The organism is Streptomyces sp. NPDC048639 (assembly GCF_043199075.1).
Taxonomy (GTDB): domain Bacteria; phylum Actinomycetota; class Actinomycetes; order Streptomycetales; family Streptomycetaceae; genus Streptomyces.
In genome coordinates this window covers 225,809-281,380 of the sequence record NZ_JBICVP010000009.1, presented here as the reverse complement: position 1 = coordinate 281,380, position 55,572 = coordinate 225,809, and the positions used below count along the sequence as shown (strand labels likewise).

The following is a 55,572-nucleotide window of genomic DNA, read 5'->3' as shown; positions in this document are numbered from 1 at the left end:
GCGTCGAGCGCAACCCGTGGGAAGGGCTGCGGGACGCCTTCGACGCGGCGGGCTGGGTCGGGCTCAGCAACACCCGGGGCCGGCTCAAGCTGGGCGACGGCACCGAGATCGCCCTTACGGGACTGGACGACCCGCACATCAAGCGCGACCGGTACGCGCGGGTGGCGGGCGGCCCGGAGTCGGGCGCGGACCTGTCCCTGGCGGTCGTCCACGCCCCGTACCTGCGGGTCCTGGACGCGTTCACCGCCGACGACTACCCCCTGATCCTGGCGGGCCACACTCACGGCGGCCAGCTGTGCATCCCCTTCTATGGGGCTCTGGTCACGAACTGCGACCTGGACACGGCGCGTGTGAAGGGCCTGTCGACGCACGAGGCGGAGGGCCGTACGTCGTACCTCCACGTCTCGGCGGGCTGCGGCGCGAACCGCTACACACCGGTCCGCTTCGCCTGCCCCCCGGAGGCGACGCTGATGACCCTGGTCCCGCGGGACTGACCCGGCCGGTGCGGGAGGTTCGGGCAACGGCCGGCACCGATCGGAGAGCCTGCGGAGCCGGCCGCGCTGGAGCCGGGTCGGGCCCGCTCGGGGCAGGACCGGGGCCGGTGGCGCGGGCCTGTGCGGGCCCCCTAACCGATTTCGCCTGGCGCGGAGGGTCGGCTACAGTAGTCCTCGTTGCTTCGGGGTGTGGCGCAGCTTGGCAGCGCGCTTCGTTCGGGACGAAGAGGTCGTGGGTTCAAATCCCGCCACCCCGACTGAAGAAACGCAGATCAGGGCCACTTCACCATTCATGAAGTGGCCCTGATTCGTTGTGCGTGACTAACTGCGTGACTACCGCTTCGGCTTGGCCTCGAAGATGCCGTCCATCGCGACCGCTCCAGTCTGGATCACGGGCCGGATCTGCTTCCGGTAGACCTCCTCAGTGACGGCGGTGCCGGAGTGCCCGACCAGCCGAGAGATCTCCTCCAGCGGAACCCCGCTGTCTGACAGCAGCGAGACGAAGCTGTGGCGTAGCTCACGCGGGGTCCAGTCCTCCGCCTTGACTCCCTCCGCCTCGCTGATGGCTTGCCGAAAGGCTCTCCGGACGTTCGTCGAGTCGAGTTCCTTCCCAACCGCGGAAGCAAAGACCAGACCGTTCTCCACCCAGTCGTCGCCCGCTGCCAAGCGCTCCCACCCCTGCTCCTCCCAGTGCTGCCAGAGGACGTCCAAGCACCGTTTCGGCAGAGCGAGCGTGCGCCGGGACTTCCGCGTCTTGGTATCCCCACCGGACCGGACCGACCTCCAGACTGCGATGTACGGCGGGACAGGCGGACTCGCTTCCGGCTTCCCCTTGAGGAAGACGTGGTCCCACGTGAGCGCCCGCAACTCCTCCGTGCGAGCCCCTGTGAGCAGAGCCAACACGATGTACGCGCGCATCGACGTCTCCTCAGCAGCCTTGAGGACCGCTTCCGCCTGAGCGAGTGTCAGCGCCTTGGACGGCCTCCCAAGCTGACCCTTGGGGACTGAACACAGCTCCACCACGTTGCGCTTGACCTTGTCCCGCGCCATTGCTCGCTTGACCGCGCGGTTCAGGCACGAGTGGATGCTTTGCAAGGTGCGGGTGCTCAGCGTCTTGGCCTTGGTCGCGAGCCACTTATCCACGTCCTCCGCGCTAAGGTCACGGAGCTTTCGGGCACCGAGCGATGGGATCACGTGGTTCGTGCTGAGGATCGTGCACGTACCCACGGTGGCCTTGTCGCGCCCGGCTAAGCCGTAAGTCAGCCAGTCGTCCACCGCGTTCTCCACCGTGTACCCGGTGGGGGCGATGGCGAGACCGTCCTCGTGATCCCTAAGGACTTCCTTCAGCTTGTTCTTCGCCTCGGTCTTGGTCTTGCCGCTACCGCGCTTCACGATGCGCTTCCCGCTCGGGTCATAACCCAGGCTGGCGGTCGCAATCCAGCGCTGCCGCTTCTCGTCCCAGTGGAGACCTCCGTCTCCCCTGCTGCGACGCTTCGTCAATGCTGTCCCCCCGCCTCGCGCTCCAGCAGCGCGACGTACTCCGCGATCGCGGACGCTGGGATGAGCCGCGTCCGGCCCTCCTTGACCGCGCGCAGCCTCCCGGTGCGGATCAGGTCGTAGACGACGGTCCGGCTCATCCGCAGGACGCGCATGGCGTCCCGCACTCGGTAGAGGAGCGGCTCCGCCAGCGGATCCCATTCGGGTACGGGCAAGGTCACGGTGTCCCCCTCATGTTGAGTGACGGGCTATCGGAGCCGGACAGCCCGGACAGTTCAAGTTCCGACTGTCCGGACCGTTCGCGCTGGTCAGAAGGGGTAACCGGACAGCCGGACAGCTCGGACACCTTTGACACGGGCTGCGTCCGGGTTTCGGTGTCGGGGTAGTACCGGCCGCTGCCGTCCTTGGCGAGCTGGCCATCAGCGGCCATACGGGAGCAGGTACGGCGAATAGTGTCGATGTCGACCTGCGGCAGGTCGACGGCCATGTCCTTGGGGCGAGCGCCCGGGTTGGCCCTGACGTGGCGCAGGATTGCAGCGCGCGTGTCGCCCACGGTGTGGTCCGAGACCGGGCCGTCCAACAAGTGCCAGGCTCCGGAGGCCTCCTGGAACTGGAGGGCGTATTCGGCTTCGTTCACGTCACGTCCGGTGACGTGGAGGATGCCATCTGCCTGTCCTCGGGCCCGCTTCAGGACGAGTGTGGCGTCGGCGGCGCCAGCGATGCCGTTGGTCCCGGAGACCTCGGTGAGGAAGTCCTCGGACGCCATCTTGCGAACGTGGTGAACCAGGACGACAGCGATGCCGTAGTGGTCCGCGAGCCGCTTCGCGTAACCGACGGCAACGTAGTCCGCGTCGTACGCGGAGACTCCTTGCGGGGCCTGGCCACGCATCTTGGCGAACACGTCGATGACGACCATGCGGGCATCGGGGTTTCGGTCCAACCACCCGGCGATGGCCTCCACCCCACCCTGGGGAAAGGGCGGGCACTCAGTCACGAGGGTCAGTCCGGCCGGCGCCTTCTGCCCGCCCAAGAGCTTGCCCATGCGGGTCTGGAGACGGCGGGGGGTGTCCTCCAGCGCGAGGTAGAGAACCGGGCCGCCCTTGACGGGCACGGAGTCGAACGCCTGGCTCCCAGCGGCCACCGAAAGCCCGAGCCCCAGAGAGAGCCAAGACTTTCCGACCTTGGGCGGCCCAGCGAGCAGGCTGACGCCTTCCGCGAGGATGCCGGGCACCGCCCACTTCGGCTCAGGGAATTGGGCGGCCATCAGCTGATCCGCCGTCCACGCGGTCCGTGGACGTTCCCGAACCGGCGGTGCTTCGGGAGATTGCTGGGGATCGCGCGGTACGGAGTACAGGTGCAGAGGGGGAATCGGGTTCGCGCTCATACGGCGACCTTCCGGGCGCGCTTGGCTCCGGCGCGCAGGCCGGAAGCGATCGTGCGGGGGATCTCGCGCGGTTTCTGTCCGACTTGGGCGGCGGCCTCGGTGAGCCAGGCGGTCACCTCGGCTTCGCTCAGCTCTCCGCCTGCTACGAGCTGTCCGAGCGCCACGGAGGCGAGGTAAAGGGCGTTGTTGTGCTCGTCAGGAGCCGAGCGCTTCACGCGCGTGACTTCGGCCTTCACCGCCGTGCGCAGGTAGGCCGTTCGCCGGTCATGGGCCGTGAGCGGGATGGTGACGGGCATCTGCGGCGGTAACGGTGCCGGGCGAAGCAGGGTGCACAGCCAGTCCGGCAGCGGCGCCACAGGCGCGTCGTACAGGGCTGTGTAGGGGCGCCCGGCCACGGTGCTACCTGCAGCGACGACGTAGCCTCCGTGTGCGCGGGTGTCGACCTTCCAGCCCAGCTTGGCAGCGGTGTTGCGCAGTTTCTCGCCTTCGGGAGCGGTGAAGTACAGGTGTGCGCCGCCGCGGCCGGTGCGCACGGTGTTGGTGTCATGCGGGTAGGGCTGGCTGTGTCGCTCGCACAGCACGGCGAGCACGTCCTCACCGCTGGTGACTCCGTCGGCGGCCCAATTGGCCGGCGGGGTGTCGTTGGTGTCCTTGGGGGTGTCCAGGTCCACTACCACCAGACCGGATGGGCCGGTCGCGACGCCGATGTTGTACGGGGCGTGGGTCCAGCACCGGGTAATGCGGTCCGGGTCAGTGGTGGCCCGCGTCTGCCAGTCGCGGACTGCGGGGCGCTTGTCGCCGGGGATCAGCGGGAAGACATGCCAGCCATGGGCGGCAGCATCGAGCGCTGCCTTGAGCTGCCCGCTCGTGTCCGTTTGGGGCATTCTGGAGTTCTCCTGTTCTGTCTTCGACGGTCAGGGAGAACCGCGGCGGCGGACGACCTTGGTGGGGAGTTCCGCCGCCGCGGCGTAGTTAGCTGTGGAAGTGGTTGCGCTTGATGACGGCCTTGCGGATGTTCACGACCGTGCCGCCGCCCGATGCGCCGAGCACCTGTAGGGCGATGAAGCCGCCGAAGAAGACCGCGGCGAGGATGATGAGTTGCTGGATCAGGGCGGCTAGTGCGGCGATGAACGTGGTGAGCAGGAGCAGGCCGCCGCAGACGGCGGCGAAGCCGATACCCCCGAGCGCGATGTTCACCGCAGTCCGCGAGACGAGCGGCTTGGCGGCGACGGGTTCGGGCCTGGCCGGTTCGATGGTGTAGCCGGTGACCACGCGCCCGTCAGGCAGCACCATCGTCTGCACGGCCGGTATGTGGCCCGACTGGACCGGTGCGAGCGGCGCCGCCTGAGCAAGTGGCATGGGCTGGTGGAGGATGTTCGTCGTCTTGGTCGGGCGGTAGGTGGTGGGTTCATTCACGGCCTCTCTCCTCAACTTCCGATGTTCGGGATGGCGTTGGTGACGGCGTTCACCAGGCCGTTGACGGTGTCGCTGGCGTCGGTGGAGGCGAGGTAGAAGCCGAAGAGCACGGCGACGACCGCGGCGCCGCCACCAAGGGCTTTGAAGCGCAGGAGCAGCAACAGACCGGCGGCGAGCAGCAGCACGAGCGGGATGGTGATGACCATGGGTCCTCCCGGGGGTGGTTAGCGGGTGCAGTCCGGGTAGCGGGCGCCTCGGACGCATTGGCGCGCGGTCTTCTTCGTGACGCGGAAGCGCTCTTCGGTGTCGGAGTCGGTGCGGACAGTCAAGAACCGCTTTTCGCGGTCGATGACGACGCCGGGCGTTCCCTGCTCCGGCGTGCAACCTGTCAGGGCCAATGCGGCAACTGCTGCGAGTGAGGTTGCAAGGGCGTTGATGCGGCGGGTCATCTCGGGCTCCTTGGTGGGGCTGCGTTCAGCGGGTGCCAGCGCGGTAGGTGCGGCGGCTGGCGTTGTAGAGGTGGCGACCGACGCGTATTCGCTTGCCGGTGGCCCGGCAGCGGCGGCAGTCCTTGCCGCGCTTGGCCTTGCCCTTGCGGTCGGCGGTGAGGGCGTGGCCCATGCCCCGGCACTTGCGGCAGTCGCCGAAGGGGCTCAGCCAGCACTTGACGACGTAACCGAGAGTGACGAGCAAGAGGCATGCGCTAGCGAGCGCGATGAGGGTCATGACAGGGCCTCTCAGGCGGGTTTGAGGAGTTTCCGCAGGTAGGCCGCTAGGTGCTAGCGGCCTGATCAGGGGCGGTGTTGGCCGCTAGCGAGGTCGCTAGGTCTAGCGAGAGGGCTTGCTAGACCTAGCGACCTACGGGGGGTCAGGAATCGGCCCGCGTCTTGTTACGTCGCGTGACGGCGTCGATGATGTGCTGACGCTCGATACCGCGCCGGTTGGCGCCCTTGCCGGACTCGGTCTTGCCCCACACCTGGTCCGTCTTGATGCCGTACGGCTTCAGCGCGGCGGCGAGCTGATCGGCCTTGGCGCGGCCCTCCAACGCAGCCCACTCGCCATAGGCGTCGGGGCTGTACTCTGCGAGCCGGTTCACGACCGTCTCCGACCACACCCTGTCCTCGCTGCGACCCAGGACCGCGGCGACGTCGTCCAGGATCGCGTCCGCGCTACGGCTCGCGCTCGCCTCGCCCGCGGCGTCGCCGGACAGGGTGCCCTCGTCCTCGCGCAGGGCGCGGGCACGGTCCAGGACCGTCTCTGCGTCGCGACCGTTGGCGAGGTAGGTGCGCACGATCCCGGAGTCGTCCGACATGCCCTTGAGCAGGCCAACTCCCTTGTGGGACTTCAGGAGCTTGGAGGCGTCCAAGCCCTCGGAGTACGACCCGGCACCGAGCACCACATCGGAAACCTGCCACGAGCCCACCCGCAGCGAGAAGCGGGCTTGGTGCTGGTCACGCAGCACACTGGGGCAGGCGGTGTCATCGGGCTTCTGGGTGGAGTTCATGACCGAGACACCAACCGCCGGCGCGACCCGGGCGAGGTAGACCAGCAGGTCAAGGATGGTCTTGCCATGGGTGGGATGCTGCAAGTACTCCTGCACCTCGTCCACGACGACCAGCGTGAGGGGCATGTTCAGCTTCGGGTCCCGGCTGATCTCAGGGGTGAGCTTGCCCTCCGGGCAGATGTGCAGGGGCAGTTCGGAGAGTCGGTGGTAGCGGTCCTCCACATCCGCCTTCAGCTCCATCAACGCGTTGACCAGGTGCTCGACCGGGTCGAAGCCGTCCCGGGGGACGATGCCGAAGCCGATGCGATGCGCGACCTTGGTGAAACTGCGCCAGTCCGGCGACGCCTTCCCGTCGAACACGATCAGCCGCACATGCGGGTCCAGCGCGGCCGCGAGGGCGATGGTGCGGGCGGAGAACGTCTTGCCCTGCCGCGGGACCGCGCCGACCAGCAAGGAGAGCCACAGCATGCTGGCCATGACGGGGTTGCCGCGCTCGTCCACGCCCCACGGGAACGGCTTCCAAAAGTCCACCCGCGTCGCCCCGAGCAGCGGCGACTTGCCCGACGGGACGGCGAGCGGGTCACGGTCGGCGATCCAGTAGGACACCCTGCGTCCGCTCGTCTCGTCCTTGTCGAGGAAGAGCTGAGTCGGGGCGATGTCCATGCCGGACGCCAGTCGGGCGTGGGCCTTGACCGCGTCCTCGAAAGTCTTGCCGTAGGGCAAGTCGACCACGACGCGCCAGCCGTCGCCGTCCCGGCCGATGGGCCGCGGGAAGGCGATGTTCTGGTCCTTGCCGGTCAGCTTCGCGGCCTCGTGGGCGCGGATGACGATGTCCGAGGACAGGCGCCGCTTGCGGAAGGTCACCCTCGCCCGGTCGATGAGCGGCCGGTCCGCCGGCGCCCCGACCGCGCCAAGTGTTGTGGTCAGCGCGGCCATCGCCATCAGGAGCAGCCAGGACGGCGCCATCACATACAGCGTCAGCGCGGCGGCCAGGCCGACGAACCCGGCGATGGCAGCGATGACGCCCCGCAGGCGCACGCGGTCGTTGCGCTGCCTAGAGAGCTTCAGATACTCGCCGGCGTCCTCGTTCGCGACGGCCGCAAGCCGCAGCGGCTTGCCCTCGACGTCGAACACCCACCGCCCGACCGTGGCCGACCAGCGCCAGGCGCCACGCGGCGAGTACCACAGGACCTTCGGAGTGTAGATGGTCGGCAGGCGCACCACGTGATAGCCGACCATCGTCGAGTAGTGCCGCACCGCCCACTTGCGGACGGCCTTGCGCTGGTCGGGCAGCTTTACCCAGTCCGGCAGGACCGGCAGACGGGCCTTGTCTTTGGCTTCCATCCACTCCGCCACCGACGGCGGATACACCGCCGTGGGCGGGTCAACCTCGGCTCCCTCGGCCAGGCCCTCGGCCTCCGGGTCGTCAGCGTCGGGGAGTTGGGCCTCCCACTCCCCCGGCTTCACCTCCCCCGCGTCCGGCACCGTGGCCGTCGCGGCGGGGGTGGTCTCTTTGCGCAGGAACGGCAGAACCCGCGCGGTCTCCTCTTCCGGCGCCTCAGCAGGCGGACCGGACACATTCATCTCGGTCATGCTGTACGTGCTCCTTCACGGGAGTTGGAGGGGTTCGGCCGACGCTGTAGGAGGTGAGCGGCCGAACCCCGAAAAGGCTGGTCAGACGTCGTGCGGCTAGAGGTCGAACAAGGCATCTACGGCCTGCTCGGGAACGCTGCGGGCGGCCTTGCGCTGGGCGCCCGCGTGGCACTCCGGGCACCAGGCCCGCAGCGCCGCGGCGGGCAACTGCGCGGCGGCGACGGCCGACACCGACTGGTCAGCAGGGGCAGCCGCCAAGTGGATGCGCCCGCCCTTGCCGTACTGGTCCTGCTCACGCGGGCAACGGCCCGCGGTCTTGCTGTGCCGAGTGCCGCACTGCCCGGTGCACTGGCAGCGGAAGCCCGCTGCCTCCACCACCGGCCGCCACACGTCGGCAAACACGAGCGGCTCACTCATGACGCCGCCCCCAGACCGCGCTCTGCCCGCAGCGACTCGCGCAGTACGCGGGCGTTCGCGGGCGAGGTGCGCAACGCCCGTCGGATGCCCTCCGCGGTCAGCTTGACGTCCGGCCAATCGGCCGTCGCCGAACGTGCCTCGGCAAGCAGCTGCTCGGGAGTGCGCTTGGGACGCGTCGACTTCGCGGCATCCGGCACCCGGCCTGTGGCCCGACGCGGGCGGGTCGATTCCGCAGCGACCGCACTGCGCTCGATCGAGACGGCCGACGCCTGCTCGACCGCCTTCACGGGCTTGGTCGGCAGGGTCGACTTCAGGAAGCCGACGGCCACCGGTTGGGGCAGCGCCTTGGCATTGGACGTGATCGGCGCCGGGGCCGATACCGGCAGGTCAGCCGTAGACCGAATCCTTATGGTCTCGGTAGATTCCTCCGTATTTACTTCCGCGGCCGGTGGGGCGTTATGGGTGACGTGGAACATCGCCGAGAGTGCTGCGTCCGCCCCGACTGTGACTCGCTGACGCTGCACATCGAGCAACGCCGATCCGAGTGCCGCATCGCCCGATCCGACCTTGCGAGCCAGTCGCCACGACGCCCGATCGGAGCGCTTACGGATCGTCTTGTCGGGGTGGTTGGCTGCGCGGGCCCGGTGATAGGCGAGCCGCTGCACCACCTCGGCCGCGCGACGCTCGCCCTCGGCGTCGCGGCCCTCGGTGTGGACCGCGATGCGGCGGGCGAGGAACGCCATGCCCTCAGCCGAGACGCACATGCCCATCGGGGTGATGGCGTAGATGACAGTCGTGCCGGGATCGTCGGCCGCCATCGCGGCCATCGCCGACGCAGCCGCCGGCAGCGCCCACAGACCGATGCGCACGACGCGCGGGGACGCCTGCCCCAGCATGGTCAGACCGAGCAGCACGAGCGCGAGGACAGCGGTGGCGCCCTCGCCCGCGGCCACCGCACCCAGAGCAGTGCCCTTGCCGTAGGCACCGCTGATGTTGCTGTAGGTGCCAATCCCACCGAACACCCCGGTGGCGAGCATCGGCACGAACGCTGCGCTCAGCACGATGTTCTGAGACCTGGTCAGCGGCTTGCGAACCTGTGTGGTCACACCGCACCCCCCAGCGCGATCAGGGCGGCGAGGACAAGCAGAGCGCCGCCGAAGCGGGTCAGGTCGACCGCGCGGCGCAGGCCGGTGAACTTGGACACCGCGATCCGCGCCAGTCCTGCCACGTCGGCAGCCATATCGGTCGCTACGGCGGTGCGGATCTGCTCGGGGGTGAGGGTGGCCCACAGCGGGAAGCCGTGGCGGCCCGACAGGTTGGGACGCACCGAGGCCAGCAGCAGGCCCGCGGCGGCAACGAGCAGCGCCATCCCGGCAAAGCCCGGCACGAGCGCGTACGCGGTGAGCGGCAGATCCTTGCCCGCGCTCCATGTACCGGCCATGACGGCACCGATGAACGCCAGCAGCAGGCCGGTCTTCGTGTCGGTCCGGGCAATCTCCGCCTTCACCTCGGCATGCGCAGCGTGTACCTGTACGTCTGCGGTACTCATGCCGCCACCGCCTTACGGGTGCGACGGCGGGCCGTCGGCCGCGTCAGCGGGATGGTGTTTAGCAGTTCCGGCGCGTACTCCTCGATCGCTTCCGCAGCGATCTGGATCGCGTCATCGGGGAAGCCGGGGTTGTCGGCGAGGATGTCGCGGGCCGCGTCCAGACGGGCTGCGCGCTCCATCTCGCTCTCTCCCTCGACCCCGAGCCAGAGTTCGACCGGGGTGCCCAGGGCCAGTTCGATGAAATCGGTATCGCTGACGACCTGGTGGCCGCCGACATACGTACGCATGGTGCTCTCCTGGAATTGAAGGAACAGGGAGAACCCGGCGGCGGGCGACCTTGGTGGGGAGTCCCGCCGCACAGGCATGTGCGTGCCGAGCAAGCCGCGTGCCCTGAGATCGAGCCGCGGTGGCTGTTCTTCGGTGACGACCAGCCATGGCCTCCGGCGCCCATACGAAGCGGCACCGGAGTCCAAAACCACTGGTCATTGCGTTGCGCGGTCTTGCATCCGCGCGGCCGTCATTGCGGGGAGACGGCTCAGAAGCCCACGTATTGGCGGATCTCAAGTAGCGCCCGCTCCCAGCCCGTCGGCGCGCGACCGAAGTCGCCTTCCCAGGTCTTCCGACTGGCGCGGCATTGCCACTCCACGCAGTGCGTGGCATGTATTACCTACCACTCACGCTGACAGATGGATTCCGTGTCGTCAAGCGCTCCGGCTTTTTGATCTGGAACCCGCCTGCCTTGCGGCGGTGACTCAAATATCGCCAAGGGGAAGGGGATTCGGGAGCGTGCACTTGGGGGTGCACTCGTGCACCCCCAAGTCCGAACCGCCCGCACTCGTCCCCTGACCTGCGTAGAGTGACGGTGAGTCAAGCTGATAGTTCGGCCGCTCCTGGGGGACTCGTGGCAGACCGGAACGCCAGACTGGCCGCGCTCATGGATGAGGGCGGCTTCTCGCACAAGTCGCTGGCACGCGCGGTGATCCTCGCGGCGCAGCGCTCCGGCGCGGACATCACCTGTGACCACACCTACGTGAGTCGATGGCTCAAGGGATCTATCCCGCGGGGAGAGATGCCTCGCCACATCGCTGATGCCGTCGGACGCAAGCTCGGACGCCAACTCGCCATCGACGACATCGGTATGGGCGATGCGGCGGTGAACGCCGTACAGCCTGACCTGGGGCTGGATTTCGCGGACCGCACGGAGGCCACCACAGCTACCGTGGCCGACCTTTGGCGCGCCGATCTCGCCGACGCTGAACCCCTGGTTCGGGCCTTACCGGACTCCGCCGCTTGGAACGAAGCTTCCGTTCGGTGGCTGGTCGCGCCGCCTGACGGCGAACTGGCGCGGGTGGGCAATTGGTCCATCGGCGCTGTCGACGTCGACATGGTGCGCTCGACCACGGACGCGTTCGACATGCTCGACGGCAAGTTCGGTGGCGGCCACGCACGGCGCGCCCTGATCCAGTACCTCCACACGGACGTGCGCCCCATGCTCGACGGCACGTACTCGGCCGACGTGGGCAAGCTGCTCTATGCGGCCGTGGCCGAAGCGCTCCGGCTCGCTGCGTGGATGTCGTACGACAGCGGCCTGCACGGCGTCGCACAGCGGTACTTCATCCAGGCACTCCGCATGGCTCAAGCGGCCGGTGACCGGCTGCTCGGCGGAAGCGTGCTCTCTGCAATGAGCCATCAAGCCACCTTCGTAGGCCGATACCGCGAGGCTGCGACGCTGGCGCGCGCGGCGTTCACAGGGCCAGCCGGAAGCCTCACCCCCACAACAACCGCGCAGTACCGCGCGATGGAGGCTCGCGCCCTTGCCCGGCTCGGCGATGCGCGAGGGTGTGACCTCGCTCTGGCCGAAGCCGAGAGGCAGCTCAGTAAGCGTACCGAGGGCAGCGATCCCGCATACATCTCCTACTTCGACGAAGTGGAGTTGGCGGCAGAGTTCGGGCATTCTTTCCGCGATCTCGGCCGTTCCGCGCAGGCCACGGAACGCGGCGCGAGCGGGATTTTCGGGGACGGGCTGAACAATCGCAGCGACTTCTTCGTGACCATGGTGCAGGCACAGGCTTACATCAACCAGGGCGAAGCGGGCCGGGGATTCGAGATCGCGCTGAGCGGCCTACGTCTCGGCGAAGGTCTGAAGTCTGCGCGCTGCGTTCAGTACGTACGCGAGTTCCAGGGCTGCATAACGAGCCCCATGCAGCGGGCCGCGGAGTTCCGCGACTTCACAGAACAGGCCCGCGGATTCCGCCTCTGGCAACAGGCCGGGGGCGAGACCTAGAACGGAGCCCAGTCCCGGCGCGAACTGCCGGAGCGCAGGCTTTCTACCCGCTTCGCGACTTCCTCGGCAGCCCGCGCATTTGTGCCGGCGTTCTGCGAAAGCCACGTGACCATGAGCAGTTCCCGGACGCTGCGAAGCACGGTGTACCCCGACCACTCCCGCACGTCGAAGCCGTAGCCCGTCACGAAGTCGGCATACTCGGCTTCGCTGTGCCAGCCGAAGCTGTCGTAGTACATCGCGGTCTGCATCAGGTCCCATTCGCGCGGGCCGGTGACGAAGCCGTCCAGGTCGATGACCTTCGGGCGGCCGTCCGCGTCACGCAGAACGTTGCCGACGTTGAAGTCTCCGTGCAGGTGCCCCTTCGGCAGCGCGAACGACAGCCGGCCGTACGCGGCTTCCAGCTTCTCGGCGAGCGTGCTCAGGTATGCACGCGTGGCATCCGGGATCACGGCCTGCCTCAGGCGCTGCGCGACCTTGTCAAACGGGCTCAGCGACGGCAGCGAAATGGGCGGCGCCACCAACTCGTGGAGCTGTCGCAGCAGTTCGCCCATTTCGCGCGTACTCGCGTACGTGTCTCCGTCGGCCAGCCCCTCCCAGAAGGTCACGGGGTGGCCGTCGACGACTACGGGTTGCTCGGCCTCCGTGACGAGCCGAGCAGCCGGGTACTCCTCCGTCGCAAGCCATGCCGCCACAGCGACTTCCTGCCGGACGGACGGAAGTCGGTCGGGGCTCCGGCCAACACGGGACACGATCCGACCGCCGTCGATGCGAAAGACGGCGTGGTCACCGAACCTCAGCATCTCTACGCCGTCCGGGGCCACGTCGGCCGCGGCACAAGCACGCTTCAGGATCTCCTCAGCCGCTTCCGCATCGAACTCGGTGCGCCCGCTCGTGGTCATTCCGTCGGGCCCCCCTGGTCCACGGGCAGAGCGCGGATCTCCCGCCCACGCTTCACCTTGGCGATCAGTCCTTGCCCCTCCATCTGCGCGATGGCAGATCGCACCGCAGTCCGCGAAGCCTTGAACATCTCGCACAGGGCTTGCTCTGTCGGGAAGGGGTCACCGACCTTGACTCCGTCGGCTCGGAGTAGATCGGTCATCTTCTCGACCACCGGGCGGCGGTCGCCTGTTCCTGCCACGTACCAGCCGGCACCTTGGACAGACTCGACCAGGCCTTCAGCCTTGAGCACCTTCAGGGCCCGCTCGATCGTGCTTCGACTCGCACCGTGGGCGCTGATCAACTGCGTTTGCGACGGCAGATCATCCTTGATCTCACCCGCCTTGATCTTCTGGCGGAGCGACCCGGCAACCTGCAAGTACGTGTCCCGCGGATTGTCCTGCGGCACCTAGCTCCCCTTCGACGGATTCACGTGGCGTCGATCTACTGTCCTGCATCCCCAGCGTCCCACGACAGGCTCCGTAGACGTACGGGGCCCATGGACTGTCCCAGCTGTCCGACTGTCCGGCTAGCGCGCTGACCTGCAAAGACGCCCCGGACAGTCGGAAACAGCGCTGTCCGGGGTGTCCGGTTACAAGGAACTCGCGGACGACGTCTGCCCATGGCTACGGCAAGCGACAGGCAGGACACAAGCGGCTGCAACACCCGGGGTGTTGCAGCCCGTCGGCGAAGCCGACTCTGAGTGGTCGTGGCGCCGTAGGCGCCTCCGATATGCCTTCCCCCATGAGTGACACAGCTCCACCACGGGAAGCACCTACGCCAAGGCTCTGGGAGGGAACTGAATGAGAAGCGACCCCGACGTCATCAAGGATGAGGACGGCATCGTCTGGACGGAGGACATCACGCCCTTCGACTACGTACGCGAAACGCTGGTGGAATCCGCCGGAACCCGTCGGCGTCCCGTGCCGTGGGACGGCCCCGGCCGACGTGTTGGCTATTCGGTCCTCAAGGCCGACGCGTCCAGCGGTGCCACCCCCGGCATGTTCAAGCGCAGGGTGTTCTGGGTTAAGGACTACGACCGCTCGGAACAGCCGGACGGAACCTACAAGACCGGGGCTCCGAGCGAAGGAGTGGACCCGACAACCGTCGCGCCGGGAGTCTGGGGCGAGTTGACAGACCGGGCCTGGGGCAAGCCCCTCGCGGGGCACGAGACGACTGCCCACCCTTGATGCCCCGTGCACAGCTGAGTGTCTAACTGCGCTACAGCGACGGCGTACTGACGCGAACAACCACGGACGTTCAGGGACCGTCGGGTCAGGTCAACGCGGTACCGGCACAAGGCCAGGCCAGTGATCGAATTGCTTCGGGACGAAGAGGTCGTGGGTTCAAATCCCGCCACCCCGACTGAAGAAACACCAAGTCAGGGGCCTGATCCGCAGAGCGGATTGGGCCCCTGAGTGGTTCCCGCACCCCGCTGGGAGAATTCTGGGAGAAGATCTTGGAGTCCCCTTCCCAGAGGGCCCCTCTCGAGACATCACCGTCCTCTCGTTGAGCACCGCGCACCGCGACCATCGCGACCAAGCACGCTCCTCTGTCACACCCCACCACTAGCGTCAAGGACGATCATCGGGCGAACGTCGCCAAGGGGAGGGCTGGCTGTGGGTGGGAAGCTCCATGTTGGACAGGTGTATCGCTACGCGAGCGGCAAGGATCCGAAGCCCCCGTCGCTGGACGGCTTCCCCAACTTTCACCACGTGACCCACTCACCAGGACATAAGAGGGCCCTGCTGGAAGCCGGCATCAACGGCATGGCCAAGGTGACTACCACCGACGGGGCAAGGCGTCCCGCGATCCTCATCCGCTCGAGTCCCTGGAAAGCTGGCACCGAACAGACGCCCTGGCACGACGTCTTCGACATGGACAACGGCCACGTCCGCTACTTCGGTGATCACAAAGCCAGCCTCAGTGCTGCCCCCGGTACCACCACTGGCAACGCAGCACTCCTCGATGCCTTCACTGGCCATCAAGGACATACTCCCGAGAAACGGGCCGCCGCCACCCCGCTGCTGCTGTTTCGCGCCGTCCCTCAAAACGGCAAGCCCAAGGGGTACGTGGAGTTCTGCGGCCTCGGCATCATCGAGCGAACCGAACGACTGGTGCAGTGGGGAGGACGCGACCACACAACATTCGTGAATTACGTCTACGACATCGCACTCATCGACCTGACTTCAGAGGATGACGCGGTTTCGTGGGACTGGATCCAAACTCGCAGAGACAAGGGCGCCCTCCACGCCGAAGCCCTCGAACTGGCACCACGGGCATGGCGTCAGTGGGTCAAGCACGGTACTTCAGCTCTCCCGAGACTCCGCCGGCGCGTTGCCCGAGCCCAAGTCACCAAAGTGCGTGATCAGCGCCCGGCATCCAACAGCGGCGATGCCACGGACCTGGAACTGATCTACAAGTACTTCGACGGACGCAAGCATGACTTCGAGGCGTTGGCTGCTGCCGTGGCAGCTCGCGTCCTGCGTGGCGCCGGGCACAGTTACGTCGACGGCTGGCTGACGCGCCGGTCCGGTGATGGCGGCGCCGACTTCGTCGGGCGGCTCGATCTTGGCAGCGGTTTGGCGGGCACAAGTCTTGTGGTGCTCGGGCAAGCCAAGTGCGTCAAGCCCGACACCCTGATCACAGCAGAACAGATCGCCCGGGTCGTCGCTCGACTACGACGCGGGTGGATAGGCGTCCACGTAGCTACGGGTGCCTACTCGGAGCCCGCGCAAACAGAGATGGTCGAGGACCAATACCCGATCATCCTCATCAACGGCATGAGCCTCGTCAAAGAACTACGCAGTATGGCCCGTGATGATCACGGAGGAGACCTCACGGCCTGCATCTCGCACGTCCTCAGCAGTCGTGAGAGCTCTGTCACGAACCGACGTCCGGAAGAGGTCCTGCTCCAGTAGCAGGCACCGGCCGTCCACTGACCTTGCCTCTCAGTCCCGGTCGAGGCACGGCTGTCACTGGCTGGAGCTACGCTGCGGCTCACCCATGATCTTCTCCTAGGCCGGGGCTCGAGAGGCCCGCGGGCGTCTGGCCGCTGCCTCACAGACCGGGAAGAAGCGAGCGGAAGGTGCACCAATGACCCAGGATTCCTTACTGTTTGACTTGGGCTCAGCGCCGCACAATGCTGGCGTTCCTCCGCAAGGGGACGCGGAGTTGGAAGCTATCCACTCGTGGTTTCTTTCCCAGAGGAACTACAACTCACGTTTCGCCCAAGTGTTCAGGAAGTCCATTGACGAGGTCTTGGACGGGCAGCGCACAGGCCGATTCGACCTTTACATAACAACAGGCGTTGGGCGAGTCGAGAAGACAGAGAAGACATACCTCGGCACGAAGGTCGAAATTGTTGCGCGAGCCGAATTCGAACTCGGATACGGCGATCCGATGGACTACAGCATCGACGGCTCTAACGTGGACGCCAAGTTCACAATGGGAACCAACTGGGCCATTCCGCAAGAAGCGTTGGGCCACATCTGCCTGCTACTGCAGGCGAACGACCGGAAAGGATTCTTCCGGGTAGGGCTTCTTCGAATCACCACAGACGTTCTCAATCCCGGCTCTAACAAAGATGGAAAGAAGGGAATTTCCTCCGCAGGCCGGAAACAGATTCGCTGGATCATTCAGGAGGGAAAACTTCCACCGAACTTCCTTCTGGCCCTCAAGGAGGAGTCACCCGAGAAGCTGGATGCCATCTGGCGCGCCTCCGACGGCTACAGAGGATCTGGAAATGGGGGCCAGCTGCGGACAAATGAGCTGTTTCGTCTACTACCAGGTCGACTCATCGATCGAACCACAGTAGTGACGGTGGCGACACAGCAGGACGGCCTAAAGCGCGCTCGCGACGCCAGAGGCCACTTGCGGCCTGAAGGGTTCATAATCCTCGGCCACCTCAAGCCGACCCCACAGATCGCCAATGACCTGGGGTTGCCCATACCTCGCAAGGGATCGTTTGTGTCTGCCAAACTCACTCTCCTCCAAGAGGGAGACGACCGCAGGTCGACAGTCATCGAGGGGCTCAGGTACGGCCTTTGGACGGAAGGTGACTTGTGCGTTGAGGCACCTTTGATCGACACCTAGTCGAAAGCCGCTGAAGCAGCGGCCCTGACAGCGGCGCACGCTACCCTGTGGGCGCTGTTGAGCAGCCGTCGAGCCAGGCCCTCGACAGCCCCCGTGACAACACCTCCTGGAGAGCACGTGCACCCCGTCCAGATCGTTGACCTGTTCGCCGGCCCCGGCGGACTTGACGTAGCTGCCGAGAAACTCGGTGTCGCGACGGTTGGCGTGGAGTGGGACCCGGCAGCCTGTGCGACGCGCCGCGCTGCCCGCCTCGCCACCCAGGAAGGCGACGTACGGCGCTACGGACCATCCGTCTTCCCTGACGCCGACGTGCTCGCTGGTGGCCCCCCCTGTCAAACGTTCACAGTTGCCGGCACCGGGGCTGGGCGGAGGGCACTGGATGACGTTCTGACCTTTGTCGACCGCATGGTGGCCCGGGAGAGCCGCGAGGAAATCGAGAAGGATCTTTCGAAGATGGAGGACGAGCGGACAGGGCTCGTCCTGGAGCCTCTGCGCTGGGCGCTGCAAGCGATTGACGAACATGACAAGCCGTATCGCGCGATCGTCCTCGAACAGGTACCAGCGGTGCTGCCGGTGTGGGAGGCCTATGCCAAGGCTTTGCAGGGGGAAGGATATTCGGTCGACTGCGGCCTCCTGCGCACAGAAGCGTACGGGGTGCCGCAGACACGCAAGCGCGCGGTGCTCATCGCTCGAATGGGGCCTGGAGCAGTGGAACTTCCAGCCCCTACACATCGTCCCTATCGCAAAGGGGTTCCTCGCGACTCAGGGGACAGCCGTTTGCAGCCATGGCGAACAATGAATGACGCAGTGCAGCGGAAGTCTCACTTCCTAGTGATCTCCAACTATGGAACTGGCGGAGACCCCAAGGCTCGGGGCCGGCGCGGTTCGTGGGAACCATCAGCCACCGTCACGGGGAAGATCTCACGAAACCGTGTGGTCTCGCTGGATAACACCGAGTTGGATCGGTTCTCTCCCTCTGAGGCCGGTCGCCTGCAAACCTTTCCTGGGGACTACCCCTGGTCGGGTCGTGATGTTGGTCAGCAGATCGGCAATGCGGTGCCCCCTCGGCTCGCAATGCACGTGCTCTGCGCTGCATTTGGTTGGAAGCCTCCTTCTGACGCCCAACTGCGCCGGCTCGAGATGTGGAAGACGGATGAGTCGCGAGAAGCGACGACAGCAAACGCGGCGCCTTCAGTCATAATTGGTTGAGACTGACGCCGAGAGTCGAGGGGCGCACCAGAGCATCAGGTCTCGGAGTACATTCGGTCATGGGCGTGAGTGGGAATCCACCCACGCCCGTGCCGATGCGAAAATCCCTACAGTGCATGCACACTTGGACCGCGGCTACCGATGGACCGCTAGGCGATCCTGCAAGAGCTCGTTGAGCACGACGACCGAGGACGTGGGAAACATCGTCCGTCGAGCATCCAGCGCGGCCTCCCACGGCGCTCAGCGGTGAGGTTCGCCATCAGTTCCTCACGCATCTCTCGCGTGATGTGTGTGTAGCGCGCCTGAACCGAGCCGTGATGTGACCCATGCGCTCGTCCATGAGCTTCGGCGGGGTGCGGAAGCCCTCCATGCGTGTCTTGTGTGTGTGGCGCAGCCCATGAGGTGTGAGCCCCTTCGCGATCGGCACCCAGCAAGCGTCCGCCCGTGCTGCGGCGCCTCTCCCCCGGGCGGGCAGACCGGGCCAAGGAGCAGCTAGTACAGGCACCGGTCGCGGCTCCCACTGCAGGGGCTCTCACCCACATACGCTCGTTGTCCTGGTCTTTGTCCAGTGCACTGACGGACGCGCGATTCAACCCGGTACACGCCCCCTGTCTGAGCGGCTGCGCGAACGTCCACGGACGCGCAGGAACGGCCATACGGACAGTTGGAAAGCGGCATTGGCTTGCGGGATCGCGTTGCGGCCCTTGTAGGTTCAGCGTCAAGCCTCGGCGGACGGCCCTCGCCACGGCCTGGGGAGTGAACGGGGAGTGGATCATGAAAATCATGGCGCGCGCCACCTACGCTAACCAACGCGCACCAAGGGGCTGACCTGCACAGTTACCAACGGACCCTGGTCAGCGATCTTTCCGCACATTATTCGGGACGAAGAGGTCGTGGGTTCAAATCCCGCCACCCCGACACTGGTTAGAGGCCCATTCGCATGATCGCGAATGGGCCTCTAACGCTTTTGAGGGCCAAACAGGGGGCCAAAGGATTCTGGTCAAGCCTCGCGAGCGGTCACCTGGCGTTGCTGGGCAAAGATCTCGTCCATGGCTTCCGCGCCCTCCGTGATGACCGGGCGGAGCTGCTTGCGGTAGACCGCCTCTGTGGTCACCTGACTGGTGTGCCCGACAAGCTGAGCGATGCGCTCCAACGGGATGCCGTGGTCGGAGAGCAGCGAGACGAAGCTGTGCCGCAGCTCCCTCGGAGTCCACTCCAGCGCAAGTCCTGCCTTCTTCACGATGGCTTTGAAGTCGCGCCGGACGTTCGCCGCGTCAAGCGGCTCGCCGCTCCGGGTCGTGAAGACGCGGCCGGTGGGGCTCCACTCCATCCCCTTCGACGCTCGCTCCAGTCTCTGCCACCGCCTGTGCTCCTCAAGCACGTCGACCACCTGTTGCGGCAGTGCGATTGCCCGGCGGCTCTTCCTGGTCTTGGTCTCGCCGTGCTTGCGCACCGAGCGCCACACGGCGATGTGGGGCCGCACGCCGTCCTCTGTCTCCAGGAACACGTGATCCCAAGTGAGGGGCCGCGCCTGTTCCGTACGCACACCGCTGAGGAGTGAGAGCACTAGGTAGGCGTACAGCCGTGACGGGCGAGCGGCAAAGCGAGCACAGCTTCCGCCTGCTCCAAGTTCAGTGCCTTGCTCGGACGTCCGGGCCGTCCCTCCGGCGCGGTAACGAGTAGTGCGAGTTCCGCGCGGCTGCCGGTCGATCAGCGGGGCAGGATGCGCGTTACTGCCTCGCGTTCGCCGCTGAGCCGCAGGCCTTGCTGTACTGCGGCGCTCAGATCGAGGTCGCCGAGCAGAGTCGCAGCCAGCAGGTGCGGCGGTCCGGTCAGTGACGCGGTGGGGTGGTCGACCCGGCCGGCGTGTGTGTGCACCGAGCCGTCCTTGACTTCGATGACCAGGTCCTCGCTGCCGTCGGCGTGCAGTTGCAGGGCGATTGCCGGCTGGTCAGGGCGGTGGTCGGTCAGTGCCCGGGCGGGCATGTCCAGCCAGTGGGTGCGGAAGGTGTCGTTGCCGCCCGGCTCACGCAACAGCGGCACGCCCCACCGGCTCAGCTCCTGCAGCACCGGCTCCAGCGCGCGGCCACGCTCGGTGAGGGAGAACAGGGTGGTGGCCACCGGCGGCGGGGCGGCCTCGCGGTGGATCAGGCCGGCTTCCTCGAGTTCGCGGAGCCGGTCGACCAGCAGGTTGCTGGCGATCCCGGGCAGCCCGTTGCGCAGGTCGGTGTGCCGGCAAGGACCCAGGGCGAGCAGTTCGCGGACGATCAGCAGGGTCCATCGGTCGCCGATGGTGTCCAGTGCTTTTGCGATGCCGCAGTACTGCCCGTAGGTGCGCATGCCACCATCCTACATCGTGGTGTTGAGATTCAAAACTCTCTTGTTGACTTTCTCAACAACGTCGGTCTAGCGTCGCTGCCCATGACCCCCACCCTTTCCGTGCGTCGGCTGGCCTGGGCCGGCGTCGAGATCCGTCTCGGCGACACCCGCCTGCTGATCGATCCGCTCGAGAACGTCGCTCCGCTGGCGCCGGTGATGGGGCCGCCGCACCGGCCGGTCGACCCGGTCGATACACCGCCCGGCACCCACGCCCTCATCACCCACCTGCACCCCGACCACTACGACCACGACCTGATCGCCCGGATCGCGGCCACCGGCACGATCGGCTGCCACACCCCCAGCGCGGCCGGGCTGCGCGAGGCGGGCATCACCCCCGTTGCCCAGGACCTGGGTCGGTCACGGCGCATCGGAGAGCTGTCCGTCACCCCGGTGACCTCGCTGGACTGGCGCGGCAACGACTGTGACCAGGTCGCCTGGGTCGTCGAAGGCGCCGGCCGGCGGGTCATCCACTGCGGCGACACCCAGTGGCACGGCAGCTGGTGGCAGATCGCCCGCGACCACGGCCCGTTCGACGTCGCGTTCGTCCCGGTCAACGGTGTCATCGCCCACTTCGAGGGCTACGCGGCCAACGTCCCGGCGACCATGACCCCTGAGCAGGGCGTCGAGGCCGCCGTCGCACTCGGCGCCGGCACCGTCTGCGCCATGCACTACGGCCTGTTCCACAACCCGCCGTTCTACACCGAACAACCCGACATCGAGCAGCGCTTCCAGCACGCCGCCGACGAGCGCGGCATCACCGCGGCCATCATCGCCGACGGCCAGCCCGTCCTCTGACCGTCAGAAACAAGGAGCAACACATGAAGATCGTCCTGTTCGGTGCCAGCGGCAACATCGGCCGGCCCACCACCGAGGAACTACTGCGTCGCGGCCACACCGTCACCGCGGTCACCCGAGCCGGCCACATCGACGGACTCAAGCACAAGGCCCTGACCGTGACCACCGGTGACGTCACCGACCCCGCGGCGGTCGCCGGCCTCGCCGCCTCCCACGACGCCGTACTGTCGGCCGTCGGCCCCCGGATCGGCCAGGAAAGCGACCGCGCCACGATCGTCGGTGCCGCCCGTGCGCTGATCGACGGACTCCGCCGAGCCGGCGTCACCCGCCTGGTCACCATCGGCGGTGCCGGTAGCCTACGCACGCCGACCGGCGCCCGGGTCATGGACGACCCGGACTTCCCCGCGCTGTGGAAGGCCAACGCCGAGGCCCAGTCCGAAGCGCTCGACCTCTACCGCGGCGTGCACGACCTCGACTGGACGTACGTGTCGCCCGCCGCAGTCATCGGAGCGGGCGAGCGGACCGGGGCCTACCGCAGCGCCGGGGACACCCTGCTCACCGACGACGACGGCAACAGCCGCATCTCGTACGCCGACTACGCGATCGCCTTGGCCGACACGATCGAGAGCGGCACCGCGATCCGCCGCCGCATCACCGTGGCGTACTGAGCCATGAGCAACGACGCCGCCGGCCGGCAAACCCGATTCATCGTCCTGCTCGCAGCGCTCGTGGCCCTGGGACCACTGTCCATCGACGGCTACCTGCCCGGACTGCCGGACCTCGCCGGCGACCTGCGCGCCAGCGCCGCGGCCACCCAGCTCACCATCACCGCCTGCCTGGCCGGGCTGGCCATCGGGCAGCTGATCGCCGGGCCGCTGAGCGACACCTACGGCCGGCGGCGTCCGTTGCTGGCGGGCCTCGCCCTCTACACGATCGCCAGCGCGCTCTGCGCGGTGGCGCCCGACGTCCGGACCTTCGTCGGCCTACGCCTGGTCCAGGGCATCGGCGGGGCGTTCGGCATCGTCATCGCCAACGCCATGGTCCGCGACCGCACCTCCGGAACCCGCACCGCACGTCTCTTCTCCGCACTGACCTTGATCACCGGCCTGGCGCCGGTGTTCGCGCCGGTCCTCGGCGGCCAGCTACTGCGCGTCACGGCCTGGCCGGGGATCTTCGTGGGCCTGGCCGTACTCGGCGCCATGATGCTGGCGGCCTCCGCCGCAGGACTGCCGGAGACCCGGTCCTCCGCGTCACGCCAGCCGCTGCTGGCTGTCGTCGGGCAGCTGCTCAGCGACCGGGTCTTCACCGGGTACGTCCTGGCCAACGGCCTGGTCTTCGCGGCGATGTTCGCCTACATCTCCGGCTCGCCGTTCGTCCTGCAGGAAATCCACGGCCTGTCACCGCAGCAGTACAGCGCCGTGTTCGCCGTCAACGCCGCCGGACTCATTGCGGCCGCCCAGATCAGCGGCCGGCTGGTGGCCCGGGCCGGCGCCCGCGTGCTGCTGCTCGCCGGTCTGCTGGGCGCGACAGCCGGTGGCACCACGGTCCTGGGCGCGGTGCTGACACGGGCACCCCTGCCCACGCTCCTGATCGGCCTGTTCGTCCTGGTCTCCAGCGTGGGCCTCGTCATGCCGAACGCCGCGGCCCAGGCCCTGGCCGACCACGGCGGACACGCCGGGTCGGCCGCCGCGCTGCTCGGCTTCAGCCAGTTCATGATCGGCGGGGCACTTGCTCCGCTGGCCGGCGCGGGTGGCGCCACCGACGCCTTGCCGATGGGAATCATCGTCGCCGTGCTGCCGGCGCTCGCTCTGCTCACACTCGGCGTCCTCACCCGGTCGATGCCCGGTGAGCGCACTCGCAGGCCGGCTCGCCAAGGACCTGCGGGGCACCGGCGACCGCGCCGGCACATCGATCGCAGACGAGCCGGCATCCAGTGAGCCTGACCGCGCAGGGCCGACGACACTGGACCGGCAACCGCCCGGTTCCCTACGCGGATCAACCAGGGACGGACCGTGGCGCCTCCCGAAGGGGTGACCGTGCGCTGTCCGGTGTTGCGATCCAAGCCACGACGTAGGCGCCCGCATCGCTCCCCGGACGCTCGCACGGGGGCCAAACAGGGGGACAAACGCAACAGTCCGCGCCGAACCATCGTGGACAACCATGGACTGGACACAGGCCGTTGAGGCAGGGCAGTCGCTTGTGCCACAAGGTCAGCTATCCCCGAAATCGCGTTCGGGACGAAGAGGTCGTGGGTTCAAATCCCGCCACCCCGACTGTGAAGTAACAGGTCAGGCCCGGTCCTTTGAACAAGAGGACCGGGCCTGAGTTGTTCTCCCGTTCTGCTGGGAGAGGGTCTGGGAGAAGATCTTGAAACTTCGTCTCCCAGGCGGCGTCCACCGAGGCCCTGTTCGGCTCCCGCAAGAGAGCGGTGAGGACGTCCCCGGGTGACGTGGAGCACATGGCCCCGGTCTGCTGTCGCGCCCCTCCCCCCTCCTCCGTCAGGGCAGGGCATCGGCTCCTCACGCATCGACCGGGTGAGATGGGCGTACCGAGCCTGAACAGCGGTCCGTTCAGCCGGCGTGGGGGTTGATGGTGCGAGGGATGCCGCCTTCGGGAAGACAACGCTCGTGCAGGCCCGAGTGCGCGTTGATACGCGTGCCCTTCAGGCGGAAGGGTGCCGGTCCGCAGCAACTCGGCCTTCGGTCCGACGACTTCGCCCCATCGCATGCCCGTCCGTCCCGATGAGCAAGATTCCGCGCGCGAACGTGGCCGCCCTTTTGGAGCGCGGTCTCGCCCCTCGACGAACCACCCACGGCCCGGTGGAGTTCTCCGAGCGGAGTCGACGCGCGTACGCATCGGGCGTATCGGCCTCGAAGCGTCGGTCACGTCCCGGGAGAGTGCCCGGCCACCGGCGGTGGCCCCGTCGGGGGGTGTTCCGTGTCGGTTCCGGTCTCGATGAGGATCTGCTCGGCCTGGGAGACGTTGCTGGCCCGTACGGCTCTGGCCATGGCGGCGCGTGCCGCGTCGGGCTCCGTGTCCGGGGGGACCACCAGCAGGGAGAAGTAGTCGCCGTCGCCCCGGGTGATGAGGACCGTGTCGTCGCCGATCGGGAAGGAGTCGATGTGCACGACCCTGTTGTCGACCATCAGCCGTGTGGGCAGTTCCTCCCAGGCGGCGGCGTCCAGTCCGACGCGGGTGACAGGTCCGAGATGTTCGGTCAACGCGCTGATCAGCGAGGGAAGCTCGGCGCCGATGTCCCGCGAACGGGGCCACCATGCGCCGTCGAGGATTCCCTCCCGGACATGAGTGGTCTCCAGCCTCAGAAGAGCCGTTCCGGGCCTCACGGACCGGTGGATCTCGTCGGGCAGAAGCCTGGGGGTTGCGGGGGTGTCGGAGTCGTCCATGGTGTCCGCCCGTCTGCGGGGACAGTGCGTCCGCCATGCTCAAGCCTACTCTGCGGAAGGCACCGCGGAGGGGCTCGAGCGTGCCGCGCCGGCAGCTCTTGACCCGAAAATGCCTGGTCACGCATACGTCCCCGCGCACCTGGGGCGGAGTACGCTGAAGGCACCGGGAGTACTTCGCGCACCGGCTCCCATGCCGGTGTCGTTCTCGGCGAGCGCCGACACCGGGACGTCGATAGAGAAGCCCCGAGACAGGTTCGCGTCATGACCGCGACCATCGACCGAACGATCATCAATGAGCGTGGGCCCTTGCCACCGACTCGTCTGTCCCTGGCCCCGGAGGGGACGGCCCCGGGTCTGCTGGACGGAGCCTGGTGGCCTCGCTCACGCGACCTCTTCCGTGAACTTCCGGCTCTGCTGGACGTGTTGGACTCGCGCTGGGGCCGGATCACACGTGTCACGGTGAACCCGGCCCACTGGCCCGTGATCCCGCGCAAGGTGCCCGTGGCGGGCCATACAATGCACGTGGGTTGGTTCATCGAAGAGCAGGACCCGCACCAGCTGCTTCTGCTCTCCTGGACCGGAGGCCGTTGGGACCTGCTGATCATCCCGCCGGAGACCGGTGCGGCTGCCGCCGCCCGGCTGATGTCGGCCGCAGCCGTCCCGGGCGCCCTCACCGCGAGCGCTCTGATGGCGAGCGAGGACACCACCCGTGACGCGAGCGAGACCGTGAGCCGGGAAGAGCAGTGGGAGGCCGAGGGCGGGGCCGCCTTCGTGGGAGCAGGCAACCCGGATCCGACCGGACCCTCCGGCTCCGCCCCGAGGATGTGAGGACGTGGACAACGTCATCATCGTGTGCGCGACCATCGCCATGATCATCGTCGGTGTGCTGCTGATCCGTCGGCTCAACGGCCTGCACGACGAACGGATCGCAGCGTTCCACTACAGCAGCGCCCTGCCGGGGATCGGCCGGAAGGGCCGCAAGGGCCGCAAGGGCCGGAAGGGTCGACGGCCGGCACGGCCCGCCGTATCAGCCGACGTCAACGCGCACCGCGAGCGCCCGACGAGCGACGCGACGAGGGCCGCCGACGACACAGACCCTCTGGCAGCCGGGGGCGGTGGGTAAGGTGCGACGGCGCCCGCCCACCGGCAGGTCGTCCCGATGAACGAGGTGACCATGAACGAACCGGAACCAGTCTCGGACGGGCGGGCCGAGGTGCGTATCGTCGCCGCGTCCCCGGACGCCGCCCGTCAGGTCGCGGAGATTCTCCGGCACTGTTTCGCCGCCACCGAACAGCGCAGCTACCCGGCGGGCAGCGACGGCGGAACCCGGCTCCACCTCACCGTGGACACCACGCACGTGGCAGAGCCGGCGCGAGCCTGGCTGGACACCAGCCAGGCCTCCGGGCAGGACCGCACACAGACGGACGAGGTCTGAACGAGGCCCCGGGGGCGGGTGCTGTACGGACCCCCCGCCCCGGCCCCATGACGCCTCGGCGGACCGGGCAGAAACCGTCGAGGCGTCACGGGGGCCGCGAGTTCGGCACGGCGCCAAGGGTGCGGGTGCCGTGCCTTGATCAGCCCACGTAGCACGAGCGGATGCTCTTGGACGTGTCGACCGCCTCGCACCGGCCCTGCGTACGGGAGCCGGTGGCTGTCAGCGACATGTTGTCGGCGTTCGCCGCAGCGTTGTTCTGCCGCCCTCCGGGGCGACGTTCTGCCGGACCGCGACCGTCATGGCGGAAGGGCGTGGGGCTCGGCGGCGCCGATGGACTCCGCGGTGCCCAGGTCGGCGGAGCGGTCCAGGGTCAGAAACGGCCTGGGGGACCGTGAAGTCCGGGCCCGACTGCCGTACGCGGCGGGCGTCTTGGCGCGTGGAGAGGTGTGGAGGGGGGAAGCCCTGCCCGGCTGGTGTACGGCCCATGTATGGCCCTTGTATGGCCCGGGCCCGTGCACCCGGCGGCGCGACACCGGACACGGTTCTCCGCGATTGTCAGTGGCGGGTGACACAGTCGTCCTGCGTGCCGCGGAACCGTCCGAACCGGGTCATCACAGGAGAAGAGGCCACCATGGACTACACGATCGAGGTCCTGTCCGTCCCCGTCACGGACGTCGACCGGGCCAAGGAGTTCTACGCGGACAAGTGCGGCTTCCGCGTCGACCTCGACACCGAGGTGGCGCCGGGCATCCGCATCGTGCAGATCACCCCGCCGGGATCGCGGTGCTCGATCGCGCTGGAGCAGGGCATGCCGCCCTCCCCGACCCAGAGGGCCATGGAGCCGGGGACACTGCACGGCGTGCAGGTCTGTGTGACCGACATCGACGCCGCGTATGCCGAACTGTCCGGGCGGGGCGTCGACATCACTCCGGTGCAGCACGTGGGGCAATCGGGCTGGGAGGAGGGCAAGGGCGAGACCTGGAACTCGTTCGCCTTCTTCACGGACCCGGACGGCAACGGCTGGGTGCTTCAGCAGGCTCCGTCCCCGCTGTCCGAGCGGTAGGGGGCCGGGGAAGCACCCCGACCACGGCGGCATCGAGCCGACCGGCGGCCGGGGCGGGACCGCGTGCGCGACCCTGGACCGTTCCGCCGGCATCCGCACGGCGGACATCGGGGGCTGCGCCGAGGCTGCGGGCGGCACCGGCGCAGCCGAACTGTTCCAGCAGAACATCGCGCAGGAGGAGCGGCGGAACGACAACTGCGGCGGCCCCAGCAACCTCGTACTGGCGCTCTCCGTGACCCGGAGCACCACCCAGCTACGCCGTGGACTCCTCGCGCACCATCGGATCGGTCAACCGGTAGCCCACAGGCGGCGACCGGTCGCCCTCCTCACAGCCGGCCCCCGGGGCCAGGGTCATACCTGGGCCGCCGGGGGCCGGTTCGTGCACGGGACCGTACGTCCGCGAAGCCCGCTACGCCCAGCAGCCGTTCACCGTCGCCGCCAGTCCGTCCATCGCGTCCTTGATGGCGGTCGGGTCGGCCTTGGAGTCGTTCTCGATGAACGAGAAGACCCTCCACCGGCCGTCCTCGCCCTGTGTGAGGCCGCTGAGTGCGATGCTGCCCGTCAGCGTGCCCGTCTTGGCGCTGACCTTGCCGACGGCGCACTTGGAGTCGGCGTCGTCGAAGCGGCCCAGGTCGGTGCCGAGGGTGCTGCCCGCCTCTCCGGCGACCGGCAGGCCGTCGCGCACGGCGCCGAGCGTGCGCGCGTTGCCGGGGTCGGTCGTGAGGTCGAGGATGCGGGCGAGCGTGACCGCCGGGATGCGGTCGGCCCGGGAGAGGCCGCTGCCGTCGTACTGCTCATAGCCGTCGAGCGGCACGCCGTAGCGCTCGCTCAGGACGTCGCGTACGGCCTCGGTGCCGCCTTCGAAGGTGGCCGGGCGGCCCGTGGCGAGGGCGGTCATGCGGAACAGCGTCTCGGCGATGTTGCTGTCGCTCTTCTTCAGCATCCGGTGGACGGTGTCGGCCAGCGTGGGCGACTGGTGCTGCGCCACCGGGACGTCCGAGGCGGAGCTCTTGCCGTGTGCGACCTTGCCGTCCACCGTGACGCCCTGGTCCTTGAGTTGGGCGGCGAAGACCTGCCCGGCGTCGACGGAGGTGTCCATGACGGCGTGGCCGTCGACGACGAGGGACCGGACGGGGGCGACGTCCCCCGGGAAGTAGTCCTTGCTCCAGCCCTTGGCCAGGGTGGGCTCGGGGAAGAGGCTGTCGTCGACCCGGACCTTCACGCTGTCCACGCCGGCGTACTTCAGCCCCGCGGCGGCGGTCCTGGCCAGCTCGGTCACGTCGGCGCCGGTCAGCAGCCGGTCCCCGCCGCCCACGAGGGTGAGGGTCCCGTCGCCGTAGACGACCTTGGTGGTGAACCGGTGGTCGGGGCCCAGGACGCCCAGCGCCGCTGTGGCGGTGGCCAGTTTGGCGTTGGACGCGGGCATCAGCGCCGTCGACTCGTTGTGCCCCCACAGGGCCTTGTCGGACTCGGCGTCCATGACGAATCCGGTCAGATTCGTGCCCAGGCGCGGGTCGTTGATGCGGGACGCGAGGTTCTCGGCGATCTTCCCGTCAGGGGTACCGCTGTCCGTACCGGAAGGATCGGGTGCCGTGGCGACCGTGCCCTTGTCGGCTGCGACGGCGGACCCCGCCGCCCCGGCGCAGACGGCTCCGGCGACCGGAACGGTCACGGCGAGGGCGAGCGTACGGCGGGCCGCCGAACTCAGGCGTCCGGCCTCGGACTTGTCCTTGCGATGGCGCGGCGCGCGGCGGGCGGCCGACGGCGGCGCGGGGCTGGGCGATACGTGATCCATGCGCGGGTGTGCTCCACGAAGTGAGGGGTGTGGCGAACGGGGCTGCGGCCGCACAGGGTGTCGGCCACGACGGCACTACGCGCGAAGGCCCCGACCGGTTCACCGTCGGAAGCGCGCGGGGATCAGCCTGCCGTCTCCCAGTGCCGGGGAAACCCTCGAACTTCCCAGGGAGCGGCGCCGACTCGACCGGCTCACCGCCTCAACTCCGCCGCACTGACCCGGGCTTGCGGGAGCCGTCCTGTCCCGGGGGGCGGGCTCAGAAGGTCTCCCCCGTGCCGTCGCCGCTCTCCCCGTACCACGCGCCCGGGCCGACCATGGCGGTCTCCCCGCTGTCGGGGAGCGGCTGTTCGCACCAGATGGTCTTGCCGCCCTGGCTCGGGCGGGTGCCCCAGCGGTGGGTGAGCTGGGCGACGAGGAGCAGCCCTCGTCCGCCCTCGTCCAGCACGGGGGCCCGCCGCAGATGCGGGGCGGTGCTGCTGCCGTCGGAGACCTCGCAGATCAGGCTGGACTCCTTGATCAGACGGAGCTGGATGGGCGGGGACCCGTAGCGCAGGGCGTTGGTGACCAGTTCGCTGACCACCAGCTCCGTCACGAAGCTCTCCTCCTCCAGCCCCCACAGCGCCAGCCGGTCGAGTGCCCAGGTACGCGTATCGGCGAGGGCCGCCGGATCCATCGGCAGGTCCCTGACGGCGACCCGGTCCGCGTGCAGGGCATGGGTGCGGGCCACCAGCAGGGCTGCGTCGTCGGTGGCCCGGTCGGGGATCATCGCCTCGACCACGGTGTTGCACATGGCGTCGAGCGAGCCGGCGGGTTTGGTGAGCACGGTCCGCAGGTGGTCCAGCCCTTCGTCGAGGTCGCCACCGCGCGAGCCGAGCAGGCCGTCGGTGTAGAGCGCGAGCACGCTGTCCTCCGGGAGTTCGATCTCACGGGATTCGAAGGGCAGCCCGCCCAGTCCCAGTGGCGGTCCTGGAGTGACGGGGACGAACTCGACCTGGCCGTCCGGGGTGAGGACGGCGGGCGGCGGATGCCCGGCGCACGCGAACGAGCACTTCCGGGTGACGGGGTCGTAGATCGCGTACAGGCATGTCGCCCAGTGGCCGGAGATCTGCGCGTCGACCGATTCGGTGCCGGTCTCCGCGTCCTCTCCTGCCCCGAGGTGGGTGACCAGGTCGTCCAGGTGCGTGAGCAACTCGTCGGGCGGCAGGTCCACGTCGGCGAGGGTGCGTACGGCCGTGCGCAGCCGCCCCATGGTGGCGGAGGCGTGGAGCCCGTGTCCGGCCACGTCGCCGACGGTCAGGGCCACGCGGGCACCGGAGAGCGGGATGACGTCGAACCAGTCGCCGCCGACGCCGAATTGGGAGTCGGCGGGCAGATAGCGGAAGGCGATGTCCAGCGCGGGCTGCCGGGGGAGTTCCTGCGGGAGCAGGCTGCGTTGGAGCGCGAGGGCGGTGGTGTGTTCGCGGGTGTAGCGGCGGGCGTTGTCCACGCAGATGCCGGCGCGCCGGACCAGTTCCTCGGCGAGGACGACGTCGTCCTCGTTGAACGGCTCCCTGCTGCCCGAGCGGATGAACATCGTCACCCCCAGGGTGACGCCGCGCGCGCGGATGGGGGCCAGCATGAACGAGTGGAAGCCGTACCGGACGGCCCCCTCGGCACGCGGCCGGTCGTCCTCGAACCACTGCAGGACGCTGGGGTCCGTCACCCGCAGCACGACCGGACGCCGCGCGGTCAGGGCGCGGACGGGGGGCGCGCGGTACGGGTAGACGTCGACGTCACCGATGTCGACCACCGACTCCGGGGCGCCCTCGTTGACGGAGCGGTGGGCCATGCGGCGCAGTTCGGCGGCGCCGGTGGCCGGCCCGGGTTCGTCGCCGTGGAGGAGGGGTTCGAGGAGGTCGACGCTGGCGAAGTCGGCGACGCCGGGGACGGCGATGTCGGCGAGTTCCTGTGCCGTCCGGGCCACGTCGAGGGTGCTGCCGATGCGGAGGCTGGCCTCGTTCAGCACGGCGAGCCGTTCCCGGGCCAGATGCTGCGCGGTGACATCACCGACCGTGGCGCAGACGCCGAGAATGCGGCCCTCCGCGTCACGGAGCGCCGACGCATCTGCGGAGAAGACGTGGTCGCGGTCCGGGTCGGCGGCGGTGCGTCCGCGGATCCGGAAGCCGACGACCGCCTCGCCGGAGCCCATCACCTCGCGCATGCGGTTCTCCCATGCCTCGGTGTCCGGGCCGGAGAGGACGTCGTCCACGCGGCGCCCCATGCGTTCCTGCTGGGTCACGCCCATCACACGGCCCATCGCCTCGTTCTGGCGTACGCAGCGCAGCTCCGTGTCGTAGACGGTCAGGGCGACCGGTGAGTCGGTGAACAGCCAGTCCAGCAAGGCGTGTTCGTCCACCGGGGTGCCTCCTCCGGGGTCGCTAAGCATGAGGATCTGCTCGGTGGCCCCGCCGTTGCGCGCGAAGTCGTGTACGCGCACCGGGAGTTGGAGGCGGCGGCCGTCCTCGTGCCGTGCGGTGAGCTCACCGCGCCATCCGTCGCGGAGTGCGGAGAACGCGGGGGAGGCGCCGGATGCGAGGAGGTCGGACAGGGGCCTGCCCATGACCGCGTCGGGGGCGTAGCCGAGGAGACGGCGGGCGCCGGGGCTCCAGCCCGTCACGACCCCGCGGCGGTCGACCATGATCGCGGCGTGATACGGGTTGGGGTGGCTGGGGAGCCGGTCGCGCGGTGTGGCATCGTCGGCGTCCATTGCTGCCAGCCTCACTCGGCGGAATCGCCTGGAATTCTCCGCTCGGTCTCTGATCGTCGGGTGATCCTCGCATCTGGATGATTCCCGTTCCGGACTGATACAAATCCGCCCATATCGCCCCGGGCTTTGTGGGGGCACGCGACGCCCGGCCACCGGGCACTCTCACGGCGACACCAGCGCCGTCACCGCGCCGTACTCGGTGAGCAGCAGGGCGATGTCGTCGGCGCGGTACGAGGAGCGCCGGGCGCCGGTGAGCAGCCGGTCGGCCAGCTCGTCGAGCGAATCCGCGCGGGCATGGGCCAGGGAGGCCCGGAGCCGGTCCACGCCCAGATCGATGTCCGCGCCGCGCTCCTCGACGAGACCATCGGTATAGAGCGCGAGGACCGAGCCGGGCGGAAGGCTGATCAGGGTCTCCGGATAGCCGCTCGCCCGGTCGACGCCGAGGAGCGGGCCGACCTCCAGGTCCAGGACTTCGGCAGTGCCGTCGGGACGGCGGAGCAGCGGTGGCGGATGGCCCGCGCGGACCGCGTACGCGCGATGCCTGCCGGGTTCGAGGCGGATGTAGCAGCAACTGGCGAGGAGGCCCGGGTCGAGGTCGATGAGGGTCCGGTTGGCACCGGCCACCACATCGCCCGGCGTGTGACCGACCGCCGTGAACGCCCGTACGGCGCTGCGGAGCTGGGCCATGGTGGCCGCGGCGCTCACACTGTGCCCCTCGACGTCCCCGACGACCAGGGACACACCGTCGTCGGCGGGGATCACGTCGTACCAGTCACCGCCGATCTCCATACCGCTCGTGCCGGGCAGGTAGCGGGCGGTGCTGCTGAGGCCGGGCAGCACGGGCAGGCTGTGCGGCAGCAGCGCCTGCTGCAGGCCGCGGGCGAGGGCGAACTCCGCGTCGTAGAGCCGTGCGCGCTCCAGCGCCTGGGCGATCAGACCGGCGAGCGCGGTGAGCACGCTCCGGTCGGTCGTCCCGAACCGGTGGGACTCGTCGAAGCCGAGCACGCACGTCCCGACGGGCCGGCTGGAGGCGATGAGCGGCAGATACGCCCAGGAGCCCGCCTCACCGGCGGGGACGCCCGGATAGATCTGCGCGAGGTCCTGCTCCGACTCGATGAAGAGCGGGACCCCGGAGGTCAGGGCCTCGGTCCCGGGCAGGTGCGCCTGGAGGCGCTCGCCCTCCAGCCATTCGAGGAAACCCTTGTGGCGGCCCGTCCTGAAGAGCAGATGCATCTTGCCCTCCCGGACCACGAAGACAGCCAGCTCCTGGCCGCCGAAGGCCGGGAGGAGCTGCTCGGCGACGGCCGTGCAGACCTCGCGCACGGTGACCGCCTCGGTGAGCGCGCTGCCGAGCTGCAGCACGTGGTACATGACGCCCAGCCGCGCCGGTGCGGTGACGGCGGGCGCGGTCGCCGCCGCCGCCGTCTCCGCCGACGCGGCCGGTGCCGTCGCAGCAGCCGGAAGACGTCCTACGGGGACGGCGCGGCCCGTCACCCCGTTCGCGTCGGGGTGGAGGGAGAACGCGATCCACTGGTCGGGCGGACGGCGGGCCAGAAAGGAGGCCGGCTGCTGCGAGACCATCGCCGAACGGTGGCGGAACTCGAAGGCCGGATCGGACAGCCACGGCAGGACGTCCCAGAGACTCTGGCCGAGCAGGTCCTCGACCCCGATGCCGAGCAGATTGACCAGGCTGGGATTGGCGTAGGTGACCCGGCCGTCCGGAGTGAGCGAGAAGAGCCCGTCCCGCAGCCGCTCCACCGCCGCGACGGCAGCGGTCCCCACACGCGCGTCCACGACCGCCCCGACGACATGGACGCGCCCGTGCCCGTCGGGCGGACCGGACGTACGCCCCCACAGCTCGATGACCCGGTACGTCCCGCCACCCGGCCCGCCGCCCCCGCTGTCCCGGACGCGCAGGCGCTGTGCGACGACCCGCCCCTCGGACGCCGCCTTCCGCCCCGCAGAGCGGAAGGCGGCGAGGTCACCGGGGTGGAGGCAGGCGATGAGGGTGTCGATCCGTCCGTCGAAGGCGCCGGGGTCGAGGCCGAAGATCGAGCACAGCTCGTCGTCGGCGGCCAGGGTGCCCTCGGCGAGATCCCAGTCGAAGATGCCGACCCGCACGGCGGGCGCCGACAGCGCGGGCGCCTCGACGGGAGTCGTCGTCGCGTCGCACTCGAGGAGATCGCCGGTGCGGTCGCGCAGTTCGGCGAGGGAGGCCCCGAGCCGGGCGGCGATGGTGCGCACCTGGCGGCGCCGGGCCTTGGAGAGCCCCGGGCTGCCGTTGGGAGCCGACCACACGACAGCCATCGCGCCGAACGTCTCCTTGTCCGTGCCCACGGGCACCGAGCAGGAGCCGAACGCGTACGGCAGGGCCACCGCGAGCTGGGGATAGCGGCGCATCGTCTCATCGCCGTCGGACAGGTGGATCGTGCGCCCGGAGCTGTAGGCCGCGGCGACCGGGATGGGGCTGCCGACCGCGATGAGGCGCCAACCGCCGAGGTGGGACGGGGGCATCCCGCAGGTGGCGGCCAGCACGATCGAGCGGCGGTCCCGCGAGCGCAGGAAGATGCTGCCGGAGTACGCTCCGGACGCTTCGACGGCCCTCACTACGGCCGCGGTCAGCAGGTCCTCGCGCTCCCCGGCCCCGCTGACGATCGCCCCGCTCATACACCCAGTGTGCGCGGCCCGGCGCGACCGGCCCAAGAGCGGCCCAAGAGCGGCCGCCGGGCGCCGCGGCACGTGGGGCTAAGCCCTCACGGGAAGGACTCCCGGAGCGCGAAAGGACGACCGCCCGGCGCAGGGCCGGCGTACGGGCATCGCGCGCGTGGCGGCATCGCGCGCGTGGGAGCCTGCGCGCGTGGGAGCCTGCGTGCGTAGGGCTTCGCGCGCGTAAGGCCGGGCACACTGCGCGGGCAGGCGCCGAGAAGGGAGCCACGATGGGAACGGCCCCGGCCGGTGAGCCGGACATCGCGCTCTGGCGCGTACGGGGCGAGCCACTGGTGCCCGGATCCGGCAGCGGACCGCTGCGCGGCGTCCGCCTGGCGGTCAAGGACCTGTACGCCGTGGCGGGACACCGGACCGGCGCCGGCAACCCGGCCCGGCTGGCCGAGGCGGTCCCGCAGACCGAGCACGCCTGGGCCGTACGAGCCCTGCTGGACGCGGGCGCCGACATCACCGGCATCGCGCAGACCGACGAGTTCGCCTACAGCCTCAACGGCACCAACGCGCACTACGGCACTCCGCCCAACCCCGCCGCCCCGGGCCGGATCCCCGGCGGCTCCTCCAGCGGCCCCGCGAGCGCCGTCGCACTCGGACAGGCGGACGCCGGTCTGGGCAGCGACACGGCGGGCTCCATCCGCGTACCCGCCTCGTACTGCGGGCTCCACGGCATGCGGCCGACACACGGCGCCGTCCCGGTCACCGGCATGCTGCCACTGGCCCCGGACTTCGACACGGTCGCCTGGCTGGCGCGGGACGCCGCGCTGCTCGGCCTGCTGGGCGATGTGCTGCTGCCGCCGGCCCCGGACCATCCGCCGCTGCGCGTGGCGCGCGTGGTGACGGATCTGCTGGACCTGGCCGGCGGGGCGGTGCGGGCGGCGTTCCGCCCGGCGGCCTCGGCGCTGGCCGGCCGGACGGGACTACGGACCGAGGAGAGCCCCGCCCTGCCCGGGGACCACACGGAGTGGGCGGTGGCATTCACCACGGTTCAGCTCGCGCAGGCCTGGGAGTCCGACGGCGCATGGGTCAGCGCCCATCCCGGCGCCCTCGGCCCCGGCGTGACCACGCGCTTCGCGCGCGCTGCGGCGGTGACGGCGGAGGAACGGGCCGCGGCCCGAACGGTGCTGGACGGCGCCGCGCGCACGCTGCGGGACGCCGTACCACCGGACACCGTGCTGCTGATGCCCGCAACGAGCGACCCGGCCCCGCCGGCCGGCGCCGACAGCGAGGAGAGGACCGCCACCCGGCAGGCGACCGTACGGCTCACCTGCCTGGCCTCCCTCGCCGGACTGCCGTGCGTCACCCTGCCCCTGATGAGGGTGGGCGGGCTGCCGGTGGGGCTGTGCGCGATCGGCGCGCCCGGCAGCGACCGTGCCCTGCTGCGGCTCGCACTCTCCGCGGCATGAGGGCGGCAAAGCTCCGGGTGCACGGTACGTCGGTCGCGATGGCGGCGTACGGCGTAGCGCGCCGGAGCTCGTGGCGTACAGCTCCGGCCGTTTCGTAGCGCCGGGCTCGGTGCGTCAGCCGCGGCGGTGACGCCGGATGGCGCGGGTGACGACGGGCGGCAGGAGGTCCGCCGCCACACGACGGGCGGTGGAACGGCGGGCCAGAGGCCGGGCCGAGGCGGTGGAGGCCCCGGCCGTCGTGTCGCGCGCCGCGTCACCGGCGAACCGGGATGCGGGGGCGGCCGGAGGCTTGGGACGGCCCGAGAACCGTACGACCCGCCGACCGGCGATCTCCTGGATGCTGATGTTCATGTCGCCGCGGCCACGCGCCTCGGCGAGCAGATCGTCCTGGACCGGCTCGGGATCGTCCCAAGTGGCGTACAGCTTCTGGGTGCTGAGGCAGATGGGCCGCAGACCGCGGCTGAAGACGGCCTCCCAGGTCGCGGCGGCAACGCCAGGGGTGTGCTCCGAGCGGAAGTCGTCCATGACGACGAGGCCGCCGGGAAGCAGCGACTGCTGCGCGGTCCCTATGTCGCCGACCACATGCTCGTACAGGTGCGAGGCGTCGATGTGCACGAACCGGCAGCTGTCCGGGGCGATGCGGTCACCCAGCACGGAAGTGGTGGCCTGGACGATCTCGGGCAGCTCCTCGTGGAAGGCGAGGTAGTTCTGCTCGAAGGCCACACGGGTGAGGGAGGCGTAGGACTTGCGGGCTTCGGCCGCGTTGGACTCGTCCGGCGCGGGCGCGTCGAAGAGATCGCAGACCGTGAAGCGCTCACCGTCACCCTGGAAGGTGCCGGTGAAGATGGCGCTCTTGCCCAGGTACACGCCCATCTCCAGAAGATCGCCCCGCTCACCGCGGCGCTGCTGGCGGGAGAGGAGCGAGGCGAAGAGCACCTGGTCGAGGCTGGGGAACCACCCCTCGACGTCGTTGAAGTGGCGTGGGCGCTGCTGCTCTGCGCTGGGAAGGGTTGCCGTCATGATGCTGTCCTCGGTGGCGGGGCGGGCGTCGGACGGAGCGGCCACAGTAGGGGGCCGAAAGCGTCGCCCGGCCGTACCGGGGGTGTCGTTCGTGTGCCGCTTTCCCGCACGCAGGGTGTCCGCGATCAGAGGCCTGCCGGTCACCGGCCCCGACGATCACCGACCGGGGGGGACCGCGGGTGCCCGCCCCTCGGGCGCTCGCTCCTCAGGCGCTCACCTCTCGGGCGCTCACCTCTCGGGCGCTCACCTCTCGGGCGCTCACTCTTCGGGCAGGCTCTCCCACGCCTCGCCTTCGCCGAACAGCTCGTAGCCCTTGTCGGCGGCGATCTCCGCCGCGTGGGCCCGGCTGCGGACGTGCACCTCGTGCCTACGGCTCCTCACCGTGGGCTCCGGACCCTCCGCCTTCTCCGCCGCCACGATCTTGTACGTCTCGTAGACGACCTGGCGGGGCTCCTTCTTGCTCCAGACCACATGCATGCTGGTTCCCATCGGGATGATCACTCCCAACCGGACGAGTCCCCTGACATCAGGTTCTCATCTGGTGGGGTGATCGGCGCGGGCGAGGGCGCGAGTAGTCGCCCGCGCACGATCCGTGACCAGGGGCGGGCGTGCCCGGGCGCGGCCGGGGCGGCAGGCCGGGAAGGCTGGGACGCCCTCGAGCGGAAGGGCCCGCGCGCTGTCAGGGGGAAGGGCCCGGGCGCTGTCAGGGACGGGTCGCGAGCACGCTGTACATGAGGGGAATCCCGGGGCGGTCCTGCGGGAGGCGGAAAAGACCGTCGTCGCCGCGCCGCAGGGACGGAAACGCCTGGACGACCACCGTCACGTCGTGCTCGTGCAGGAACTCGATCCGCAGCCCGGCGTCCGCCAGCGCGGAGACGACCTCGCCCACCGGGTGCTGCCATCCGCTGCCGCCGTGGTGCGCACTCAGGGCGTCGAGGTCGGCGTACGGGTCCGGCGGCTCGTCGGCCCACGGGTCGCTGCGAGTGGAGTCGTGGACCAAGCGGGCGCCGTACTCGTCGTCGGGCCCGGCCGCGAGGGGGTGGAGCTCGGCGAGATAGAGGAAGCCGCCCGGGGCGACGAGGGAGGCGGCGATCTCGGCCCAGCGCGGGATGTCGGGCAGCCGGCCCAGAGCGCCCGGGCCGCTGTAGACGATGTCGTAGGAGGTGTCGGGGACGGCCTCGGCCGCGTCGTAGACGTCGGCGGCGACGAAGGCGGCGCGGTCGGCGGTGAACGCGGCGTCGGCGGCCAGGTCGCGGGCGGCGTCGACAGCCGGTTCTGAGAAGTCGAGACCCACGACGGGGCTCGCGCCGCGCCGGGCCCAGGAGAGGGTGTCCAGACCGGTGTGGCACTGGAGGTGGAGGAGGGACTTGCCGCTGACGTCCCCCACCTCGGCGGTCTCGAAGTCGCGGATCGTGTCCCGGCCCCGCAGGAAGCCGTCGAAGCGGAAGCCGTCGAGGTCGTCGAGGTCGACGTCGCGGGCGTGAGCGCGGGTGCCGAGGGCGTGGGCATCGTCCGCGACGTGTATCGAGTCCGATTCGTCCCCCATGACACGGCCGGCGCGGAGCCGGTTGCCGGGAGAGTCCGGGCCGTCGGATTTGTGCATGGGATCGGAGGTTATCCACAGGCTGAGGACATCGCCACCGTCTTGTCCGCGGGTCTGCGCAGAATGGGGTCATGACTGATGAGAGCACCGGGCCCGCGAGGTCCACGGGATCCTCGGGATCCTCGGGATCCATGCCGGACTGGGAGAAGCGCTTCAGGGCACCGCGGGTAGGCCTGCCGGACTGGGCGGAGGACGCGCCCGACCGGTCGCTGTTCGTATCGAACGCCACGGGGACGTACGAGCTGTACACCTGGGACCGCGCGACCGGCGAGCAGCGGCAGGCCACCGACCGCCCGAACGGCACGACGGACGGCACCCTTTCGCCCGACGGCGCCTGGCTGTGGTGGTTCAGCGACACCGACGGCGACGAGTTCGGTGTGTGGATGCGGCAGCCCTTCGGGGGCGGTGAGGACGAGCCCGCGACACCGGGGCTCGAGCCCTCCTATCCGGCAGGCCTGGCGCTCGGCCGGGACGGCACGGTGGTCGTCGGCCGGTCGACGGACGAGGACGGATCGACGATCCATGTCCTGCGAGCCGAGGGCCACGGCGAAACGGCAGAGCGGACACAGCCGGTGGAACCGGCCGAGCCCGTGGGGGCCATGGAGCCCATGAAGCCCGTGGAGATCTACCGGCACCGCGAGTCGGCGGGCGTCGGCGATCTGTCCCACGACTCCACGCTGATCGCGATCGAGCACACCGAGCACGGCGACGCGATGCACTCGGCGCTGCGCGTGGTCCGCCTCGACGGCTCGGTCCTGGCCGAGCTGGACGACACCCGGGGCGGGACCAGAGAACTGGGCCTGGCCTGCCTCGGTTTCCCACCCGTCGACGGAGACTCCCGCATGCTCGTGGGACACCAGCGCGGCGGGCGCTGGGAGCCGATGATCTGGGACCCGGCGACGGGTGGGGAGACCGCCCTGGCCATCGACCTGCCGGGCGACATCGGCGCGGAGTGGTATCCGGACGGGTCGGCGCTGCTCATCGAGCACAGCCACCAGGCGCGCAGCGAGCTGTTCCGCTACGACCTCGCCACCTCCGCGCTGATACGGCTGGAAACCCCGCCGGGCACGGTGTCGGAAGCAACGGCGCGTCCCGACGGGTCGGTGGAGTACCTCTGGTCCTCGGCCGAGCGGCCCCCTGGCGTCCGGTCGACGACGGGGCGGGCGGTCCTCGACCCGCCCGGGATGAAGGCCCCGGGGTCCGTGCCGGTCACGGACGCGTGGGTGGACGGCCCGGGCGGCACGGTGCACGCGCTGGTCCAGAAGCCGGAGGGTGAGGGCCCCTTCCCCACGGTCTTCGACATCCACGGCGGACCCACCTGGCACGACAGCGACGCCTTCGCTGCCGGACCCGCGGCCTGGGTCGACCACGGCTTCGCCGTCGTACGGGTCAACTACCGCGGCTCGACCGGCTACGGGCGGGAGTGGACGGACGCGCTCAAGCACCGCGTCGGGCTCATCGAGCTCGAGGACATCGACGCGGTGCGGGTGTGGGCCGTGGAGTCCGGCCTCGCGGACCCGAGCCGGCTGGTGCTCGCGGGCGGTTCGTGGGGCGGCTATCTGACGCTGCTCGGACTCGGCACGCAGCCGGACGTGTGGGCGGTGGGCCTGGCCGCCGTACCGGTTGCCGACTACGTCACCGCGTACCACGACGAGATGGAGGCGCTGAAGGCGATGGACCGTACCCTGCTGGGCGGCACACTGGAGGAGGTGCCGGAGCGGTTCACGGCGTCGTCGCCGCTGACGTATGTCGACCAGGTCCGGGCACCGGTGTACATCTCGGCGGGCATGAACGACCCGCGCTGCCCGATCCGCCAGGTCGAGAACTACGTGCGCCGACTGGAGGAGCGGGACGCACCGCACGAGGTGTACCGGTACGACGCGGGGCACGGCTCGCTCGTCGTGGAGGAGCGCATCAAGCAGCTCCGCATGGAGATCGACTTCGCGGAGCGGCATCTGCCGGCGGCGAACTGAGGCAGCAGCCACGCCCTTCCCGGCCGGCCCGAGGGACCGGCCGGGGAGGGCCGGCCAGGGCTGCGCCGGAGCGCGAGCTTTGCGGTGGAAGGGCTCTGTGGGGACGGGGGGTGGGGGGGTGGGGCCCCAGGTTGCGGCGAACGCGGTGCGGCAGGACCCCACCCCCGACCCTCAGGGCTGGGCGGCCGTGGACTCGGCCTGCTCCTGCGGGGGTTCAGGCCGCGCCCGCAGGGGTTCGGTCTCTTCCTGCGGGGGTTGGGTCCCATCCTGCGGGGGTTGGGTGCGCTCCCGCGGGGGTTGGGTGCGCTCCCGCGGGGGTTCGGGCCGCTCCGGGGGTTCGGGCCGTTCCTGCGACGGTTCCATCTGCTGCCGCGGTGACGGCGGATCCGTCCGCTCCTCCTGCGACGGTGACGCTTCGGTCTGCTCCGGCAGCAGGCCCAGGGCGAGGTCGCGCTGGGTCTCCACCTCGCGGCGGAAGAGGCGGAACCACATGAAGAGGAAGAAGCCCGCGAAGACGAACCACTCCCCGGTGTAGCCGAGGTTCTGGAAGGCCTTGAGGTCGAGGCCGCTGCCCTCGACCGCGGCCGCGGGCACCGCGCGCAGGCTGCCCTGGGTCTCACCGTCGGGAAGGGTGATCCAGGCGTTGTGCACGGGATACGGCACCAGGTTGACCAGCGATGCGGCGCTGATCATGCCGACCTGGCCCTCGCCCAGGCCGCCGCCCGCGTGGGCACCGTCGGTGCCCTGGTTCTCCGACGCCTGGAGCGCTCCGGTCACGGTGACCTCGCCGCGTGGCGGCGCGGGCACGCGGGTGCGGTCGGCCGTGGTGTCCGCGTCACCGGGCAGCCAGCCGCGGACGACGGGCAGAGCCTTGCCCGCGTCCGTACGAAGCAGGGTGAGGACGTAGAAGCCGGACTTTTCGTCCAGCCGCCGGTCCGGGACGAGCAGTTGGTCCTGCTCGTAGCGGCCGGACACGGTGGCGAGCCGGCCCGAGGTCTCCTTGGTGACCGGCAGCAGGCGTTCCAGCGGCGCGGGTGCCTGCGAGGCATGGACGTCCTCGTCCCGCTGCTGTTCCTGGTGCGATTCGACGCGTGCCTCGAAGCGACCGAGCTGCCAGCTCCCCATGAACAGACAGAAGGGCACGCCCAGCGCGACGACGAGGTTGATGCCCCACCAGCGGGGCGTCAGCAGGAATCGGTACACACCATCACGGTACGGGCCACGGGCCGGGCGGCCCGCGCCGGGGTGCGCTTGGGCCCCGGCGTGCCGACGGCAGAGTTCGGGCAATCGTTGCCGCCATCAGCCCCGCCCGACGCCCGCAGATCAACGACCACCAGAGACCCGCAGCCACGCGCCTGCCCGGTGCCTGCGGAGCCCCCGGACGGCCCTTCCACCCGACGCCCGCGGACCATCACGCTTCGGAGCCCCGCGGACGACCACACGCCCGATGCAAGGCGGACAACCACCCACCCGGCACTCGCAGACCATCACCCGCCCGACGCCCCTCGGACAACCACCCGCCCGACACCGGCAGACCATGACTCGCCGCCCCCTCGGGTGACCATCCACCGCCCGCCCGCGGGCGGCCATCCGCCGGCAGCCTCGGGAGAACGTCCGGCGGGGCGGGCCTCCAACAGCAGGCCCGCCCCGCTCTCCTCCCCTCCCGAGGTCTTCACCGGGTGCTTCACGCTCCCGGTCTCACCGGGTGCTTCAGCCGCCCTGCGCGGAGCGTGCCGCGCGTCAGGACGCTTCCATCGCCCCCGTGCGATAGATGGTCCCGGCACAGGCGTTGGTGATCGTGGCGCTCGCCGCGGCCGGGTCGCCCGACTGGGGCGTGTGGCTGAGTGCGACGCTGCCCGCGGGCGGCGCCGGGTCGTCCGCGGCCGCGTCGGCGGCGGGTTGCCCGCCCGGGTCGCCGGAGCCTCCCGGGTCCGGCGAGTTGCCGGGGGCGGGGCAGCCGCCCGAGCCTCCGTCGGCCGGGACCCAGGCGAACTTGATCTCGTACGCGAGGCCCGGCTTGAGGATCACCCGCTGCGGTTCGGTGGCGGGATCGGGCAGGCCTGTGGCCGCGTCGCCCGCCGTGTGGTCGATGACGCTGATCCGGCTCCCGTCGGCGCTTCCCTGCGCCGACGCGACGACGAGTCCGCCGCCGTCGATCGCGCATGCGGTGCCGGAGGTGTTGGAGACGCGGAACGAGCCGTAGACCGTGCTCGCGCCGTCCAGCGTGCCGGGCGTGGCGACGCCGTTGGTGAGTTGGTCGCGATTGCAGACCGGCGAGGTGGCCGCCATGGTCTCGGACGGGTCGACGCCGGAGCCGGCCGTACTGCCGTCCGGCGCCCGGGACTTGCCGCCCTTGCCGCTGCCCTTGCCGTCCTTGTCGCTGCCCCCGGTGGCATTGTCGGACGGCTTCACGTCCGTGCCGCCGTCTCCGCCGTCGACCTCGGAACCGCTGGTCGTGCCTCCCTGGGCGACTTCGCTGTGTCCGGCGTTGGCGGGGCGGTCGTTGTCGCCGTCGCTCAGGGCGACGTGCATCAGCGCAGGGATGGCGGTGCCGACGAGCAGTACGGCTGCGGCTGCGCCGACGAGCGCCTGGCGTTTGCGGGCGCGTCGGGCCGGGACGGCGCGCCGCAGGTGTTCCAGTGCGTCGGGCGAGGGCTCGAGTTCGTCGACGGCCGTTTGCAACCGCCGTCGCAGTGCCTCCTCGTCGGGGCGCGGCTCACCGTCCGGTCCGTCTTCGGTGCCGGAGGGTTGTCTCAGGTCGTGCAGCAGACCGTCGAGCCCTTTCGGGCTGTCGGGTCCGTCGTGCTGGTTGCTCATGCCGGGGCCTCCATGGCGACGCGCAGCGCCGCGATTCCCCGCGAACCGTACGCCTTGACGGAGCCCAGTGATATGCCGAGTGTCTCGGCGACCTGTGCTTCGGTCATGTCGGCGAAGTAGCGCAGCACGAGCACCTCGCGCTGCCTGCGCTGCAGTCCGCGCATCGCCTGGATCAATTGGTCGCGTTCGAGCTGCTCGTAGGCGCCTTCCTCCGCGCTCGCCATGTCGGGCATGGGCTTGGAGAGCAGCTTCAGTCCGAGGATGCGGCGGCGCAGGGCGGAGCGGGAGAGGTTGACGACCGTCTGTCGTAGGTAGGCGAGGGTCTTCTCCGGGTCACGGACCCTGTTGCGCGCGGAGTGCACGCGGATGAAGGCTTCTTGGACGACGTCCTCGCAGGAGGCTGTGTCGTCCAGGAGCAGGGCTGCGAGACCGAGCAGCGACCGGTAGTGGGCGCGGTAGGTCTCGGTCAGGTGGTCGACTGTGGTGCCCGCTGTCATAGCGCCGTCAGAACCCTCGCGCTGTGACGGGATGCGGGCAGGAGGCACGGCGGGCACGGGCGCGATCACCGGCATGCCGCCGGTCGCGCGCCGACCGACCGGCCGCAGTATCGCTGCGCCGGCCCCATGTGTCGCTGCCATGCCGAAGACTTCTGCCACGCCTGTTGGACACGCTGCCCCCCGTCAGGGTTGTACGCGTGAGCCACCGCTTTTACTGACGGAACAAATGCCCTCATGCGCACCATTCTTTCCTGAATGCCCCATTTGCCGCAGCGACTCGGAAGGACGACCACAAAGACGCTCCCCGCCCAACTGCTGGTTGCAGTAGGCGGGGAGCGAATTCTCGAACAGGTCCACGGCCCGTATCAAGCAGTACAGATCGTGGACTTGATCACTCAATCTTCACAAGTCCAGCAAGGCTGCTGCACATGGTTCTACGCCGCGGCCAGCTCCGCCGCAACGAGTTCCGCGATCTGGGCGGTGTTCAGCGCCGCGCCCTTACGGAGGTTGTCGCCGCAGACGAAGAGCTCCAGCGCGTTGGGGTCGTCCAGCGAGCGGCGCACCCGGCCGACCCAGGTCGGGTCCGTGCCCACGACGTCCGCGGGCGTCGGGTACTCGCCCTCGCCCGGGTTGTCGCACACCACGACACCCGGCGCGGCCCTGAGGATCTCGTGCGCCGCGGCGACCGTGACAGGGTTCTCGAACCGCGCGTGCACGGTCAGCGAGTGCGTCGTGATCACGGGGACGCGTACACACGTCGCGGTGACCCGCAGTTCCGGCAGGCCCAGGATCTTGCGCGACTCGTTGCGGACCTTGAGCTCCTCGGAGGACCAGCCGTCCTCCTTCAGCGAGCCCGCGAACGGAACGACGTTGTACGCGATCGGCGCCGGGTACGGGCCCAGTTCGCCGACGGCACGGCGTACGTCACCGGGGTGCGTGCCCAGTTCCGTACCGGAGACCTTGGCCATCTGCTCGCGGAGGGTGTCGATGCCCTCCTTCCCCGAGCCCGACACTGCCTGGTACGAGGAGACGATCAGCTCGCTCAGCTCGAACTCGGCGTGCAGGGCCCCCAGCGCGACGATCATCGAGAGCGTCGTGCAGTTGGGGTTGGAGATGATGCCGCGGGGACGGTTCCGCGCGGCATGCGCGTTCACCTCGGGCACCACCAGCGGGACCTCCGGGTCCATCCGGAAGGCACCCGAATTGTCCACGGCGATGGCGCCCTTGGCGACGGCGACCGGTGCCCATTGGGCCGAGACCTCGTCGGGCACGTCGAACATGGCGACGTCCACGCCCTCGAAGGCCTCCTCGCTCAGCGCGACGACCTCGACCTCCTCACCGCGCACGGTGAGCTTCCTGCCGGCCGAGCGCGGCGAGGCGATGAGCCGGATCTCGCCCCAGATGTCGGCACGTTCCGAGAGGATGCCGAGCATCACCGTGCCGACGGCGCCGGTGGCGCCGACGACGGCGAGAGTGGGCTTGTCGCCCGCGGCCCGGGCAGTTGTCATCGGCCCGTCCCTCCGTACACGACGGCCTCGTCGGACTCGCTGTCGAGTCCGAATGCCGTGTGCACGGCGCGGACGGCTTCGTTGACGTCGTCGGCGCGGGTCACCACGGAGATCCGGATCTCCGAGGTGGAGATCAGCTCGATGTTGACCCCGGCGTTCGACAGCGCCTCGAAGAAGGTCGCGGTGACACCCGGGTTGGTCTTCATGCCGGCGCCGACGAGCGAGATCTTGGCGATCTGGTCGTCGTAGCGCAGGGATTCGAAGCCGATGGCGGTCTTCGCGCGCTCCAGGGCGCCGATGGCCTTCTTGCCCTCGGTCTTCGGCAGCGTGAAGGAGATGTCGGTGAGGCCGGTGGAGGCCGCCGACACGTTCTGCACGACCATGTCGATGTTGATCTCGGCATCCGCGATGGCTCGGAAGATCGTCGCCGCCTCGCCCGGCTTGTCCGGGACACCGACGACCGTGATCTTGGCCTCGGACGTGTCGTGGGCAACCCCCGAGATGAGTGCCTGCTCCATCGGTAGTTCCCCTTGCCTGTGCGACTCGTGCGACTCGTTGCTGACCCAGGTGCCCCGGAGACCGGAGAAGGACGACCGGACGTGGATCGGGATGTTGTAGCGGCGCGCGTACTCGACGCAGCGGTGCAGCAGCACCTTGGAGCCGGAGGCGGCGAGCTCCAGCATGTCCTCGAAGGAGATCCAGTCGATCTTGCGGGCCTTCTTCACGACCCGCGGGTCGGCGGTGAAGACACCGTCCACGTCGGTGTAGATCTCGCACACCTCGGCGTTGAGCGCCGCGGCCAGCGCGACGGCCGTGGTGTCGGAACCGCCGCGCCCGAGCGTGGTGATGTCCTTCTTGTCCTGGGACACACCCTGGAATCCGGCGACGATGGCGATGTTGCCCTCATCCACGGACGCCTGGATACGACCGGGCGTCACGTCGATGATCCGCGCTTTGTTGTGGACGGAGTCGGTGATGAGGCCGGCCTGGCTACCGGTGAACGACTGCGCCTCGTGTCCGAGGTTTTTGATCGCCATGGCCAGCAGCGCCATGGAGATTCGCTCTCCGGCGGTCAGCAGCATGTCGAACTCACGCCCGGCAGGCATCGGAGATACCTCCTGGGCGAGATCGATCAACTCGTCCGTCGTGTCACCCATCGCAGAAACCACGACGACCACCTGGTGGCCGGTTCGCTTGGCTTCGACGATCCGCTTGGCGACGCGCTTGATGCCTTCGGCATCCGCAACGGAGGAGCCGCCGTACTTCTGCACGACAAGGCCCACGTGCGCTCCTCGCAACTCTGTCTTCCGGGGACCCCGAATCGGGACCCTTCGGTCGGCTCAGTTTAACGAGCAGGAGGAACCGGCCACCTCGGTATCACATCGCGAGACGGCGTCCCATTCTGTGATTCATCGAGAGGCCCGCGACCCGCCGTGCCCGCTCCGCGGAAGCACCTGCCCGCCCCAGGCCGGAACACACGGAAACGTAATTCAGTTCACACGGAACGGGTGCCCGCACGGTATGCGCAGCCGTTCCCCCTCGCGGGAGCTGATGGCGACGCCCCGCTCCATGCCTGCGCACCCTCGTGCGCCCGGCGTCACCTGCGAGCGGGCTTGAGCCCCAGCGGCGCCGCGATCTCCTGGGCCATCACGCGGCCCGCTTCCTCCTCCAGCGCCCCGTCCTCCGTCGCGGCGGCGTCCGTGTCCAGTCCGTCGAGCTCGTCCAGCGGGCTCTCGGTACGGATGTGGGCCAGCAGCGACTGCAGCGCGCGCAGCGTGGCCGACGCCGTGGGACCCCAGTTGGAGAAGTACGAGAACTGCCACCACCACAGCGCCTCGGTCACACGCCCCGCGCGGTAGTGGGCCATGCCGTGCCGCAGGTCCGTGATGATGTCGGCCAGGTCGTCGGAGATCCGGCACGCGACCGGCTCGCTGCGCGGCACGTACGGGTCGAAGACCTCGGAGTAGACGTCCGCCGGGTCCAGCAGCGCGGCGAACCGCTCGCGCAGCTGGTCGACGTCGTCCGGCTCCGGTCCCGTGTCCGTCTCGTAGCGCTCGTCCGGGACGATGTCCTCGTGCGCCCCCAGCCGCCCGCCCGCGAGCAGGAGCTGCGACACCTCCAGCAGGAGGTACGGGATCGCGCTGCCGGGCTCGTCGCCCTTCGCCACTTCCGTGACGGCGACGATGAAGCTCTCGACCTGGTCGGCGATCTGTACCGCGAAATCGTCCGGGTCCTGCTTGGCATCGTGGAGCGTGGCGTCAGACATCGAGAAGTCGTCTCCCTTCGAAGGCACGGCCCAGCGTGACCTCGTCGGCGTACTCCAGGTCCCCCCCTACAGGGAGCCCGCTGGCCAGTCGCGTGACCTTGAGTCCCATGGGCTTGACCATGCGGGCGAGGTAGGTGGCCGTGGCCTCCCCCTCGAGGTTCGGGTCGGTTGCCAGGATCAGCTCGGTGATGGTGCCGTCGGCGAGCCTGGCCAGAAGTTCCCTGATGCGCAGGTCGTCCGGGCCCACGCCCTCGATGGGGCTGATCGCCCCGCCGAGCACGTGGTAGCGGCCCCGGAACTCACGGGTGCGCTCGATCGCGACGACGTCCTTGGGCTCCTCGACGACACAGATGACCCCGGGGTCGCGGCGCGGGTCCTGGCAGACCCGGCACTGCTCCTCCTGAGCCACGTTGCCGCACACGCCGCAGAACCGGACCTTGTCCTTGACCTCGGTCAGAGCGTGGGCGAGCCGGCGGACGTCGGTCGGCTCGGCCTGGAGAATGTGAAAGGCGATCCGCTGCGCGCTCTTCGGACCGACGCCGGGCAGCCTGCCCAACTCGTCGATGAGGTCCTGGACCACGCCTTCATACACGGATCGCCGTCTCCAATCATCTACTTGCTGCGTACGCTAGTTGATCCACCTTAAGGACCGGATCAGCTCGGCAGTTCCCGGTTCGGGCGTCTGGTGCGAGCGCCTTGTTCGCGCGCCCCGTTCAGAAGGGCATCCCCGGCATGCCGCCGAGGCCCTGCGCGAGCGGGCCGAGCTTTTGCTGCTGGAGCTCCTGCGCGGCGCCGGTCGCGTCCCGTACGGCCGCGAGCACCAGATCCGCGAGGGTCTCCGTGTCCTCAGGATCCACGGCCTTCGGGTCGATGACCAGGCCCTTGAGGTCTCCCGTACCGGTCACCGTGGCCTTGACGAGACCGCCGCCCGCGGAGCCCTCGACGGGGGTCTCCGCCAGTTCCTGCTGGGCCGCGGCGAGGTCCTGCTGCATCTTCTGCGCCTGCTGCAGCAACTGCTGCATGTCGGGCTGCCCACCACCGGGAATCACGGCTTCGCTCCTGGCATTCGACGACGTTGTTCAGTAGCCCGAGCCTACGTGCTGCGGCGGCGCCCTGCCGTACGCCGCGGGAAGGAGTCCGCCCCTGAGGGGCGGGTGCTATACGGCCGCACCGGTGCGCGCGTTGCGGTCACACAGTGTCGCGCCCCGGTTACTCGTTCGTGAACTCCTCGACGACCGTGGCGCCGAGCTCGCGGACGATCAGGTCGTGCCCGCTGAGGGCAGTGTCGTCGAGGTCGGGATCGTCCTCCGCGGGCATGTCGTCCTCGATGGCCATGGAGGGTCGTCCGGACTCGCGGGGCGCACGGCCCTCGGGGGGCGACGGGGGCTCGGGGGCGGCGGGCCGCTGGGCGGGCGAGGGTGCGGGTGCCTGCGGGGTGGACGGGCGTGGGGCCGGGGACGACGGCGCAGCGGGGGCGGGCGGCCGCGGGCCGGCGGGAGCACCGCCCTGTACGGGGGAGCCGCCCGACGGGTCGACGATCGCCTCGATCCTCCACTGGACGCCGAGCGCGTCGGAGAGCGCCTGCCGCAGAACGTCCTCGCTGCCGCCCGTCACAAAGCTGTCGCGGGCACCGGCGTTGGAGAACCCGATCTGGAGGGTGGTGCCGTCGAACCCGGCGACCTGCGCGTTCTGGCTCAGCAGGATCCAGGTGAAGCGCCGGCGGTTCTTGACCGCCTCGAGGATGTCGGGCCACATCTGCCGGATCTGTACGGCTCCCTGCGCGCCGCCCGGCGCCGGGCCCCCGGCGGGAGCCGGGGCCTGGGCAGTGGTGGACTGCGCGGCGGGAGACGGGGTGGCCGGGCCGTGGTCCTGGCTCGGAGCGTTCTGGCCGGGCGGGCTCCGGTCCGGGGCGCTCGGGGCGCTGTCCGAGCCGGAGGCGCCGGGCCAGGCACCGGGCTGCCGGGGTGCGCCGCCGCCCGTCCCGGGTGCGGCAGTTGCCTCGGCCGGGCCGCCCTGCTGGGGTGCGCCACCGGCGGGCTGCGCCGAGGCGGGCCAGGCGCCGGGACGCTGCCCCGCCGCCTCATGCCCGGCCGGGCCGGTCTCGCCCGAGCCGGGTCCACCAGGCTGCGCGCTCGCGGGCCACGCACCCGGCCTGTCGCCCTGACCGCTCGCTTCGCCCGGACCGCTCGCGCCCCCCTGACCACCGGGACCGGCGACGCCGGCCGGGGAAGCTCCGGGCTGCTCGGCTTCCGGCACGGCCTGCGGCTGCTGCGCTTGCTGCTGGGGCGGGGACTGCGGGGACTGCGCCTGAGGCTGGGACTGCGCCTGCTGCTCGGCCTGGGGCTGAGGCTGCTGCGCCTGCTGCTGGGCCTGCGGCACCTCGGAGGTACTGTCCGCCGCCGGGCCACGGCCCGGCAGAGCCGCGCGCGCCGCGGCCGGCCCCGTCGGCCCGCCACCGGCCTGGGGCGGCGGGGTGTGGGCGTCGGGACCCGGCACATACCCCATCGCGGGTCCGGCCCCGGCCGGGGCCGGACCACCCGCAAGGGCCGCCCCGCGCTCCAGGCGGTCGAGCCGGGCCTGCAGGGAACGCTCGTCGTGGAACGCCCCCGGCAGCAGGACCCGCGCGCAGATCAACTCGAGCTGCAGCCGGGGCGAGGTGGCCCCGCGCATCTCGGTCAGCCCCTCGTTGACGAGGTCGGCCGCACGGCTCAGCTCCGCCGCGCCGAACACCGAGGCCTGCCCCTGCATCCGCTCAACGACTTCCGCCGGGGCGTCGATCAGCCCCTTCTCCGCCGCGTCGGGCACGGCCGCGAGGATCACCAGATCGCGCAGCCGCTCCAGCAGGTCGGCCACGAAACGGCGCGGGTCGTTGCCGCCCTCGATCACACGGTCCACGACCTCGAAGGCCGCACCGCCGTCACCCGACGCGAAGGCCTCGACGACAGCGTCGAGCAGCGACCCCTCGGTGTATCCGAGCAGGGCGGTGGCCATCGCGTACGTCACACCGTCGTCGCCGGCGCCCGCCAGGAGCTGGTCCATCACGGACATCGAGTCACGTACGGACCCGGCACCGGCGCGGACGACGAGCGGCATCACGCCGTCCTCGACGTCGATCTTCTCCTGTCCGCACACCTCGGCCAGATACTCCCGGAGCGTGCCGGGCGGTACGAGGCGGAAGGGGTAGTGGTGGGTGCGCGAGCGGATCGTGCCGATGACCTTCTCGGGCTCGGTCGTCGCGAAGATGAACTTGAGGTGCTCCGGGGGCTCCTCGACCACCTTCAGCAGGGCGTTGAACCCCGCCGAGGTGACCATGTGCGCCTCGTCGATGATGTAGATCTTGTAACGACTCGAAGCGGGGCCGAAGAACGCTTTCTCGCGGAGCTCGCGAGCATCGTCCACACCACCGTGGGACGCCGCGTCGATCTCGATCACATCGATCGATCCCGGCCCGTTGCGCGCGAGATCGCGGCAGGACTGGCACTCACCGCAGGGCGTGGGCGTCGGCCCCTGCTCGCAGTTCAGACAGCGCGCGAGGATCCGCGCGCTGGTCGTCTTGCCGCAGCCCCGCGGACCGCTGAACAGATACGCGTGGTTGACCCGGTCGTTGCGCAGCGCCTGCTGCAGCGGACCGGTCACATGCTCCTGCCCGATGACCTCGGCGAAGGTCTCGGGACGATAGCGGCGGTACAGCGCGAGAGACGACACGCCTCCGACGATATCGGCCCCCACCGACAACCTGTCGCGCCCCAAGCCCCGTGGAGGACAAGGGCCCGGCTCAGGAGGCGTACGCATACCGGCGTCTCGTCCGAAACGGACCCGCACACGCAAGGGCCCCCCACGCACCCACCAGAGCTCACTTACCCTTGCTGCCTTCCGGCCCTGGGGGAGTTCGGTGAGATAGCGCCGCGTGAGGGGCTGGCTCCCACCCTAGCGGATCGCCCGGGGTGCTCGGGTCCGGGGGCGCCCACACGGCCCGCCCGGAGGCGGCCCGGGGGAACGGGTTCGCGAGCACTGCTTTCGGTCTTGTATTGTTTCCGGCGGAGGATTCGCCTAGAGGCCTAGGGCGCACGCTTGGAAAGCGTGTTGGGGGCAACCCCTCACGAGTTCGAATCTCGTATCCTCCGCCAGTGCCTCACCGGGCACTACGTCGAAGGGCCCCACCGTTCGCGGTGGGGCCCTTCGACGTTCTCCGTCTCAGTTCTCGTCTCAGTTCGGGCGGATCGCCGCCGGGGCCGACTGGGAGGACAAGGGGTACGTCTTCGCGTCTCCGGCCAGTGGGCCGCTGAGCCCCAACACCGACCACCACCTGGGGAAGCGGCTGCTTCGGGACGCGTGCGTACGGCGACGGTCGACTGCATGACGCCCGTCACACCGCTGCGACCGTGCCGCTGCTCCTCGGTGTTCCGGACGTCGTCGCCGACGCGATCATGGAATGCAACCAGGGGGAGCGGCCCGGATGCGCGCTGGGTGCATGCGCATCACCGGGCCGTTGCTGCGGAAGGTCGGGCAGCAAGTCGGTGACGCTCTCTGGGAGCCGCCCCCGGCCGCCCCGGAATCCCTGCTCCTCCTGGTGCCGGCGCAGAAGCTTGATGAGCGGATCGGGCAGACCGACTGTGCGACGCCCGGCGCGCGACTTGGTGCTCTTGTGCTCGCGCCGGATCTGCTCGCATTTCGGGCAGTAGCCGGCTTCCGGCCACAAGGTTCTGCGCCGCAGCCGTGTGCGTACTTCGGACGCAACCGGTTCTTCCGGATACGGACGTCACCCGCGGCGAGGTCGACGTCCTCCCAGCGCAGACCGAGCGCCTCGCCTTGACGGAGGCCAAGCGCCAGGGTGACGACCTGCCGATAACGGCACTTGGGAACTCCCGGGCGGCGTACTCGAGCTCGACGAGACTCCCGAGGCAGGCGTACAGCGCGAGGTCCGGGAAGAGACGGGCATCCACATCGAGGGGGACGAGCCGACCGAGGTCCACAAGAGCGCCACGCCAGGCATCGTGGCGCTGGTCCTACGACGCAAGCCGACCGGTGGCATCGAGCGAACGTCCTGCGAATCGGCGGCAGTTGGCCGGTTCACACCCGAAGAGGTCGGCGCGTCCTGCCCAGGCATCGAAGTCCGGCGGGGAGCACGCCGACTCTGCTTGACGGCGAACTCTGCGGCAACGTCTGCGCACGGGAGCGATTCCGAGCGTCCTCTCCCGGGTGCTCACCGCGACCTGCCATCGGCTCGACCCAGTCGGACGAACTCCTCATGCGGTGCTCAGAGCCGTGTGCCCGATCCGTGCCCGACAACTCAGCAAGCCACGGTCATCAGCGGGAGCCAGGATGAGTCCTTGGACAACGCATGTCCGCCTTGGCTCTGGCCAGGCTGCCGCCACCGTTCCTCTGGTCGCGGTGATTCCCAAGCTCGGAGCGCGGGTTCGGTTCCCGTCACCCGCTCCACACGAAAGCCCCGAGCCACCGGGCCGGGGCTTCTGGTTCGTCTTTGTTCGTCTTGCCCGCGGCAGGCGTCTTGCACCGCGTCCGCACCCCAAGGGCTCCCCGCCCTTCCGCCCGCACCACCTGGTGCAGGCGACTCGCCACGCCGGTTCAGCTTCCAACGAGTGAATCCAGCCATTCGGTGAGTGGCTGCCGTCGTTGCAGCGGGAAGGCCATCGTCGTACCGGACAAGCGATGTCAGGGAGCGTCCCCCCATGCCGAAGTTCCTCATCCAGGCCAGCTACACACCCGAGGGCACGAAGGGGCTGCTCAAAGAGGGCGCGAGCGGTCGCCGTGCCGCCGTCGACCAGATCGTCACCGGCCTCGGCGGAGCGGTTGAGGTCATGTACTTCGCTTTCGGGGAGGACGACGTCGTGCTCATTGTCGACGTCCCCGACGCAGTCTCCATGGCCGCCATCAGCCTCACCGTCAAGGCCAGCGGCGCCCTCCGCACCCGGGCCACCCCGCTCCTCACGCTCGACCAGATCGACGAGGCCGCTCGTCGAAAGGTCGCTTTCCGCGCCCCCGGCACATGAAGTGACCCGAGTCACCGGTCCGAGGGCCCGACCCACTGCCGCGCTCGGGTGGTTGGCCGCGCGATACCCGGTGGCCCGGCCCGTGCAGGGCGCGGTAGCTTGCCCGCATGACCGACTTCCGAAAGGGCCATGCCGCGTAGGCGCCCGTCAGCCCTGCGGGGCGAACTCCCCGTCCGCGCCATCGGACGGCGACGGTATCCGACCATCGACCGGCTTTCCGGTTCGTGCACAGCCGCCCTCCGCCGGCTCGAACGCACCCGCTTCGGGCGCGAGGCCACGGAGGAGGCGTTCTGGCACTGGAAGACCCTTGCGCACGGCCCCGTCAGAGACTTGGCCGACCCGTACGTCGATCCCGGCTGCGGAGTCCCCGAGTGCGGTTGCAACGGCGGCTACTTCCGCAGCCATCTCGAAGCGGTACTCCAGGCGTTGCCCAGCAAGAGCGCGCGTGAGCTGCGGGCTCTCGTGCGGGCCCTCGACGACAGGATTCTGGCGAGGGCTTGGATCATTCCGGCCGACCCCCGGGGCGCGCCATGGTGGCGAGGTCACTTCTAGGTCGCTTCCAGTTCCATGAACGGCGAAGGCCCCGACCGCATATCCCGGTCGGGGCCCTCGGCGTCGGTCCGGCTCCGTCATCCGCTGCGGTCGGCCGCCTTACGGGCGGCTTCGCGGCGCTGCCGCTTCCCCAGCGGCGCCTGGGAGAGGTCCTCGGCGTTGGATCTGAGGTGCTTGTGGCCGTAGCCGCGCTGGGTCAGCCACGTCTGCGCCGTGGCTTCGGCGCGTTCGGTCGCCTCCAGGATGTCCTCCTCGGCCTCCCCCGAGTCCAGGAAGCGGAACGTGAACGCGGTCCGTGCCGCGATGTCGTAGCTGAGGTGCCCCTGGGGGGTGAAGGCCGCGTGCAGCGCGTCGTGGTCCGCCGCGTGCGCCAGGAGCTCGGACCGCTGGTCGGGCGTGAGTCCGTCGAAGGCGCCGCGGACGGTGATCCGGAAGGTACGAGTGGTCATCCCGCGACGCTAGTCAGCGGGAACGTTCCAGTTCCACCGCTTTTCGCCCTGGCGGCCGGCCCGGGTCGGCTCGGCGACGGCAGGGTCCGGCGTGGCGCGGACCCCCTGCCCCGCCCCGCCCGTGACCACCCGGCGCCGGGGCGGTACCTACGGTCGCCGGGGCGGTACGTACGGTCGCGCTTGACCTTCGAGCCGGGTCGAAGGTTTACGGTCCGGGGTATGAGCGCGTTGCGGATCTCCCAGCTCGCCGAGATCACCGGTGTCCCGGCGACCACGCTGCGGTTCTACGAGACCGCCGGGCTGCTGCCGGCCGGCAGGACGCCGACCGGGTACCGCGTGTACGGCGAGGCGGCGGTGGAGCGCCTCTCCCTCATCGGTGCCGCCAAGCAGCTCGGACTGCCGCTGAGCGAGATCGGCGAACTGCTGAAGGTCCGGGACGCGGGTGCGTGCGCGGACGTGAAGGCCCACCTTCTGCCGCGGCTGGCCGCCCGGCTGGAGGAGGCCGAACGGCAGCGCGGTGAGGTGGTCTCGTTCATCGACGAGCTGCGCTCCGCCCGCGCCCGTCTGGAAGCGCTGCCGGACCGTGCCGGACGCTGCGACTCCGCCTGCGGCTGCCCCGGCACTTCCCAACAGGCCGACGGCGTGCCGGAGAACGAGCCCTGGCGCACCGCTCCCCTTGCCTGCTCGCTGTCCGCCGACGGCGTGGAGCAGCGAGTGGGCCGGTGGCGTACGGCCGTTGACGGTGCCGTACGCACCG

General features: G+C 69.8%; 52 protein-coding genes, 2 tRNA genes, 1 other RNA gene and 3 pseudogenes (2 of these 58 only partly in view). 21 read left to right on the top strand and 37 right to left on the bottom strand.

Annotated features, from left to right (window positions below; all coding sequences use genetic code 11):
- On the top strand, positions 1–494 hold the 3' portion of the coding sequence (locus tag ACGFNH_RS25300) for a metallophosphoesterase (RefSeq protein WP_393657334.1). 439 nt of this gene lie to the left of the window's left edge; the window shows 494 of its 933 coding nt (coding positions 440–933); the start codon falls outside the window, past its left edge; the stop codon is at positions 492–494.
- A gap of 183 nt (positions 495–677) precedes the next feature.
- A tRNA-Pro gene (locus ACGFNH_RS25295) sits at positions 678–751 on the top strand.
- A gap of 76 nt (positions 752–827) precedes the next feature.
- On the opposite strand, the gene xerC is transcribed toward ACGFNH_RS25295, so the two are convergent.
- From xerC to ACGFNH_RS25230, 13 genes are all read right to left on the bottom strand, one after another.
- Complete coding sequence (gene xerC / locus ACGFNH_RS25290) at positions 828–1,994, bottom strand: tyrosine recombinase XerC (RefSeq protein ID WP_393657333.1); 1,167 nt, start codon at positions 1,992–1,994, stop codon at positions 828–830.
- Positions 1,991–2,212, bottom strand: a complete 222-nt coding sequence (locus ACGFNH_RS25285) for a helix-turn-helix domain-containing protein (RefSeq protein WP_393657331.1) — start codon at positions 2,210–2,212, stop codon at positions 1,991–1,993. The genes xerC and ACGFNH_RS25285 overlap by 4 nt, the downstream gene beginning before the upstream one ends.
- Positions 2,209–3,375, bottom strand: a complete 1,167-nt coding sequence (locus tag ACGFNH_RS25280; RefSeq protein ID WP_393657329.1) for an AAA family ATPase — start codon at positions 3,373–3,375, stop codon at positions 2,209–2,211. Before ACGFNH_RS25280 ends, ACGFNH_RS25285 begins: the two co-directional genes overlap by 4 nt.
- Complete coding sequence (locus ACGFNH_RS25275; protein WP_393657327.1) at positions 3,372–4,259, bottom strand: bifunctional DNA primase/polymerase; 888 nt, start codon at positions 4,257–4,259, stop codon at positions 3,372–3,374. Before ACGFNH_RS25275 ends, ACGFNH_RS25280 begins: the two co-directional genes overlap by 4 nt.
- 88 nt (positions 4,260–4,347) lie before the next feature.
- Positions 4,348–4,791, bottom strand: coding sequence for a hypothetical protein (locus ACGFNH_RS25270; protein WP_393657325.1), 444 nt, complete (start codon positions 4,789–4,791; stop codon positions 4,348–4,350).
- A gap of 11 nt (positions 4,792–4,802) precedes the next feature.
- Positions 4,803–4,997 (bottom strand): hypothetical protein, encoded by a 195-nt coding sequence (locus tag ACGFNH_RS25265; RefSeq protein ID WP_393657324.1) that lies wholly within the window; start codon positions 4,995–4,997, stop codon positions 4,803–4,805.
- A gap of 18 nt (positions 4,998–5,015) precedes the next feature.
- Positions 5,016–5,240, bottom strand: coding sequence for a hypothetical protein (locus ACGFNH_RS25260; RefSeq protein ID WP_393657322.1), 225 nt, complete (start codon positions 5,238–5,240; stop codon positions 5,016–5,018).
- A gap of 25 nt (positions 5,241–5,265) precedes the next feature.
- A complete protein-coding gene (locus ACGFNH_RS25255; protein WP_393657320.1) occupies positions 5,266–5,517 on the bottom strand; it encodes a hypothetical protein in 252 nt (83 codons plus the stop codon).
- 142 nt (positions 5,518–5,659) lie between these two features.
- Positions 5,660–7,888 carry a cell division protein FtsK gene (locus ACGFNH_RS25250; RefSeq protein WP_393657319.1) on the bottom strand — a complete coding sequence of 743 codons (2,229 nt, stop codon included), beginning with the start codon at positions 7,886–7,888 and terminating at the stop codon, positions 5,660–5,662.
- Positions 7,889–7,984: 96 nt separating this feature from the next.
- On the bottom strand, positions 7,985–8,305 hold the full coding sequence (locus tag ACGFNH_RS25245) for a hypothetical protein (protein WP_393657317.1): 321 nt from the start codon (positions 8,303–8,305) through the stop codon (positions 7,985–7,987).
- Positions 8,302–9,342: a conjugal transfer protein gene (locus ACGFNH_RS25240; protein WP_393657581.1), complete on the bottom strand. Its 1,041-nt coding sequence runs from the start codon at positions 9,340–9,342 to the stop codon at positions 8,302–8,304. The genes ACGFNH_RS25245 and ACGFNH_RS25240 overlap by 4 nt, the downstream gene beginning before the upstream one ends.
- A gap of 65 nt (positions 9,343–9,407) precedes the next feature.
- Complete coding sequence (locus ACGFNH_RS25235) at positions 9,408–9,854, bottom strand: Pycsar system effector family protein (protein ID WP_393657316.1); 447 nt, start codon at positions 9,852–9,854, stop codon at positions 9,408–9,410.
- Positions 9,851–10,141, bottom strand: a complete 291-nt coding sequence (locus tag ACGFNH_RS25230) for a hypothetical protein (RefSeq protein WP_393657314.1) — start codon at positions 10,139–10,141, stop codon at positions 9,851–9,853. Before ACGFNH_RS25230 ends, ACGFNH_RS25235 begins: the two co-directional genes overlap by 4 nt.
- A gap of 614 nt (positions 10,142–10,755) precedes the next feature.
- On the opposite strand from ACGFNH_RS25230, the gene ACGFNH_RS25225 reads away from it, so the two are divergent.
- Positions 10,756–12,138: a hypothetical protein gene (locus ACGFNH_RS25225; protein WP_393657312.1), complete on the top strand. Its 1,383-nt coding sequence runs from the start codon at positions 10,756–10,758 to the stop codon at positions 12,136–12,138.
- Here ACGFNH_RS25225 and ACGFNH_RS25220 read toward each other — a convergent pair.
- Both ACGFNH_RS25220 and ACGFNH_RS25215 read right to left on the bottom strand, forming a co-directional pair.
- Positions 12,135–13,037 carry a phosphotransferase enzyme family protein gene (locus tag ACGFNH_RS25220; protein WP_393657310.1) on the bottom strand — a complete coding sequence of 301 codons (903 nt, stop codon included), beginning with the start codon at positions 13,035–13,037 and terminating at the stop codon, positions 12,135–12,137. The genes ACGFNH_RS25225 and ACGFNH_RS25220 overlap by 4 nt on opposite strands.
- On the bottom strand, positions 13,034–13,483 hold the full coding sequence (locus tag ACGFNH_RS25215; protein WP_393657308.1) for a GntR family transcriptional regulator: 450 nt from the start codon (positions 13,481–13,483) through the stop codon (positions 13,034–13,036). The genes ACGFNH_RS25220 and ACGFNH_RS25215 overlap by 4 nt, the downstream gene beginning before the upstream one ends.
- Positions 13,484–13,877: 394 nt before the next feature.
- Between ACGFNH_RS25215 and ACGFNH_RS25210 the strand changes: the two genes are divergently transcribed.
- The 4 genes from ACGFNH_RS25210 to ACGFNH_RS25195 all read left to right on the top strand — a co-directional run bounded on the left by ACGFNH_RS25210 (position 13,878) and on the right by ACGFNH_RS25195 (position 18,378).
- Positions 13,878–14,264, top strand: coding sequence for a DUF6009 family protein (locus tag ACGFNH_RS25210; RefSeq protein ID WP_393657306.1), 387 nt, complete (start codon positions 13,878–13,880; stop codon positions 14,262–14,264).
- A 456-nt stretch (positions 14,265–14,720) separates the two neighbouring features.
- Entirely contained in the window at positions 14,721–15,995 is a 1,275-nt protein-coding gene (locus tag ACGFNH_RS25205) for a restriction endonuclease (RefSeq protein WP_393657304.1), read from the top strand.
- Positions 15,996–16,170: 175 nt separating this feature from the next.
- Positions 16,171–17,169 carry a NaeI family type II restriction endonuclease gene (locus tag ACGFNH_RS25200; RefSeq protein ID WP_393657302.1) on the top strand — a complete coding sequence of 333 codons (999 nt, stop codon included), beginning with the start codon at positions 16,171–16,173 and terminating at the stop codon, positions 17,167–17,169.
- A 117-nt stretch (positions 17,170–17,286) separates the two neighbouring features.
- Entirely contained in the window at positions 17,287–18,378 is a 1,092-nt protein-coding gene (locus tag ACGFNH_RS25195) for a DNA cytosine methyltransferase (protein WP_393657300.1), read from the top strand.
- A 135-nt stretch (positions 18,379–18,513) separates the two neighbouring features.
- Here ACGFNH_RS25195 and ACGFNH_RS25190 read toward each other — a convergent pair.
- From ACGFNH_RS25190 to ACGFNH_RS25180, 3 genes and pseudogenes are all read right to left on the bottom strand, one after another.
- Positions 18,514–18,895: pseudogene (locus ACGFNH_RS25190) on the bottom strand (LacI family transcriptional regulator); the annotation flags it as partial.
- 483 nt (positions 18,896–19,378) lie between these two features.
- Entirely contained in the window at positions 19,379–19,924 is a 546-nt protein-coding gene (locus tag ACGFNH_RS25185) for a site-specific integrase (protein ID WP_393657298.1), read from the bottom strand.
- A gap of 164 nt (positions 19,925–20,088) precedes the next feature.
- Positions 20,089–20,718: a winged helix-turn-helix transcriptional regulator gene (locus tag ACGFNH_RS25180; protein ID WP_393657296.1), complete on the bottom strand. Its 630-nt coding sequence runs from the start codon at positions 20,716–20,718 to the stop codon at positions 20,089–20,091.
- Positions 20,719–20,799: 81 nt separating this feature from the next.
- Between ACGFNH_RS25180 and ACGFNH_RS25175 the strand changes: the two genes are divergently transcribed.
- Genes ACGFNH_RS25175 through ACGFNH_RS25165 form a run of 3 tightly spaced genes read left to right on the top strand, consistent with a single transcriptional unit; the run spans position 20,800 to position 23,489 of the window.
- Entirely contained in the window at positions 20,800–21,552 is a 753-nt protein-coding gene (locus tag ACGFNH_RS25175; RefSeq protein ID WP_393657294.1) for an MBL fold metallo-hydrolase, read from the top strand.
- Between the two features lie 23 nt (positions 21,553–21,575).
- Positions 21,576–22,220: an NAD(P)-dependent oxidoreductase gene (locus ACGFNH_RS25170; protein ID WP_244416035.1), complete on the top strand. Its 645-nt coding sequence runs from the start codon at positions 21,576–21,578 to the stop codon at positions 22,218–22,220.
- Positions 22,221–22,223: 3 nt separating this feature from the next.
- Positions 22,224–23,489 (top strand): multidrug effflux MFS transporter, encoded by a 1,266-nt coding sequence (locus ACGFNH_RS25165; RefSeq protein ID WP_393657293.1) that lies wholly within the window; start codon positions 22,224–22,226, stop codon positions 23,487–23,489.
- A gap of 945 nt (positions 23,490–24,434) precedes the next feature.
- Here ACGFNH_RS25165 and ACGFNH_RS25160 read toward each other — a convergent pair.
- Positions 24,435–24,956, bottom strand: a complete 522-nt coding sequence (locus ACGFNH_RS25160; protein WP_393657291.1) for a DUF5994 family protein — start codon at positions 24,954–24,956, stop codon at positions 24,435–24,437.
- Positions 24,957–25,217: 261 nt separating this feature from the next.
- Here ACGFNH_RS25160 and ACGFNH_RS25155 point away from each other — a divergent pair, with 261 nt between their 5' ends.
- The 4 genes from ACGFNH_RS25155 to ACGFNH_RS25140 all read left to right on the top strand — a co-directional run bounded on the left by ACGFNH_RS25155 (position 25,218) and on the right by ACGFNH_RS25140 (position 27,454).
- Positions 25,218–25,784 carry a DUF5994 family protein gene (locus ACGFNH_RS25155; RefSeq protein WP_393657289.1) on the top strand — a complete coding sequence of 189 codons (567 nt, stop codon included), beginning with the start codon at positions 25,218–25,220 and terminating at the stop codon, positions 25,782–25,784.
- A gap of 4 nt (positions 25,785–25,788) precedes the next feature.
- Positions 25,789–26,079 carry a hypothetical protein gene (locus tag ACGFNH_RS25150; RefSeq protein ID WP_393657288.1) on the top strand — a complete coding sequence of 97 codons (291 nt, stop codon included), beginning with the start codon at positions 25,789–25,791 and terminating at the stop codon, positions 26,077–26,079.
- 51 nt (positions 26,080–26,130) lie between these two features.
- Positions 26,131–26,391, top strand: coding sequence for a hypothetical protein (locus ACGFNH_RS25145; protein WP_393657579.1), 261 nt, complete (start codon positions 26,131–26,133; stop codon positions 26,389–26,391).
- A 631-nt stretch (positions 26,392–27,022) separates the two neighbouring features.
- On the top strand, positions 27,023–27,454 hold the full coding sequence (locus ACGFNH_RS25140; protein ID WP_393657286.1) for a VOC family protein: 432 nt from the start codon (positions 27,023–27,025) through the stop codon (positions 27,452–27,454).
- 409 nt (positions 27,455–27,863) lie between these two features.
- Here ACGFNH_RS25140 and dacB read toward each other — a convergent pair whose 3' ends face one another.
- The 3 genes from dacB to ACGFNH_RS25125 all read right to left on the bottom strand — a co-directional run bounded on the left by dacB (position 27,864) and on the right by ACGFNH_RS25125 (position 34,662).
- Positions 27,864–29,249, bottom strand: a complete 1,386-nt coding sequence (gene dacB / locus ACGFNH_RS25135; RefSeq protein ID WP_393657284.1) for a D-alanyl-D-alanine carboxypeptidase/D-alanyl-D-alanine-endopeptidase — start codon at positions 29,247–29,249, stop codon at positions 27,864–27,866.
- A 256-nt stretch (positions 29,250–29,505) separates the two neighbouring features.
- Positions 29,506–31,995 (bottom strand): SpoIIE family protein phosphatase, encoded by a 2,490-nt coding sequence (locus tag ACGFNH_RS25130; RefSeq protein ID WP_393657283.1) that lies wholly within the window; start codon positions 31,993–31,995, stop codon positions 29,506–29,508.
- A 162-nt stretch (positions 31,996–32,157) separates the two neighbouring features.
- Positions 32,158–34,662, bottom strand: coding sequence for a SpoIIE family protein phosphatase (locus ACGFNH_RS25125; protein WP_393657281.1), 2,505 nt, complete (start codon positions 34,660–34,662; stop codon positions 32,158–32,160).
- Positions 34,663–34,931: 269 nt separating this feature from the next.
- Between ACGFNH_RS25125 and ACGFNH_RS25120 the strand changes: the two genes are divergently transcribed.
- Positions 34,932–36,119: an amidase gene (locus ACGFNH_RS25120; RefSeq protein WP_393657280.1), complete on the top strand. Its 1,188-nt coding sequence runs from the start codon at positions 34,932–34,934 to the stop codon at positions 36,117–36,119.
- A 114-nt stretch (positions 36,120–36,233) separates the two neighbouring features.
- Here the strand turns inward: ACGFNH_RS25120 and ACGFNH_RS25115 are convergent, their stop codons facing one another.
- From ACGFNH_RS25115 to ACGFNH_RS25105, 3 genes are all read right to left on the bottom strand, one after another.
- Entirely contained in the window at positions 36,234–37,139 is a 906-nt protein-coding gene (locus ACGFNH_RS25115) for a class I SAM-dependent methyltransferase (protein ID WP_393657278.1), read from the bottom strand.
- Between the two features lie 258 nt (positions 37,140–37,397).
- A complete protein-coding gene (locus ACGFNH_RS25110) occupies positions 37,398–37,628 on the bottom strand; it encodes a hypothetical protein (RefSeq protein ID WP_393657276.1) in 231 nt (76 codons plus the stop codon).
- 214 nt (positions 37,629–37,842) lie between these two features.
- Positions 37,843–38,742, bottom strand: a complete 900-nt coding sequence (locus ACGFNH_RS25105; RefSeq protein ID WP_393657274.1) for a class I SAM-dependent methyltransferase — start codon at positions 38,740–38,742, stop codon at positions 37,843–37,845.
- Between the two features lie 131 nt (positions 38,743–38,873).
- Here ACGFNH_RS25105 and ACGFNH_RS25100 point away from each other — a divergent pair, with 131 nt between their 5' ends.
- On the top strand, positions 38,874–40,715 hold the full coding sequence (locus tag ACGFNH_RS25100) for a prolyl oligopeptidase family serine peptidase (RefSeq protein WP_393657272.1): 1,842 nt from the start codon (positions 38,874–38,876) through the stop codon (positions 40,713–40,715).
- A 171-nt stretch (positions 40,716–40,886) separates the two neighbouring features.
- Here the strand turns inward: ACGFNH_RS25100 and ACGFNH_RS25095 are convergent, their stop codons facing one another.
- The 10 genes from ACGFNH_RS25095 to ffs all read right to left on the bottom strand — a co-directional run bounded on the left by ACGFNH_RS25095 (position 40,887) and on the right by ffs (position 51,723).
- On the bottom strand, positions 40,887–41,918 hold the full coding sequence (locus tag ACGFNH_RS25095) for an SURF1 family protein (RefSeq protein WP_393657270.1): 1,032 nt from the start codon (positions 41,916–41,918) through the stop codon (positions 40,887–40,889).
- A 537-nt stretch (positions 41,919–42,455) separates the two neighbouring features.
- Positions 42,456–43,532 (bottom strand): hypothetical protein, encoded by a 1,077-nt coding sequence (locus ACGFNH_RS25090; RefSeq protein WP_393657269.1) that lies wholly within the window; start codon positions 43,530–43,532, stop codon positions 42,456–42,458.
- A complete protein-coding gene (locus ACGFNH_RS25085) occupies positions 43,529–44,104 on the bottom strand; it encodes a SigE family RNA polymerase sigma factor (RefSeq protein WP_393657577.1) in 576 nt (191 codons plus the stop codon). Before ACGFNH_RS25085 ends, ACGFNH_RS25090 begins: the two co-directional genes overlap by 4 nt.
- Before the next feature lie 359 nt (positions 44,105–44,463).
- A complete protein-coding gene (locus ACGFNH_RS25080; protein WP_393657267.1) occupies positions 44,464–45,537 on the bottom strand; it encodes an aspartate-semialdehyde dehydrogenase in 1,074 nt (357 codons plus the stop codon).
- Complete coding sequence (locus ACGFNH_RS25075) at positions 45,534–46,820, bottom strand: aspartate kinase (protein WP_393657265.1); 1,287 nt, start codon at positions 46,818–46,820, stop codon at positions 45,534–45,536. Before ACGFNH_RS25075 ends, ACGFNH_RS25080 begins: the two co-directional genes overlap by 4 nt.
- Before the next feature lie 314 nt (positions 46,821–47,134).
- Positions 47,135–47,803, bottom strand: coding sequence for a DUF5063 domain-containing protein (locus ACGFNH_RS25070; protein ID WP_393657263.1), 669 nt, complete (start codon positions 47,801–47,803; stop codon positions 47,135–47,137).
- Positions 47,796–48,395 carry a recombination mediator RecR gene (gene recR / locus ACGFNH_RS25065; protein ID WP_393657261.1) on the bottom strand — a complete coding sequence of 200 codons (600 nt, stop codon included), beginning with the start codon at positions 48,393–48,395 and terminating at the stop codon, positions 47,796–47,798. The genes ACGFNH_RS25070 and recR overlap by 8 nt, the downstream gene beginning before the upstream one ends.
- A 121-nt stretch (positions 48,396–48,516) precedes the next feature.
- The gene (locus ACGFNH_RS25060; protein WP_393657259.1) at positions 48,517–48,852 is read right to left on the bottom strand and encodes a YbaB/EbfC family nucleoid-associated protein; all 336 of its coding nucleotides are present in this window, start codon (positions 48,850–48,852) and stop codon (positions 48,517–48,519) included.
- A gap of 160 nt (positions 48,853–49,012) precedes the next feature.
- The gene (locus ACGFNH_RS25055) at positions 49,013–51,508 is read right to left on the bottom strand and encodes a DNA polymerase III subunit gamma and tau (protein ID WP_393657257.1); all 2,496 of its coding nucleotides are present in this window, start codon (positions 51,506–51,508) and stop codon (positions 49,013–49,015) included.
- Positions 51,509–51,626: 118 nt separating this feature from the next.
- Positions 51,627–51,723, bottom strand: an RNA gene (gene ffs, locus ACGFNH_RS25050) — signal recognition particle sRNA small type.
- A 119-nt stretch (positions 51,724–51,842) separates the two neighbouring features.
- Here ffs and ACGFNH_RS25045 point away from each other — a divergent pair.
- Positions 51,843–51,930 (top strand) — tRNA-Ser (locus ACGFNH_RS25045).
- Positions 51,931–52,361: 431 nt separating this feature from the next.
- On the opposite strand, the pseudogene ACGFNH_RS25040 reads toward ACGFNH_RS25045, so the two are convergent.
- Positions 52,362–52,648, bottom strand: a pseudogene (locus ACGFNH_RS25040) (site-specific integrase); the annotation flags it as partial.
- Here ACGFNH_RS25040 and ACGFNH_RS25035 point away from each other — a divergent pair.
- From ACGFNH_RS25035 to ACGFNH_RS25025, 3 genes and pseudogenes are all read left to right on the top strand, one after another.
- Positions 52,639–52,890 (top strand): annotated as a pseudogene (locus tag ACGFNH_RS25035) (NUDIX domain-containing protein); the annotation flags it as partial. The pseudogenes ACGFNH_RS25040 and ACGFNH_RS25035 overlap by 10 nt on opposite strands.
- A gap of 603 nt (positions 52,891–53,493) precedes the next feature.
- On the top strand, positions 53,494–53,814 hold the full coding sequence (locus tag ACGFNH_RS25030) for a GYD domain-containing protein (RefSeq protein WP_393657256.1): 321 nt from the start codon (positions 53,494–53,496) through the stop codon (positions 53,812–53,814).
- 129 nt (positions 53,815–53,943) lie between these two features.
- Positions 53,944–54,366 carry a hypothetical protein gene (locus ACGFNH_RS25025; protein WP_393657254.1) on the top strand — a complete coding sequence of 141 codons (423 nt, stop codon included), beginning with the start codon at positions 53,944–53,946 and terminating at the stop codon, positions 54,364–54,366.
- A 77-nt stretch (positions 54,367–54,443) separates the two neighbouring features.
- On the opposite strand, the gene ACGFNH_RS25020 is transcribed toward ACGFNH_RS25025, so the two are convergent.
- Positions 54,444–54,815 carry a DUF6204 family protein gene (locus ACGFNH_RS25020; protein ID WP_393657252.1) on the bottom strand — a complete coding sequence of 124 codons (372 nt, stop codon included), beginning with the start codon at positions 54,813–54,815 and terminating at the stop codon, positions 54,444–54,446.
- 219 nt (positions 54,816–55,034) lie between these two features.
- Between ACGFNH_RS25020 and ACGFNH_RS25015 the strand changes: the two genes are divergently transcribed.
- Positions 55,035–55,572, top strand: partial view of a MerR family transcriptional regulator gene (locus ACGFNH_RS25015; RefSeq protein WP_393657250.1) — the 5' portion only. Its footprint extends 197 nt past the window's final position; 538 of the gene's 735 nt are visible here — the first part of the coding sequence; the start codon lies at positions 55,035–55,037; its stop codon lies off the right edge, out of view.

What these genes read in the sequence shown, in the direction of transcription:
- ACGFNH_RS25275 (WP_393657327.1), bottom strand. Translation starts at nt 4,259, where the DNA reads ATGCCCCAAACGGACACGAGCGGGCAGCTCAAGGCAGCGCTCGATGCT.
- ACGFNH_RS25070 (WP_393657263.1), bottom strand. Translation starts at nt 47,803, where the DNA reads ATGTCTGACGCCACGCTCCACGATGCCAAGCAGGACCCGGACGATTTC.
- ACGFNH_RS25210 (WP_393657306.1), top strand. Translation starts at nt 13,878, where the DNA reads ATGAGAAGCGACCCCGACGTCATCAAGGATGAGGACGGCATCGTCTGG.
- ACGFNH_RS25080 (WP_393657267.1), bottom strand. Translation starts at nt 45,537, where the DNA reads ATGACAACTGCCCGGGCCGCGGGCGACAAGCCCACTCTCGCCGTCGTC.
- ACGFNH_RS25230 (WP_393657314.1), bottom strand. Translation starts at nt 10,141, where the DNA reads ATGCGTACGTATGTCGGCGGCCACCAGGTCGTCAGCGATACCGATTTC.
- ACGFNH_RS25280 (WP_393657329.1), bottom strand. Translation starts at nt 3,375, where the DNA reads ATGAGCGCGAACCCGATTCCCCCTCTGCACCTGTACTCCGTACCGCGC.
- ACGFNH_RS25110 (WP_393657276.1), bottom strand. Translation starts at nt 37,628, where the DNA reads ATGGGAACCAGCATGCATGTGGTCTGGAGCAAGAAGGAGCCCCGCCAG.
- ACGFNH_RS25140 (WP_393657286.1), top strand. Translation starts at nt 27,023, where the DNA reads ATGGACTACACGATCGAGGTCCTGTCCGTCCCCGTCACGGACGTCGAC.
- ACGFNH_RS25180 (WP_393657296.1), bottom strand. Translation starts at nt 20,718, where the DNA reads ATGCGCACCTACGGGCAGTACTGCGGCATCGCAAAAGCACTGGACACC.
- ACGFNH_RS25090 (WP_393657269.1), bottom strand. Translation starts at nt 43,532, where the DNA reads ATGAGCAACCAGCACGACGGACCCGACAGCCCGAAAGGGCTCGACGGT.
- ACGFNH_RS25120 (WP_393657280.1), top strand. Translation starts at nt 34,932, where the DNA reads ATGGGAACGGCCCCGGCCGGTGAGCCGGACATCGCGCTCTGGCGCGTA.
- ACGFNH_RS25155 (WP_393657289.1), top strand. Translation starts at nt 25,218, where the DNA reads ATGACCGCGACCATCGACCGAACGATCATCAATGAGCGTGGGCCCTTG.
- ACGFNH_RS25145 (WP_393657579.1), top strand. Translation starts at nt 26,131, where the DNA reads ATGAACGAACCGGAACCAGTCTCGGACGGGCGGGCCGAGGTGCGTATC.
- ACGFNH_RS25020 (WP_393657252.1), bottom strand. Translation starts at nt 54,815, where the DNA reads ATGACCACTCGTACCTTCCGGATCACCGTCCGCGGCGCCTTCGACGGA.
- ACGFNH_RS25255 (WP_393657320.1), bottom strand. Translation starts at nt 5,517, where the DNA reads ATGACCCTCATCGCGCTCGCTAGCGCATGCCTCTTGCTCGTCACTCTC.
- ACGFNH_RS25200 (WP_393657302.1), top strand. Translation starts at nt 16,171, where the DNA reads ATGACCCAGGATTCCTTACTGTTTGACTTGGGCTCAGCGCCGCACAAT.
- ACGFNH_RS25105 (WP_393657274.1), bottom strand. Translation starts at nt 38,742, where the DNA reads ATGCACAAATCCGACGGCCCGGACTCTCCCGGCAACCGGCTCCGCGCC.
- ACGFNH_RS25160 (WP_393657291.1), bottom strand. Translation starts at nt 24,956, where the DNA reads ATGGACGACTCCGACACCCCCGCAACCCCCAGGCTTCTGCCCGACGAG.
- ACGFNH_RS25265 (WP_393657324.1), bottom strand. Translation starts at nt 4,997, where the DNA reads ATGGTCATCACCATCCCGCTCGTGCTGCTGCTCGCCGCCGGTCTGTTG.
- ACGFNH_RS25245 (WP_393657317.1), bottom strand. Translation starts at nt 8,305, where the DNA reads ATGAGTGAGCCGCTCGTGTTTGCCGACGTGTGGCGGCCGGTGGTGGAG.
- ACGFNH_RS25170 (WP_244416035.1), top strand. Translation starts at nt 21,576, where the DNA reads ATGAAGATCGTCCTGTTCGGTGCCAGCGGCAACATCGGCCGGCCCACC.
- dacB (WP_393657284.1), bottom strand. Translation starts at nt 29,249, where the DNA reads ATGGATCACGTATCGCCCAGCCCCGCGCCGCCGTCGGCCGCCCGCCGC.
- ACGFNH_RS25260 (WP_393657322.1), bottom strand. Translation starts at nt 5,240, where the DNA reads ATGACCCGCCGCATCAACGCCCTTGCAACCTCACTCGCAGCAGTTGCC.
- ACGFNH_RS25220 (WP_393657310.1), bottom strand. Translation starts at nt 13,037, where the DNA reads ATGACCACGAGCGGGCGCACCGAGTTCGATGCGGAAGCGGCTGAGGAG.
- ACGFNH_RS25175 (WP_393657294.1), top strand. Translation starts at nt 20,800, where the DNA reads ATGACCCCCACCCTTTCCGTGCGTCGGCTGGCCTGGGCCGGCGTCGAG.
- ACGFNH_RS25125 (WP_393657281.1), bottom strand. Translation starts at nt 34,662, where the DNA reads ATGAGCGGGGCGATCGTCAGCGGGGCCGGGGAGCGCGAGGACCTGCTG.
- ACGFNH_RS25250 (WP_393657319.1), bottom strand. Translation starts at nt 7,888, where the DNA reads ATGACCGAGATGAATGTGTCCGGTCCGCCTGCTGAGGCGCCGGAAGAG.
- ACGFNH_RS25240 (WP_393657581.1), bottom strand. Translation starts at nt 9,342, where the DNA reads ATGCTCGCCACCGGGGTGTTCGGTGGGATTGGCACCTACAGCAACATC.
- ACGFNH_RS25115 (WP_393657278.1), bottom strand. Translation starts at nt 37,139, where the DNA reads ATGACGGCAACCCTTCCCAGCGCAGAGCAGCAGCGCCCACGCCACTTC.
- ACGFNH_RS25100 (WP_393657272.1), top strand. Translation starts at nt 38,874, where the DNA reads ATGCCGGACTGGGAGAAGCGCTTCAGGGCACCGCGGGTAGGCCTGCCG.
- ACGFNH_RS25085 (WP_393657577.1), bottom strand. Translation starts at nt 44,104, where the DNA reads ATGCCGGTGATCGCGCCCGTGCCCGCCGTGCCTCCTGCCCGCATCCCG.
- ACGFNH_RS25235 (WP_393657316.1), bottom strand. Translation starts at nt 9,854, where the DNA reads ATGAGTACCGCAGACGTACAGGTACACGCTGCGCATGCCGAGGTGAAG.
- ACGFNH_RS25130 (WP_393657283.1), bottom strand. Translation starts at nt 31,995, where the DNA reads ATGGACGCCGACGATGCCACACCGCGCGACCGGCTCCCCAGCCACCCC.
- ACGFNH_RS25025 (WP_393657254.1), top strand. Translation starts at nt 53,944, where the DNA reads ATGCCGCGTAGGCGCCCGTCAGCCCTGCGGGGCGAACTCCCCGTCCGC.
- ACGFNH_RS25030 (WP_393657256.1), top strand. Translation starts at nt 53,494, where the DNA reads ATGCCGAAGTTCCTCATCCAGGCCAGCTACACACCCGAGGGCACGAAG.
- ACGFNH_RS25165 (WP_393657293.1), top strand. Translation starts at nt 22,224, where the DNA reads ATGAGCAACGACGCCGCCGGCCGGCAAACCCGATTCATCGTCCTGCTC.